Genomic DNA, 57,671 nt, shown 5'->3' on the forward strand with positions numbered 1-57,671 from the left:
TATCTGACTTTATATTTGAAAGAGTTGCCATAAATCTTACCTCCGATAGTGTTATTATCTATATTATAACACTATTTAAGACTTATATGCACATATCAACATTATTGTCTAACAGAGCCTAATTATAAATTGTATCCTTTAATCTAAAGCTTTGTCTTTCAGCAGCCTCTAAAACTTTCTGTCGCATCTTGTCAGAATCAATATAGTCTTTTTTGTCAGTAATTTCTTCGTATTTTATTCTAGGAACATAATTAAATAAATCGATTCTATCCATTAATGGCCTAGATATTTTATTTAAATATCGCCTTTTTTCATATTCTGTGCATTCACACAAAGAATTATTTTCATCTTCCATAAATCTTCCACATTTACATGGGTTAAATGCTCCTACAAGAATAAATTTACTTGGCAATGTATAATTTTCTCTTAACCTCGAAATATTTATAATACCTTCTTCTAAAGGCTGTCTCAATACTTCTAGTAACTCATTGCTAAATTCTAGAATCTCATCTAAAAATAAAACTCCATTATGAGCTAAAGTTATTTCTCCAACCTTTATTTCGTTACCTCCACCAATAAGCGCAGTTTTAGTTGTAGTATGATGCGGAGCTCTAAACGGCCTTTCTATAAAGTATCCTTTATTCCATAATCCAGAAATACTATATATCTTAGCAATTTCCTTTTGCTCCTCAATAGTTAATGGTGGTAATATTGATGGTAATGCTTTTGCCAGCATACTCTTTCCAGATCCAGGAGAACCAAATAAAAATATATTATGTCTACCTACAGCAACTATTTCCATAGCTCTTTTTGCTGTATATTGCCCTATAATATCTCCAAAATCCAACTTAAATTTTTCTTTTCCTTTATTAATTTGCTTCCTATTCTTATAGGGAAGCAAATCTTCATTTGTTATGAAAGAAACAACTTGCTCTAATGATTTAAATGGATAGAAATTTCCTAGAGTAAAATGTCTCATTTCACTTAAATTATCTAAAGGGAATATGTAATTTTTCTTCTTTTTACTATCACCTTCAAAAATAATAGGGATAGCCCCTTTTATACCTACTAACTCTCCACTTAATGATAACTCACCAAAAACTATGAATTTCTCAAGATCTCTCTTAATAATTTGATTAGACTCCATTAGAATTCCTAATGCTATTGGTAAATCTAATAGTGTCCCATTTTTCCTTACATCAGCTGGAGATAGGTTTATAGTTATTCTTCCTAATGGAAATTCATATCCACTATTAACTATAGCTGCTCTAACCCTTTCTTTTGACTCCCTAACTGATGCATCTGGTAAACCAACTATATTAAATGTTGGTAGCCCTTTCATAATATCCACTTCTACACTTATTAAAACTCCATCAAGTCCACGATGTGTTGCACTTATTATTTTTATTGCCATTTTTATCACCCTTCTAGGATTATTGACATAGAATCTTATCTTAAACACATATGATTTGAATAATTTTCTTTTTGTTTGGATAATATTTTAAAATATATAGGAGTGATATAATGAATAATTATAATAAAAATATAGGGAATTATGGAGAAAATTTAGCTTCCAAATATCTTATAAACCTTAACCATAGAATTTTAGAAATGAATTATAGAAACAGATTAGGTGAAGTAGATATTATTAGTACAATTAATGATATTATAATTTTTACAGAAGTAAAAAGTAGGTACACAAATTCCTATGGATTACCCGTGGAATCTGTTACCTACTATAAACAAAGACAAATAATAAAAGTCTCTTCTTATTACATTTTAATTAATAAACTTAACAAGTATAATATAAGATATGATGTAATTGAAGTACTGTTTAATAAATTTAATCAAGATTTTGCTATTAATCACATCAAAGATGCCTTTAGACTCTATTAATCCTCTAATATATTCTTTAAAAATGACATTCTATGTATTTTACAAGGCCCATATTCTTTAATTCCATCAATATGTTTTGATGTTCCATAACCAACATTTTCTTCAAATGCATAATATGGATATTTAACAGCATACTCTTTCATAAGCTTATCTCTATAAACTTTTGCAACTATTGATGCTGCTGCTATATTAGCTGATTTAGTATCCCCTTTAATCACTGACTTATTTGGGATATCTATCCCCTTAATAGTATATCCATCAGAAAGAACTAAGTCAGGCTTAATTTGCAACGAGTTTGTTGCTTCAAGAAATACCGCATTATTGCATACTCCTATGCCTCTTTTATCTATTTCTTCCGAATCACAACTTGCTATATGATAAGCTAATGCTTTCTCTTTTATTATCTCTGCTAGTTCTTCTCTTTTCTTTTCATTTAATTTTTTAGAATCATTTATCCATAATAATAATTGTTCATCTAAAACATTTAAATCTAATACTACAGCGCAAGAAACTATTGGTCCGGCAAGTGGTCCTCTACCAACCTCATCTACACCAGCAATTATGTTAAAGTCTCCAAAAGATTTATCAAAATCATACATGGCTCTAACTCTTTTTATTTCATCTAAAATTTTATTTTTTTCTTTTAGAAGTTTATTTCCTAATGCATTTACATTTTTTCTTGAATCTTTTAGTAGTAAATCGACTATAGAATCAAACTCTGCTTTTTTATAAGAAGAGCTTACATCAATGTTTGCTACCTCTTCCTTTATATCTTTAAATTTTAACGCTACTATATCACTATTTAGTAACTTCATACTAGTTTTCTCCTTTAACTAATATATCATCTGGACGTTCTAGTGATATATTTCCTATTACTCCACCTCTAAACTCGTCAAGAAGTATCGTTGCTATTCTATCATAGTTAATTCTTCCACCTGACATTAAGCATCCTCTTTTCCTTGCTATAGCACTTAAAGTATCATATGGATCTTCGCATACTTCTTCTAATTTATATCTAGTCATTAATTCTTTAGCATAATTTTCTTGAAGCCTTTTTACTAAAAGATATGAAAGCTCCTCTGTATCCATAATCTCATCTTTTATTGCTCCTGTGAAAGCAAGATTTAATGCAGTTGTTTCATCTTCAAATTTTGGCCATAAAACTCCTGGCGTATCTAACATTTCAATCCCTAATGGCGTTTTAATCCATTGTTTACTCTTTGTTACCCCTGGCCTATCTCCAGTTTTAGCTATATTATTTTTAGCCATCTTATTTATAAAAGTAGACTTTCCTACATTAGGTATTCCAACTACCATAACTCTAGTCATTATTTTAACTAATCCCTTAGATCTTAACCTATCATGTTTTTCTTTTAATAGAGTTTCTAATGCAGGTTTAATTTGATTTAACCCTTGACCTTTTAGACAATTAACTTCTATTGCTGTTACATTTTCCTTTGATAATTCCTTTATCCAAGCTTTTGTAACTTTACTTTCTGTTAGGTCACTTTTATTCAAAAGAATTACTCTTGGTTTATTTCCACACAATTTATCTATATCTGGGTTTGCTGAACTCCTTGGAATTCTTGCATCTCTTATCTCTATAATCGCATCTACTAACTTTAAATTTTCTTTTATTTCCCTTTGAGTTTTTTTCATATGACCAGGAAACCAATTTATTGTAGCCATATTCTACACCTCTTCCTTAAATATGCATAAATTTAACTGCAATTTACTTTTTTAATACTCCTATCTCTATTCTTGACATATAAAAGTATTTTATTACAAGAAAAAGGGACTTAATACTAAGTCCCTTAATATCTTTATTAACTTAAATTATCTAGTTAATAATTCCTTAACTTTAGCAGCCTTACCTACTCTATCTCTTAAGTAGAATAACTTAGCTCTTCTAACTTTACCTCTTCTAGTGATTTCCATCTTTTCGATGATTGGTGCGTTCATTGGGAAAGTTCTTTCAACTCCAACACCGTAAGCAACTCTTCTAACTGTGAAAGTTTCTCTTAAACCACCGTTTTGCTTTTTGATAACAGTTCCTTCGAATACTTGGATTCTTTCTCTGTTTCCTTCTTTAACTTTTACGTGAACTTTAACGTTGTCTCCAACTCTAAAGTTAGGTAAGTCAGTTCTGATTTGTTCTGCTTCTATAGCTCTTAAAATTTCGTTCATTGTGCATTCCCTCCTAAATGATAAATTGACGTTCTTAACAAATATTTTGACAGAGGACCGCCCGTACTAGCACAAAACATATTCTAACATAAGTATAATTATATTTCAAGCTATTATTTTTTGCTATTTAATAATTTTATATCCTCTTTACTTAGAGTGATTTTTTTAAATAAATCACTTCTTCTTTCCTTAGTTACCAACAAAGATTGAAGTCTTCTCCACTTTCTTATATTCTCATGATGTCCAGATAATAATACATCTGGAACTCGTTCATCTTCAAAAATTTCAGGCCTTGTATACTGAGGATATTCTAATAATCCATCAGAAAAAGATTCATCTTGATGACTTTCTTCTTTATTTAAAACTCCTGGCACAAGTCTTAAAATTGAATCAATAACTGGAATTGCAGCCATCTCTCCTCCAGTCAAAACAAAATCACCTAAAGAAATTTCCATATCAACTTCCTTAAAAGCTCGTTGATCTATTCCTTCATAATGTCCACATAAAAATATAAGTTCATTTTCTTTTGATAATTCTTCAGCCATTTTCTGATCAAAAGTTTTACCTCTTGGCCCTAAAAATATGACTTTACCTTTATTATTTTTCTTTACCGCCCTTATAGAATCTACTACTGGTTGTGCAGACATAACCATTCCAGCTCCACCACCATAAGGATAATCATCTACTTTTTTATGCTTATTTAAAGTATAATCTCTTATATTAGTTGCTTCAATGCTAATCAAGTTTTTCTCTCTTGCTTTTCCTACAATACTATGATTAAAAATATCAAACATCTCAGGAAATAAAGTAAGAATATTAATCTTCATCCATCCATTCTCCTATAGGTCTAATGATAATTCTTCTATCATCTATATTTATCTCTGTCACTATATCTTTTAATGCTGGTATCAAAACTTCTTTTGGCTTTCTAATCCAATATACATCGTTATTCTTTGTTTGAATTATATCATATACTTCACCAATTTCTTTTCCATCTGTATCAAACACAGTACACTCTCTTAAATCTGCTAGAAAGTAACAATCTTCATCTAACTCTACAGCAAATTCTCTTGGAATTTCCATAAATTTATTTTTCAACTTTTCAGCTTCTTCTACTTTATTAACTCCTTCAAGTTTAACAATAACTCTATCTTTTTGATATTTACAACTCTCTATCTTTACTTCTTTATTATCTATTAAAACATAATCTAAATCATCAAATCTACGTTGATCATCAGTTAAAGCCATAACTTTAACTTCACCTTTTAAACCATGAGTATTTACTATTTTTCCTACCTTTAATACTTCGCTCACTATTTTCACTCCTGTTTTATCTATTTTTCTATCTTCATCTATTAGTTATATCAAACTTTTTATAAAATATCAAAGATTAATAAAAAAAGAGCTAGGAAAATCCTAACTCTTTGCATCGATAATTTCAACTGCTACTTTTTTTTCTTCGTTTAATGCTGCGGCTTTTACTACAGTTCGAATAGCTTTAGCTACTCTACCTTGTTTACCGATAACCTTACCCATATCTTCAGGAGCAACCTTCAATTGAAGAATTAATGATTGCTCTCCTTGAACTTCATTTACACGAACTTCATTAGGATTATCAACTAATGACTTAGCGATTACTTCTACTAATTCTTTCATTAGGCTCTGATGTTAAACTAACACCAGACTTCACCTCCTAAAAATTACTTGTTAAGACCAGCTTTATCGAAAAGTCTCTTAACTACGTCTGTAGGTTGAGCACCATTCTTTATCCATTTTGTAGCTTTTTCTTCATCAATCTTGATTTCTGCAGGTTCTGTTATTGGATTGTAGTACCCGATTTCTTCGATGAATCTTCCATCTCTTGGGCTTCTTGAATCAGCAACAACAACTCTGTAGAAAGGAGCTTTTTTAGCACCCATTCTTCTTAATCTGATTTTTACTGCCATGTTTATTTCACCTCCTTTAAAGGATTAAAATTTATCTCAACTTAAAAAGGCAATTTGCCAAACAGTCCTTTTTTAGACCTTTTAGTCAATGATTTCATCTGCTTCATTTGCTTTCTCATCATTTCATGACCTTTTATAAGTTTGTTAACTTCTTGAAGTGATGTTCCTGATCCTTTAGCTATTCTCTTCTTTCTTGAAGAAGAACCAGCTAACAATTTAGGATTTTTTCTTTCCTTTGGGGTCATTGAATATATAATTGCTTTAACTCTTCCTAGTTGTTTCTCACTAGCATCAAAGTCAATATCCTTCATTTCTTTTGGAACACCTGGTATCATCTCCATAATTTTACTTAATGAACCTAATTTTTTCATCTGCTCCATAGCAGTTAAATAGTCATCATAAGTAAAATCATTCTCCATCATCTTTTGGCCAAGTTCCTTAGCCTCTTTTTCATCAATTGCTTCTTGAGCTTTTTCTATTAATGAAAGAACATCTCCCATTCCTAAAATTCTTGAAGCCATTCTATCTGGATGGAATACTTCAAAATCGCTCATTTTTTCACCTACACCAATAAATTTAATTGGTTTAGATGTCATATGTCTTATTGAAAGTGCAGCTCCACCTCTAGCATCTCCGTCTAACTTAGTTAAAATAACACCAGTTAAATCTAAAGAATTATTAAAGTTTTCTGCAACATTTACAGCATCTTGTCCTGTCATAGAGTCAACTACAAGCAAAATCTCTGATGGATTTACAGCTTTTTTTACATCTTCTAGTTCAGTCATTAGAGCCTCATCAATATGAAGTCTACCAGCCGTATCAATAATCACTACATTATTTCCATTTTCTCTTGCGTGCTTTATACTTTCAGTTGCTATTTCTACTGCACTTACTTTATCACCCATTTGAAATACTGGAACATCAATTTGCTTCCCAACAACTTCTAATTGCTTAATCGCTGCTGGTCTATATATATCACAAGCTACCAAAAGTGGTTTCTTGTTGTGATTCTTTCTTAATTGTAGTGCCAGCTTACCACACATTGTAGTTTTACCTGCACCTTGTAGCCCTACTAACATAATTACTGTAGGTCCTACGCTTGCAAATTCTAATTTGCTCTCACTACCACCCATAAGATCAGTAAGTTCATCATTAACTATCTTAATAACTTGCTGAGCAGGTGTCAAGCTTTCTAAAACTTCACTACCAACACATTTTTCACTAACATTCTTAACAAAAGTTTTTACCACTTTAAAATTAACATCAGCTTCTAATAATGCAAGCTTTACTTCCCTCATGGCTTCTTTAATATCTTTTTCAGTTATTTTACCTTTACCTCTAAGCTTCTTAAACGTACTTTGTAGCTTTTCGCCTAATCCTTCAAAAGCCATGTTAACCTCCTAATATGCCTTTATAGCTCTTCTAGAATCTCTTTATACCTATCATAATCTATTTTGTCAATAGAATATTTCATATCAATATCATCTAAAAGTGAAGCTATCTTTTTTTCTCTTTCTAACGACTTTTTTAGCAACATCAATTTACCTTCATAAGTTAGAAATTGTTTATAGCATCTTTTAATAAGGTCATGGATTGCTTGTCGGCTCGTTTGATTTAATTCAGCAATTTCAGCTAAAGATAAATCTTCATTATAATATAAATCCATAATACTATATTGTTTCTCTGTTAATAATGCACCATATAGATCCATTAATAAAGAAATCTCAACCCTATCTTCCATGTAATCACCTTACCCACATATGAGATTTTAACAGAAGTATTTATATGTGTCAAGTATTTTTACTTAACACTTTTTACTAATGTTTTCTCTCATATTTAAAAACGCTAAAATAGCTATTTTACTAGCATTTCATTCACTAATCCAACTAAATTTAATGTTACAAATTTATTTTAAAATTTAATTTTTTATTTTATTTAAACTAAAGCCAGTCTTCACTGACTTTAGTCATTAACTATTAATTCTTAATTAAAATAGTGCTTCTACAAAACTTTCTGCATCGAACTCTTGTAAATCCTCTATTCCTTCACCTACACCAATATATTTTACAGGTATATTTAAAGAATTTTTAATAGAAATTACTACTCCACCTTTTGCAGTTCCATCTAATTTAGTTAATATTATACCATCAACAGGACACACTTCCATAAATTGCTTTGCTTGAATCACAGCATTTTGACCTGTAGTAGCATCTAAAACTAATAAAGTTTCTTTTTTCACCCCTGAATATTCTCTCTCAATAATTCTATTTATTTTTCCAAGCTCATCCATAAGGTTCTTTTTATTGTGAAGTCTTCCTGCTGTATCACAAATTAATAAATCTACATTTCTTGCTTTTGATGCATTAATAGCATCAAAAACTACCGCTGCTGGATCTGATCCCTCTCCATGCTTAACTATATCTACTTTTGCTCTTTCGCTCCACACTACTAATTGATCAATAGCTGCAGCTCTAAAAGTATCTGCCGCTGCTAATAGTACTTTCTTACCTGCTTGCTTATTTTTAGCAGCTAATTTCCCTATTGATGTAGTTTTACCTACTCCATTAACCCCTATAACTAGAACTACTTTTTTTCCTGACTCATCTACTACTTCATCAGTGCCCTTCATCATCTCTGCTATAACTTCTTTTAAAGCAGGTTGTACCATTTCAACATCATTAATCTTTTCTTTTCTTATTTTATCTTTAAGCCTTTCAATTATGTCCATTGTTGTATCCATACCTATATCAGCCATAATTAAAATTTCTTCAAGTTCTTCATATAAATCTTCATCTATTGTTACTGCAAGTTTTAAAGTTTCATTTATCTTGTCCGTTAACGCATTTCTTGTTTTAGTTAATCCTGTTTTTAAGCTATCAAATAATTTTCCAAACATAATCTTCCTCCTAATTCTCTGTTAAGTCTACGGAAACAACTTTAGATATACCCTTTTCCTCCATTGTAACACCATACATAACATCACTTACTTCCATAGTACCTTTTCTATGGGTTATTACTATAAACTGAATATTATCAGAGAACTGTTTTAAAAACTCTGCATATCTAAATACATTAGCATCATCTAAAGCAGCTTCAATTTCATCTAATATACAGAATGGAGTAGGCTTCATCTTTAATATAGCAAACAATAATGCTATTGCAGAAAGTACCTTTTCTCCTCCTGACATAAGATTTATATTTTGAAGTTTTTTCCCTGGTGGCTGTACATTTATGACTATATTAGCATTTAGTTCATCACCCTCACCTAATATAAGCTCTGCTGTTCCACCTTTAAATAACTCTTTGAATGTTTCTCCAAAGTTCTCATTTAATATTTCAAAGTTTTCTCTAAACATTTTTTGCATTTTTATAGTCATTTCACTTATAACATCTAACAGCTCATTCTTTGCTTGTTCTAAATCCAGCTCTTGAGATGACATAAATTCATACTTTTCTAAAACTTCATCATATTCTAAAATTGCAGATAAATTTACAGTACCTATTGCGCTTATCTTACCTTTTAATCTACTTATCTCTTCTTTAACTTTTAAGATATTATCAATTTCTATAGCGATTTCCATAGCCTCTGCTAAAGTTAAATTAATTTCTCCGTTTAACCTACTAAATAGTCCCTCTTCTTCACTATCTAATTTTACCTTTTGAATTGTTCTCTTATTTAGTTCAGCTTCTAAAACTCTTACATCCTCTATTATTTCATTGGCTAAAGTCTCTTTTACTTTTAGTTCTTCTTTATATGAAATCTTTTTAATTTCATCTTCTTTAAAAACTTCCTCTAAAGATCTAATATTATCATTAATTTTTTCAATTATAGCTGTCTTATTTTTTATTCCATCTTCTAAAGCTTTAATATTATCTTGTTTTTCATTAATTTCCCATAAAAGATTTTTTATATTCTGTTCTCTTTCCGCAATATTTGTTTTTTTAGAATATAACTCATTTTTCTTACCTTGAATGCTTTCATCTAAGGTTGCTCTAGAAATTTTCATTTCTGTAGCCTTCTCTTTTAATAAATCTAATTCTCTTTTCTTAATATCATATGATTCTTCAAGAAGCTTTATTTTTTCTTTACTTTCAAAATTCTTTATACCTAATGATTTAAGTTCTTCATTTTTTACTTCTAATTGCTTATTTAAACTATCAATAAATATTGCTTTCTTTTTTAAATCATCATTTGAGTATTCTAGTGATTTTTTAATTTTTTCTCCTTCAATTACAAGGTTTTTTGTTTCTCCATCTAAAATAGTTAAATCAATATTCTTTTGATGAATTTCTTCTCTTTTATCAATTATATCTTCATCAATCTTTTTAATCTCTTCTTTTATCTGTTGTAAAAGTTCACTTTCTTTTTTATACTCACCTTTTAATTTTTCTACCTTAACTTCAATTTCCTCTATTTCTCTTTTTCTTCCTAAAAGATTACCACTCTTTCCTTGGATACTACCTCCTGTTAAGGCTCCTCCTGGATTTATAACTTCTCCTGTTAAGGTTACAATTTTATAATTATGATTTCCAGCCTTTGAAATAACTAAAGCTGAATCCATATCTTTTGCTATTATTGTTCTACCAAGATTATAATCAACAATATCTTTATAATTCTTGTCTACGACTATCAAATCAGATGCTATCCCTATGTATCCATCAATCTTCTTTAAATTTTCAGGAACATTAAGCCTCTTACCTTTTATTATGTTAAGCGGCAAGAATGTAGCTCTTCCTAAATTTCTTGATTTTAAATATTGAATTAAAACCTTAGCATCTCTATCACTTTTAGTTATTACATTAGAAATAGCTGCACCTAATGCAATCTCAATAGCTATTTCATATTGTTTATCAACATTAAATATTTCACCTAATACTTTTATATCTCCAATATTTTGTACTTTCCCATCTGAGATATGTTCCATTAAATTTTTTACAGTTCTATTATATCCTTCATAATGTTTCTCCAAATTACTCAATGCGGAGTGAGTAGCTTCTAAACCGTTTATGTTTCTTGTAAGAACTTTTATTTGAGTTTCTTTTTGATTTAACTTGTTATGTGTTTTAGATAATTCTCTCTTAAGCTCTATTACGCCTTCTTCAAGAAGTTTTATATCATTTTTTGTCTTTAAAACATTCTCTCTTAACTTTTCAATAGTTGCTATATTAATAGTTAAATTACTCTTAAGATTATTAATAGATAGAACCAAAGCTTCCTTTTGTTCATTTGTGTTTAATATATCTTTTTCTATGGATTTTATATTATTTTTTATTTCAGAGTTTTTAGATAAGAATTCATATTCACTATCTTTTAATCTATTTAATTCTGCTTCTATTTTAGAAATATCTCTATTATTCTCCGAAATATTTCTTTCTACTTCTCTTATTGATAGTTCTTTCTGTCTTCTTTCTTCAAGCTTATCATCTATCTCTTTTTCTAAAAGTTCTTTTTCTTTATTTAAATCATTTAATTTAACTCTTATATCATTTATTTCTTTTTCTTCTTTTGCTATTAGGCTTTTAAAGTTAGATATTCTTTCTTTAAATAAATCTATGTCTTTTGAGTTTTTAGCCATAGATTCTTTTTCGCTATAATATCTTTCCCTCTCTTCTTTATTCTTTCTTTCTATTTCCTCTATAGCCTCTTCTAAAGAAACAATTTCACTCTTATATCTTGATATATTTTCTCTTTTTGAACCTATTTCACGTTCTCTTTCTTCAATTTCTTTTACTAGTATCTCTAAGTCTGCTTTTACTTTATTTAAATGATAAATTATTAAAGAGACCTCTTTAACCTTTAACTCATCTGCTAAAGATTTATATTTTATAGCTTTCTCTTTTTCTTCTTTTAAAGGTCCTAATCTTTCTTCGTAAGTTGATATTATATCTCTTATTCTTACAAGATTATTTTCTGTATTTTCTAATTTTTTTTCAGCTTCTTCTTTTCTAGCCTTATATTTAACAATACCTGCTGCTTCTTCGAATAAAGCTCTTCTTTCTTCAGGTCTTCCACTTAATATAGCATCTATTTTACCTTGCCCTATTAATGAATATCCTTCTTTACCTATACCTGTATCCATAAATAATTCTACTATATCTTTTAATCTACACTTTTGTTTATTTATTAGATACTCTGTCTCTCCAGATCTAAATATTCTTCTAGTTACTATTACCTCATTATATTCAATAGGTAATGAACCATCTGAGTTATCTAAACAAAGTGAAACTTGCGCTAGTCCTACCGGTTTTCTAAATTGAGTACCTGCAAATATAACATCCTCCATTTTTCCACCTCTTAGGCTTTTAACACTTTGTTCACCTAAAACCCATCTAACCGCATCTGATATATTACTTTTTCCACTTCCATTTGGTCCTACTACTGCAGTTATTCCTTTTTTGAAGTTTAGCTCTGTTTTATCTGCAAAGGATTTAAATCCACGTACTTCTAGTGACTTTAAAAACATTGGCACACTCCTTATCTATTTATATAAGTGCTGGTAATAATCCTAATATAAATGCTACCAACATAAATATCGAAATAATATAAACTAACTTTTCTCTAGTCTTCTTTTTCATTATTATCACTCCATTCATTCTTAGTTTATAGCAAAGATATAAAAATTTCAATAAATAGACTTATATCTTTATATAATAAAACTTTAGGAGTTAGGCAAATAAGCTAACTCCCTTATAATGATTGAAACTATACTAAATTTTAAACTCTTCTTTCTTTTCGATTACAGTTAATCTAATTCTATTTCTTTTAACTTTATTTTCAACTTTAACAAAAACTTTTCCACTTCTATTATTAGTGAATTCTTTAAAATATTCCTTTTTATTTGTATATAGCTTACTTACATCTTTAGGATTAATTTCTATAATAATATCCTTATCACAAGGCGCTTTCTCTTTTAAGCTACTACATATTAAATTTCCTTCAACAAGTTCTCTAAATGCTGGATGGAAAGGTCCATCGATAATATCTTGCCCCCATGTTATAGATTCTGTTGGTTGAAGTCCTATTCTTATCACTTTAATTTTAGCTTCTTTATAAAGCTTTAACATCTCAGTAGATATATCTACTGCTTCTTTCAAGGAATATGGTATATACTCTCCTCTTTCATACATCTTCTCCATCGGAGTATCTTTGATTATAAGTGCTGGATATATTCTACATATATCAGGCTTCATACTAATAGAAGCTTTTGTTGTATATATATCCTTCTCAAAAGTATCTCCTGGTAATCCTGGCATAATTTGATGACCTAATGTAAAATTATACTCTTTTATAAGTATAGATGCTTCTTTTACTTGTTCTGCAGTATGTCCTCTACCAGCTTTTATTAGAACTTCATCATCTAAAGATTGAACTCCAAGTTCAATAATATCAACTTTATATTCTTTTAAATAATCTAAGATGTATCTATTTATAGCATCTGGTCTAGTTGATAGTCTTATATTATGAATTAAACCTCTATTTTTATATTCTAACGCTACACTTAGTAATTCTTTTTGCTTTTGTACCGGTATTGCTGTAAATGTTCCTCCAAAAAAAGAAACTTCTAAAGTTGCTCCTTTTGCATCTATAGTTTCTAAGTAATCATCTATTGTTTTTCTAACATCACTTTCTGTAACTTCATCCTCAACAACTCTAGCTATTCTATCTTGATTACAAAATACACATTGATGTGGACAGCCTTGATGAGATATAAAAACAGGTATAATATAGTAGTTCTTACTCATTTATATCCTCCAAAATCTTTAGAGCTGACTTAGCTGCATTTTGTTCCGATTCCTTTTTGCTATAACCTTCGCCTTTACTAAACTCTTTATTATCTATTATTAATTGAGTAAAGAATTTTCTTCTATGAGGTGGTCCCTCATGTTTAATTAATTCATATACTATAGATATTTCACCATTTCTTTGCAATAGTTCTTGAAGTTTAGTTTTATAATCTAATATTATGTCATTATTAATTGCTCTTTTAATTATTTTTTCAAATCTACCTAAAATATAATCTTTAGTAAATTCTAACCCCTTATCTAGGTATATTGCAGCAATTAAAGCTTCTACAGCATCAGCTATAAGAGATACTCTCTCTCTTCCTCCTGTAAGCTCTTCACCTTTACTCATTCTTAAAAAATATCCTAAATTCAGTTCTCTTCCAATTTCATACAGTGAATTTTCACAAACTATTAAACTACGAATCTTTGTTAATTCACCTTCAGTTTTCTCCTTATAATTTAGAAATAGATATTCAGTAATACATAATTGTAAAATAGAATCACCTAAAAATTCTAATCTTTCATTGTATGCTTCATCTCTATGTTGATTAGCATATGAAGAATGTGTCAATGCAGTCATTAATAAACTCGGTTCATTAAATTTTATCCCTACTACATCCTCCACTTCTTTTTGATAAAAGTTATTCATCTTGTACAGCTCCTTACAAGTATATTCTTCAACTTGCTTCTATTTCTAAACAAATTCAAGAATAGACTAATTTTGTTTTAAACATTAAATCCCGCAATATTGCGGGATTTAATTATTCCTCACCATGTTCTTTCATAAACTTAACTATATCAGCCACAGTTACGAAAGTTTCAGCTTCTTCATCTGGAATTTCCATCTCTAATTCATCTTCTAAAGCCATAATAAGTTCAACTATATCTAATGAATCTGCATTTAAATCTTCAATAAAAGCAGATTCCATTGTGATTTCTTCTTCATCGATACCTAATTTTTCAGATATTATTGATCTAATCTTTTCAAACATATTCTCACCTCCTAAATTCACCCACTTAGATAATATTATATATTAAGTTACTCGTCAATATTAAAAGCAATATAAATTACTTGTTTTCTAAACCTTCTTTTATCTTATCTAGTACCTTACTATCATAAAAATTCTTTGTTTGTCTTATTGCACTTTTGAAAGCTTTAGCATCAGAACTTCCATGAGCTTTTATACATATACCATCTACACCTAAAAATGGTGCTCCACCATATTCTTTATAATCAAACTTCTTTTTAATATTTGAAAAAACAGGCTTTAATAAAACTGCTCCAATTTTTGATTTTATTCCTGTTGATAAAATCTCTTCTTTAATTATATTTAAAAGATTTGATGCAGTACCTTCATACATTTTCAATACTGTATTACCTACAAATCCGTCACATACTAAAACTTGAGTGTCTCCATCTGAAATATATCTAGGTTCTACGTTACCTACAAAGTTTAATCCATCCTCTTGCTCTAATAAACTATAAGTAGCTTTAGTTAATTCGTTTCCTTTTTCAGCTTCAGCACCTATATTTACAAGTCCTACCTTAGGATTATTATTTCCCATAACACCCTTATAATACTCTTTTCCCATATACGCAAAATTAATTAAATGCTCTGGCTTACAATCAACATTAGCACCACAATCAACTATCATAAATGGCCCATTTTTTCCTGGCATTATTGGCGCAAGTGCTGGTCTCTTTATTCCTTTAATTCTACCTACGACAAAAGTACATCCAGCTAAGAAAGCTCCTGTACTTCCTGCAGAGATAACAGCATCACATTCTTTATCTTTAACAAGGTTTAAAGCTTTACAAATGCTTGAATCCTTTTTCTTTCTGATAGCCATAACTGGATGCTCATTATTAGTTATAACTTCAGTAGCATTTACTATCTTTATTCTATCTCCAATATAATTACACTTTTGTAACTCTTCTTTAATCTGTTCTTCTGGTCCTGTTATGAAAAATTCTATATCCTTAAATTCTTCTGTAGCCTTTACAACACCTTCTACTACAGCCTTAGGTGCATGATCTCCACCCATACCATCTATAGCTATTTTCATTTGGTTCACCCCTTTATTTCTTTATATATAAAAGAAAAGAAAGTCATATGACTTTCTTTATTCTTCAGTTGAAGCAACAACTTCTTTACCTTTGTAGAATCCACAGTTCTTACAAACTCTGTGAGCCATCTTCATTTCGTGGCATTGTGGACATTCAACTATTCCTGGTAAGCTTAACTTAAAAGTTTGAGCTCTTCTAGAATCTCTTTTTGCTCTATATGTCTTTCTCGCTGGATTTCCCATTATTACACCTCCTTATTCCCCAAACAACTCTTTGAGCTTTGCTAGCCTAATATCGACATCATAATTGTTACAACTACATTTGTCAACATTTAAATTGGCTCCACAATTGGAACAAAGACCCTTACAGTCTTCAGCGCAAAGTCTCTTGATAGGTAAGGTTGAAATAATACTATTTTCAACAATTAGGGATAAATCTAAAGTATCCCCTTCTACAAATATAATCCCTTCTTCATCTTGAAGTTCTTTATTATTTGTAAACCTTTCTTCTATATCAATATCTATTGGATAGATAAAGGTATCTAAGCACCTTGAACAATTAAGTTCTAATTCTGTCTTGATAGTGGCTTCTAATTCAAGAACATCATTTCTTGATACTATTTGTCCCTCTACCTTAACAGGTTTGATTGCTTTAATGATTTCTCCTTCAAACTTTATAGGTTCTAAATCAAGTGAGAAATCAACCGCTTTCTTTCTTCCATCTTTGACAAGTAAATCTAAAAATTGTACTTCCATAATTATAAGCTCTGGATTTTACTCCTCATATCTTAAAGAAGATATATTATACATTACGTATAGCTTGAGCAAAGCACCATTTTCACTCCTTAGGCTTTAATTTACCCATTTCAAACACAATTTATTATATCTACGCCGACATTAAAAGTCAAGCTATTTATATAATAATTACTTTGATATTAATTCTAAAGTATCTCTTGCAATCATTAACTCTTCGTTAGTTGGAATTATAAATGCTTTAACAGTAGAATCTGCTGTAGATATTTCTCTTACTTTTCCTCTAACTTTATTTGCTTCTGTATCACATTTAACACCTAAGAATTCTAATCCTTTAAGTATTTCTTCTCTTGTTTCTGGTCCATTTTCACCAACACCAGCTGTGAATACTATAGCATCAACTCCACCCATAGCAGCAGCGTATGCACCTATAGTAGTTCTTACTTTGTAGTGGAATATATCTAAAGCTAATTGAGCTCTGTGAACTTTTTCTTTATAAGCAGCATCTTCAATATCTCTAAAGTCTGAGCTTATTCCTGAAATTCCTAATACTCCTGATTTTTTATTTAATAAATCTGTAACTTCATCAGCAGTTAATCCTTCTTCTTTCATTAAGAAAGTAACTATAGCTGGGTCTATACTACCTGATCTAGTACCCATTGCTAAACCTTCAAGTGGTGTGAATCCCATAGAAGTTTCAACTGATTCTCCATTTTTAACTGCACATACACTTGATCCATTTCCTAAATGACAAGTTATAATCTTAAGATCTTTTATATCTCTACCCATAACTTCTGCAACTTTTTGAGAAACGTATTTATGAGAAGTTCCGTGGAATCCATATTTTCTAATTCCGTGCTTTTCATATAATTCATATGGTAAAGCATATAGGTAAGCTTCTTCTGGCATTGTTCCGTGGAAAGCAGTATCAAAAACAGCTACCATTGGAGTGTTTGGCATTAATTCTTCACAAGCCTTGATACCTATCATATTAGCTGGATTATGTAATGGAGCTAACTTAAAGCATTCTTCAATATAGTTTTTAACTTCATCGTTTATAACAACTGACTTGTTGTATTTTTCTCCACCGTGAACAACTCTATGTCCTACAGCATTGATTTCTTCCATAGATGAAATAACTCCGTTGTTTTCATCTACTAAAGCTGCTAAAACTAATCTTATAGCATCTTTATGATCTTTCATAGCTTCTTTAACTATATATTTTTCTCTTCCTTCAACTTTTTGAGTTAAAACAGAACCTTCGATTCCTATTCTTTCAACTAATCCTTGAGCTAAAGATTCTTCTGTAGCCATATCGATTAATTGATATTTTAATGATGAGCTTCCGCAATTAATTACTAATACTTTCATTTATAAACACCTCTTAATATATTACTTATTTTGAGCTTGAGCCTGAACAGCTGTTAGCACAACTACATTAACTATATCTTCTGAGCTACATCCTCTTGATAAGTCATTTATTGGTTTAGCAAAACCTTGACACATAGGTCCTATAGCTTCAGCACCAGCAAATCTTTGAACTAATTTATATCCAATATTTCCTGATTGTAAATCTGGGAACACTAATACATTTGCTCTTCCAGCAACTTTGCTATTTGGAGCTTTTTGAGCAGCAACTTTTCCAACTATAGCTGCATCTAATTGCATTTCTCCATCGATCATTAAATCTGGTCTTAATTCTTTTGCAAGTTCAGTAGCTTTTCTTACCTTTTCAACTAGCTCATGATCAGCACTTCCCATAGTTGAGAATGATAACATCGCAACTCTTGGTTCTACCTTACATAAATTTTTAGCAGTATCTGCAGTAGCTATAGCTATTGCTGCTAATTGTTCATATGTAGGATTTGGATTAACAGCACAATCTGCAAATAATAACATACCATTTTCTCCATATGGTGAATCTGGTACCATCATTATGAAGAAGCTTGATACAACTGATACCCCTGGAGTTGTCTTGATGATTTGAAGACCTGGTCTTAAAAGATCTCCTGTAGTGTGTATAGCACCTGATACCATACCATCAGCATCATCTAACTTAACCATCATAGTACCAAAATATAGTGGATCTCTCACTATTTTTTCAGCTTTCTCCATTGTCATACCTTTATTTTTTCTTATTTCATAAAAGGCTTTTACATACTCATCAATCTTTTCATAACTGTTAGGATCAATTATTTCAACACCAGATAAATCAACATTAAGCTCTTTAGCCATATTCATTATATTTTCTTGATTACCAATTAGTATTGGATAAGCTAACCCTTGGTTCTTAATTTCTTCAGTAGCAATTATAGTTCTTTGCTCTTCACCTTCTGGTAAAACTATTCTTTGCTTATTTGCTTTTGCAGCTTCGAATAATTTATTCATAAGTTCCATTTTAATTTCTCCTTTCGTAGTCACAAGGACGAATCATTCATTATCTAATATACTCCTATATAGCTATATTTTTCAATAGAAATTTACTTTAAATATTTAATTCTTTATATTATTAATTTTCTGAATATTATGTATTATATCATTTTACTATAACTTATTTTACTTTTTTTATCTTATGTTATAATGATTTTATATTTCCCTAAAAGGAGCGCTAATATGAATATTACAGGTATAATTACAGAATATAATCCATTTCATAACGGTCATTTATATCATATTACCGAGGCAAAGAAAGCTACAAACTGTGATGGAATAGTATGTATAATGAGCGGAAATTTTGTACAAAGAGGTGGTCCAGCGATAATCGATAAATGGAAAAGAACCGAAATGGCTCTAGAAAACGGAGTAGATTTGGTACTAGAGTTACCGACTTTTTACGCAGTTTCTTCTGCTGAAATTTTCGCTAGAGGTGCTGTCTCTATTTTAAATTCTCTAGGAGTCGTAGATAATCTTTACTTTGGTTCTGAATGCGGAGACGTGGATTCACTTTATAAAATTGCTAAAATTTTAACTACAAATAATGACTCTTTTAACAATATGTTAAAAAACAATCTTAAAGAAGGAATTTCTTTTGCTAAAGCTAGAGAAAAATCACTAATAGATTTTTCAAAGGATGATTCTATTAAAGATGTTATTTCATCTTCAAATAATATATTAGGAATAGAATATATTAAAGCTATTCTATTAGAAAAAAGCAAAATAAAACCATATACTTTAAAACGTGAAGGCAGCAATTACAATGAAACTAATATAGAAAGTACTTTCTCTTCTGCTACATCTATTAGAAAAGCACTTTCTGATAATGAATACTCTATTAACACTTTGAGTTCAGTAATGCCAGAACCATCATATAATATTTTAAAATCCCTAAAAAACGATGGATACACTTTTTCTTTTGATGAAGATTTATATAAATTTTTAAGATATAAAATCTCAACTAATTGCGTAAATTTTAACAATCTTTATGAAGCATCAGAAGGTTTAGATAAGAAAATATTAAAAGAAGTTATAGACAGCACTTCTTATGATGATTTAATTCTTAGAGTAAAAAGCAAAAGATATACTTACACAAAAATTTCAAGATTACTTACTCAAATCTTTATCGGCTTTGATAATTATAACTTTGATAAAAACACTATAAGTCAATATAATTTTGGACGAATTTTAGGGTTTAATTCAAAAGGAAGAGAAATTTTATCTTCAATAAAAAAGACCTCTTCTATACCTTTGATTACAAAAGTTCCTAAACACCCTAATAATCCATTATTGGAATTAGATATTTTAGCAACAAAAGCTTATTCTATTCTTAACCCAAATTTAAATCCAAAATCAGATTATTTAAAAAATCCGATAATAAAATAATAATATTATAAAGTCATAAGCATATAAATACTATAGATGGGAGGAGTTTCTATGCATAGTATTATATTCTTATGGCTTTCAATTTTTATTCTTATATTTGTATTACTAAAACTTCTTAATATAAATAAGAATTATTTTGTAAGCTTTTTAATTTCATTTTGTATTATTTTATTTGTATTAAATCTGAAAGATTGTATAAACGCTTCTTTAGTCGGTTTAAATTTAGTTATAAAAACTATATTACCAACTATATTTCCTTTTTCTTTTATATGTAATCTTTTAATTTGTTATGATGGGATATCATTATATTCAAAAATCCTTGGACCTTTATTATGTAGACCTTTAAAACTTTCAAAGAATTCTTCATTTCCTATAGCAGCAAGTGTGCTATGCGGTTATCCATTAGGTTGTAAGTATTGTTGCGATTTATACAATTTAGGATATATTAATAAGAAAGAATTCGAAAGATTATTAAATATAGCATCAAATGCTAGTCCTATGTTTTTAATAGGTTCTGTAGGAGCTACCATGTTTGGAAATACCAAATTAGGCTTTATACTTTTAATAGCTAACTATCTTTCTCCACTAATCATTGGAATTATTACTATTCCTAAAGGAGATTTTAATAAAAATTCAAAGGTTATGCATTCCGAATTCAAAAAAGTATCTATAGGCTCTGCTTTAAAAACTTCTATTGAAAACAGTGTAAACACAACATTACAAGTTGGTGCGTTCGTTATCATTTTTTCAATTATTATAAGCATAATAAAAAGTAATGCTTATATAAGCATTACTTTTAAAAATATAGAAGATTTTTTAAATATACCTTCATCTTCTTTATATGGAACTTTACTAGGTAGCATCGAATTCACTAACGGTTGTAAGCTTATCAGTTCATCTACATTACCGTTAATATTAAAGCTATCTATAATAAGTTTTATTTGTTCTTTTTCCGGATTATCTGTTATAGCACAAATAAGTTCTTTTATTGGAGACTTAAATATTTCATTATTTAAATACTCATTTTTAAAATTTATTCAAGGAATAATAAGTTTTATAATTACATTTATAGCATGTATCTTTTTTGTAAAAGATACCCCAGTATCAACTTTTCCAATTCAAACTTTTTATATAGATAATAAAATACTTCTTATTATCTACTGTATATTGATATTATCACTTATATGTACTTTTATAAGATATAAAAAGAATTTACATGTTTCTTAATTCAGCAATATTTTCTTTTATAATCTTACCAGTATCACTTAATTTTTCATCAATTTCTTTAGCAGCTTTTTCAAAGGATTCTTGCATTGCTGTTATAAGTTCAATCTTTTTATTTTCAACCTCTTTATCAAGTTCTAAAAGAATTTCATTAGAATATTCTCTTGAACCTACTCTAATAGCTTTGGCATCTCTTTGTGCTAAAGCTATTATTTCATTTGCACGAATTTTAGCTTCTTTAACTAAATCATGATTTTCAACTTTCTCTTTCATAAGTTGAGCACTTTCTCTTCTTGCAATCTCAAATTCCTTTTGAGCTTCTGAAAGTATTCTATCTTTTTCATTCATTACCCATTCAGCTTTTTTTAGTTGATCTGGTAAATAATTAATAACTTGGTCTATAACTTCCTTAAATTCTTTTTTATCAACCATAACCTTGCCAGTAATAGGCATTTTTGCAGAACTATCTAACATCTCTTGTAAATATTCTAACAAATCAATAATATTCAATTCTAGCTTATTCAAGCTACTCCCCCCCTAAATCTCTTATCTTATTATACACTTCTGTAATTATCTCATCAGGCACTAACCCACTTATGTTCCCACCAAACTTAGCTACCTGTTTTACAGATGATGAACTTAAATAAGAATACTCTGATGAAGTCATCATAAATAAGGTCTCAATATTCGGATCTAATTGAGAGTTCATAAGAGCCATTTGAAATTCATATTCAAAATCCGAAACCGCTCTTAACCCTTTTAAAATAACTTTAGCTTCATACTTCCTTGCTAAATCAACTAAAAGTCCATTAAAACATATAACTTCAACATTTGGCAAATGCATAGTTACTTTCTTTATTAACTCAACTCTCTCCTCTATACTAAATAAACCTTTTTTATCTATATTCACTAGTACTCCTACTATAAGTTTATCATATATTTTGGAGCCTCTAGTTATAATATCTAAATGCCCATTTGTAATTGGATCAAAGCTACCTGGATAAATTGCTACTTTCATTTTCTTTCTTTTTTACTCCTCAATTTTATATAAACATATTGTTGTATTACCATATTTTCTACTTTTAAATAAAGCTATATTATCATTTCCTTCATATATTTCCTCAATAGAATCAATTTTAGTTACTATAATTCCATCTTCATTTAATAACTTTCTATCATGAATTATCTTCATTGCCTCTGGTATCATTTCTCTACAATATGGTGGATCTATAAAAATAACATCAAAAACTTTATTTTTATCAGCTAGATACTTTAAAGCTTCATACGAATCTTTATTCAATGCATAACATGTATCCTCAAACTTAAGATTTTCAATATTCTGTTTCAATAAAGAAAATGCATCTTTGCTTCTATCTACCAAATAAACTTCTTTAGCACCTCTACTTGCAGCTTCTAATCCTAAACTCCCTGTTCCTGCAAAAACATCCACTACTACAGCATCTGGAATATGATTTTGTATTATGCTAAACATAGATTCCTTTACTCTATCTAGAGTAGGTCTTGTTTCCATCGTTGCTGGAGGTATTAATTTACGTCCTCTTGCTTTTCCTGCTATAATTCTCACTGTAATTCCTCCTTTTTTTTAACATTTTAATTCTATCATATAATTTTCCACTTAACAATTTATTTATTTAATCAAACACCTTCTCGTAACGTCTATTGTACGAGCTCGATTATCTCTAAATTAAAATTTGAACTCTGCTTTAATTAAAGCAGATATACTGACTCCATCTATCAAGTGATTCAGCTATCTCATTGCAAAGTCGTATCTTTTCTGGATCAGTTGAATTTAATAATTGCTTACCCTCTTCTCTTGCGCACCTTAAAATCGCTAAATCCTCATATATATTAGCTAATATTAATCCTTCATCACCACTTTGTCTCATCCCAAACATTTCACCTGATCCTCTTAACTTCAAATCTTGTTCTGATATATAGAATCCATCAGTTGATGAAGTCATGATTTCCATTCTTTTTTTAGTTACTTCACTTTTAGCTTTACCGATTAAAATGCAATAAGATTCATACTGCCCTCTTCCAACTCTTCCTCTTAATTGATGTAGCTGAGCTAAACCAAACCTCTCAGCATTTTCAATTATCATAACCGAAGCATTAGGAACATTTACTCCTACTTCAATTACTGTAGTTGAAATAATCACCTTTGTCTCATTTTTCTTAAATCTATTTATTATATCGTCTTTTTCCTTAGGCTTCATTTTACCATGCAAAATCTCAACTTCTACATTTCTAAAAATTCCTTCCTTTAGTTCTCTATATAACTTTTCAACAGAATTAAGCTCCATCTTTTCATCTTCTTCAATTAACGGACATACAATATACACTTGTCGCCCTTTATTAATTTCATCCATAACTAAAGAATAACCAGCATCCCTATCATTTTCTAAGAAGAATTTTGTTTCAACTGGTTTTCTTCCAGGTGGTAACTTATCAATAACCGATATATCTAAGTCAGAGTACACATATAAAGCCAAGGTTCTAGGTATAGGGGTAGCAGTCATAACTAATACATCAGGTCTTCTCCCTTTATTAATAAGTTTATTTCGTTGCTCAACTCCAAATCTATGCTGCTCATCTGTTATTGCTAGACCTAAATTTGCAAAATCTACATCTTCTTGAATTAATGCATGCGTTCCTATTACTATCATAGGAGTATCTGTTGCTATAAGTTCTTTTATTCTCTTTTTTTCCTTTAGCGATGTACTACCAGTTAAAAGTTCTATATGTACATTAAATGGTTCTAATAACTTTCTCGCTTCCAAATAATGTTGGTTAGCTAATATCTCTGTAGGCACCATCAAAGTAGCCTGATACCCATTTTTTACAACATTAAACATTGCTATAATAGCTACTACAGTTTTACCACTTCCAACATCTCCTTGTACAAGTCTATTCATAGGAAATGGGCTTTTTTGATCTCTAAGTATTTCTCTAACTACTCTTGTTTGAGCTTCAGTAAGACTATATGGGAGAGATTCTTTAAGATCTGTTAACTCCTTTGCCCATTCAAATTTTATTCCATTTTTACTCTTTAGCTTTCTTTTTAATATAAGCAACTTCATAGAATAATTAAATAACTCTTGAAATTTTAATCTTGTTATAGCTTTTTCTAATGCTTCTCTACCTGAAGGAAAATGAATATTTCTTATAGCAAAATCTAAATCAGTAAGCTTATACTTTTCTATTAACTCTTTAGGAAGATTATCTTCAATTTTCAAATCCTCTATACATTGATTTATAAGCTTTATTAAAATTTTATCTGTCATATCTCCTTTCAAGCTATATTTTGGTACAATTTCATTTTCTTTAGCAACTTTTACTCCAACAATAGGATTAACTATTTCTAACCTATTGCCTATCTTTTTATATTTCCCCAACAAATCATAACTTTCTCCAACTTTAAATGAGTTTTTTATAAATCTTTGATTAAACCATTTTCCATCTACAATATGCCCTAAATAATCAAATTTTATAGTAGTTATAAATTTTCCTGTTCTCGTCTTTACATCTCTTTCTATACTAGTACACTTACAAGTCAAAACCTGCTTTTCTTTTTCATCAATTTCATCAATTGATATATTACTTCTTAAGAACTCATAATCTCTAGGAAAATATAAAAGCAAATCTAAAATAGTAAAAATTCCACATTTATTAAGCTTCTCTTTAAGCTTTGGCCCCACACCTTTTAAACTTCCTATATCTTTAGTAACATCCATAAATACACCTCATCCCAAATTAAGTATATTTTAATAATTATACGCAAAAAGGCTGTGCATTTGCAACAGCCTTTTATTATTATTCTACTGACATTATGAAGTAATATAAAGGTTGATCTCCTTTATAGCATTGTACATCGAAGTCTTCATATTTCTCTTCTAATTCAGCTACAAAATCTTCTATTTTACTTTCTTCAACATCACTACCATAGAAAATAGTTATAAGTTCACTTTCATCATCTATCATAGACTCAAGTATTTCTTTAGCAACTTCAAAATAGTCATCTCCAACTTTTTTGATTTTACCTTCCACTAAACCTAACATATTTCCTTCTTTTATTTCGATACCATCCATTTCAGTATCTCTTACAGCATATGTTACAGAGCCTGTCTTAACCATATCAAGAGCTTCCATCATATTTGCTTCATTTACTTCTGCATCTTCCTCTGGATTAAACATAGTTATACAAGTTATACCTTGTGGAATACTCTTAGTAGGTATTACTCTAACATCTTTATCCGCTATTTCAGCTGCTTGATTTGCTGCCATTATTATATTTTTATTATTTGGAAGTATGAATATATGCTCAGCATTTAACTTTGAAATACACTCCATCATATCTTGAGTAGATGGATTCATTGTTTGACCACCTTCAATAACATAATCAACACCTAAATCTTTAAGAACACTAGTGATTCCACTTCCCATTGCAACAGATACAAAAGCATACTTCTTCTTTTCTACTTCTTCAGTTTCTTCAAGCTTATCTGCTAATAGTTCTTCTTTCTCAAGCATTTCTCTATGCTCTTCTCTCATGTTATCTATTTTAATTTTAGATAATTCACCTACTGCTACTGCTTTTTCTAAAACTAGTCCTGGATTATTAGTATGAATATGTACTTTTATTACATCATCATATCCAACTACTATCATAGAGTCACCTAATGGCTCAATTTCATCTTGGAATGCTTTAGCTTTCTTAGCATCACCTAATATAATAAATTCTGTACAGTATCCAAACTTAATATCTACATCATTAGCAGATCCAGCTCCAGCACCTGACATATTTGCATCTTTTACAACTACATCTTTTATTTCAGCTTTTATATCATCCTTAAGGGCATCATACATTCCTTGTAAAATTATATATAATCCCATACCACCTGAATCAACTACTTTAGCCTTCTTTAAAGCTGGTAAAAGATCTGGAGTCTTATCAAGCATTACCTTTGATGCATCAACAACAACTTTTAATAACTCTACCACATCTTGTTTTTCTTCTTTTACAGCTGCTTCAGCTGCTGCTCTTATAACTGAAAGAATAGTTCCTTCTGTAGGACGCATTACTGCTTTATACGCAGCTTTGCTCCCTTCTAAAAATGCTAACGCAAGTTCAGTAGAGTCTACATCATTTTTTCCTTCTAATCCTTTAGATATTCCTCTAAGAATTTGTGATAAAATAACACCTGAGTTTCCTCTAGCACCCATTAGGGCACCTTTAGCTAACTTTTTAGAAGTTTCTCCTATAGATTCTGAGTTTAAATTTTCAATTTCTTTAACTGCAGCCTTAAATGTCATAGACATGTTAGTTCCTGTATCTCCATCTGGAACTGGGAAAACATTTAAAGCATTTACAAAATCGCTTTCCTCTACAAGTCTATTGCTAGCATTAACAACCATATTATAAAAATCATGGCCGTTTATTCTTTCATATTTCATTATGTTACCTCCTAGACTCTAACCGCTTGAACGTTTACTGTTACTGAAGCCACACTTAATCCAGTATAATTTTCAACGCTATAACGAACCTTTTGTATTATATTATTTGCTATAACAGAAATCTTAGTTCCGTATTCAACCATAACAAATAATTCTATTTCTAATTTATCATCATCATTAAATTTTAATTTTACACCTTTACTTAAGTTTTCAACTCTTATAAGTTCCCAAAATCCTTCTGTAGCATTTTTAGAAACCATTCCAACAACGCCATAGCACTCCATAGTAGATAAACCTACTATTTTAGCAAGTACTTCCTCAGAGTAACGTATATTTCCAAGATTGTTTACATATCCAACCATATAGAATCCTCCTTATAATTATCCTTATAAAATATTGTATATTAGTTAACCTATTAATTCAAGTAAAATTATCCTTATATAGGTTTTCATAAAAAATATTATTAGTATATTTCTATTTTTTTTTATTTTCGCTTGCAAATTGTATATATTTTATGATAGAATCTATTTTGTCCTATTGAAGAGAATTTATCTTCACATAATAAGGAGGTGTTTTCAAGTGGCAAGAAGATGCGAAGTTTGTAACAAAGGTGTTGTATCTGGAACTCAATACTCACACTCACATCGTCAATCTAAGAGAACTTGGGCTCCTAACATAAAGAGAGTAAAGGCTTTAGTTAACGGAACACCAAAAACTGTTCATGTATGTACAAGATGCCTTAGATCTGGTAAGGTTGAAAGAGCAATATAAGTTCAAATAAAAAATGCAATTGATTAACTCAATTGCATTTTTTATTTTTTAATTTTATAGGTATCATTATATCCCTATGTAATTATTTTTTTCTTGTAAAAAACTTAATAATAGATGATAAAAACTTCGGTAATTTTATTGCTATTATCTTCATTAGAATCCCTCCTAAAAAAAATCACCTTTCCTACATATTCATATTATGCATTAGTAAGGAATTAGGTGATTAATTTTTAAGAAATTTTAAAATAAATATTATTTTATTTTTAGACAATTTATTTAATCATTAGAGTAAATTACTAAAAGTTTACCTGACTTAAATTCTACTTCTATATTTTCATCTATAAATTCATTAGACACTGTCATAGTATCTCCTATAAAAAGATCATAATTTTTTAAATTATATTTTGCATTTCTTATAGTTAGCCCTTTTACTACATCTCCATAAGATAAAAATGATATGTACTTGTATCTTATATCTTTATTTAAAGAAACACTATTTCTAACGATAAATATTTTATTATTTTCATTTATAATGGTAGCCTTAACATTTTTATTCAACGCGCTAATTAGTAATCCTAAATTTCCAAAGGTATGATCTAATCTACTACCTGTAACCCCTAATAATATTATATCATTAGCACCTTCTTCTATTGCTAAATTTAGTGCACTATCTGAATCAGTAAAATCTTTTTCCGGGTTAAATTCTAACTTTATAGCTCCATATTCTTTTAAATAATTGACTTTTTTAATATTAGCAGAATCAAAATCTCCTACTATATATTTAGGTATTATTTTTGAATCATATAAAGAATCACAACCTTTATCAGCACCAATAATTAGCTCTGATTCAGCCGCTATTTCTTTTAACAGCTCTATAGATGGTCTTTCTCCTCCTGAAACTATTAAAGCCTTCATACTATCTTCCTCTTAATAATGAAATATTCTTTTCTATCTCTCCATTTTTAAACACTGCTGAACCTGCTACAATAACGTTTGCTCCTGCTTCAATAACATCTAAAACATTAGAAGGGTCAATTCCTCCATCAACTTGAATAAGCAAATCTTTATTAACCTTTTCACTCATAGCTTTAACTTCTTTTATTTTATCTATAGAATATTTTATAAACTTCTGCCCACCAAATCCAGGATTTACAGACATTATAAGCACCATATCTAATTCACTTATTATATCCTTTAAAACAGTTGTAGGTGTTCCTGGATTAAGCGCTACAGCAGCCTTAACACCTTTAGATTTAATATACTGTATAGCTCTATCTATATGCTTCTCTGCTTCATAATGTATAGTGATTAAATCTGCTCCTGCTGCTATAAAGTCATCAATATATTTTGATGGTTCTTCAATCATTAAATGAACATCAAAAACTTTATCTGTTCTATTTCTTATAGCTTTTATTATTGGCATACCAAAACTTATGTTTGGAACAAATCTTCCATCCATGACATCAATATGAATGAAATCAGCTCCAGCATTATGAAGTTTCTCTATATCCTCTCCTAATTTCGAAAAATCTGCTGATAATATTGACGGTGCAATCTTTATCATTAATATTTCCTCCCATCCATTTTCTCTTCTAATGTTCTTATATAAAAATCATATCTATATTTGTTAATTTTGCCTTCTTCAACTGCTTTTTTTACTGCACAGTTAGGTTCTTTATAATGAAGACACCCTCTAAATTTACACAAATTATTATACTCTTCAAATTCCGGAAAACTATATCTTAAATCTTCTTTTTCAATAAAGTTTACTTCTAACGTTGAAAATCCTGGAGTATCTACTATATATCCACCAACTACATCTATTAATTCACTATGCCTTGTTGTATGTTTACCTCTTCCTATCTTTTCTGATACTTCCCCTGTTTCCATATGGAACTTTTGAGTTAATGTATTAATTAGTGTTGATTTACCAGCCCCTGACGGCCCACATAAAACTGTTTCATTATTATCTAACTTCTCTCTAAGCTTTTCTACTCCAATTCCCTTTTTTGCATTTATGTATAATACTTCATAGCCTATATCTACTATTCTTTGCCTTATAGCTTCTTTCTCTTCTTCTGAAACTAAATCTACCTTATTTAAACATACTACTGCTTTAATATTATTATGTTCGCATAAAATCAAAAACCTATTTAATAAATCAAAATTTATATCTGGATTTTTGACAGCAAAAACAACAAAGGCCTGAGTTACATTTGCAACAGTAGGTCTAATCAATTGAGATTTCCTCTCAAATATATCTTCAATTACCCCTTTACCATTACTAACTTCTATTTCTACATCATCTCCAACCATAGGTTTCATATCTTTATGTCTAAATTTCCCTCTGGCTTTACATTCAATAAGTCCTTCTGATGTTTTTACATAGTAAAAACCACCAATTCCCTTAATTATTTTTCCTTTCATATTTCCTCCAAAGAATTTGTTCTCTTATTATAATAAACACCTTTTAATAAAAAATGCAATATATTTAAGCTATTACCTATAAATATAATAAGAATACCCCTTTTATAGAAGCAATTTTATCTATGAAACTTCTACTATAAAGGGGTATTCATTATATAAATTAGTCTAATACCATTTAGTATTTTAATTTGATCCTTCGTTATTTGGCGATTGATTTTCTGAAGGTTGATTTTCTGAAGATTGACTTTCTGGAGATGTATCCGTAGGTAATGATTCTATCTTTTCTACTTGTATTTTAACAAGTTCACCATCTTTTATGCTTGGTGTAAATCCTACCACCTTATATTGGTTAGTTTCTGCTGCTGGAGGCATTCCTCCATCTACGCTATACTTAATATTATTAGAATCTAATACAACAATTGCATCTGATAGTAGCATTCCTTCTGATATAAATTGATTTATATCTGTTGTAGGTTCAACGTATTTTCCTACATAAAGATCAATAGATGTTCCCTCTTTAACTTCAATATCTTTAACAGGTTGATCTATTACTTTTCCATCTTCATTTTGTCTATCTGTTTCTTGTTCAATAATATTAACTATAAACTTTTGATTTTCTAAATCTGATTTTGCATCATTAACATTATATCCAATATAGTTTTTAACTTTAACTAATTTAACCTCAGGGCCCTTACTTATAGTTACATAAATAGTATCACCTTTAGGTATTTCAGTTCCAGCCTTAGGATCTTGACTGACATAATATCCTTTTTCAACATCATCATTAAATTCATAATTTAATTCATATTTAAACCCTTTAGAATCTAAATATTGCTTTATTACATTTTCTTCATAATCTCTTAAATTTGGTACAACAACTTTTTCTAATCCACCTGAAACAACAACTTTAATAATTGATCCTTTATCTATCATTGCATCAGCTAACGGATTACTACTTAAAATTTCACCATCTGGTTTATCACTATTTTCTGTTTTCTCTACCTCAAGTTTTAAACCTAATGCTTCAATTTCTTTTTTTGCTTCATCGAAATTCTTACCTACTATATTAGGAACTTTAATTTGTTCAACTTTATTTCCACTAAGAAATATAGTTGTAAAGATTCCTACTAGTAATAAAAGAACTACTATTATTCCACCAACTATTAATCCTTTACCTTTTTTCTTATTTTTCTTCTTAAAATAATCATCATCAAAATCTTCTTCATCTTTTTCATAATCTTCATTATCTATTCGATTTTGGTGTTGGCTTACTTTATCAACTTTTTTAGGTTTTGAATTAACATCAGCCTTAATAGGACTCATCACAATAGTTCTTCCACCATCATTTTCAGAAGGTGGTTGTATTCCTACCATAGGATTTTCTTTTATTCTTTGTAAGTCACTAATCATTTCTTTTGCAGTTTGATATCTTAAAATAGGATCCTTGCTAATAGCTTTAAGAATAAAATTATTTAAACTTTCTGGTATTGCATCATTTAACTTTTTAGGCTCGATTGGATCTTGCTGTATATGCTTTAAAGCAATAGTAACTGGTGATTCTCCATCAAAAGGAAGCTTAGCTGTTACCATTTCATATAATACTATCCCTAAAGAATATAAATCTGTTCTATAATCTATAAATGTACCTTTAGCTTGTTCTGGAGATAAATAGTGAGCTGATCCCATAATTGTTGTTGTATTTGTAATAGTAGAAGATGTTGCACTTTTTGCAATTCCGAAATCTGTTACTTTAACATCACCATGCTCAGTTATTAGTATATTTTGTGGTTTTACATCTCTATGAATAATTCCATTTCTGTGAGCACAGTCTAAAGCTTTAGCTACTTGAATTGCAATTGTACTTGCTGTAGACCAACTAATCTTTCCATTTGATAATATTATCTCTTTTAATGTTTTTCCTTCAACTAATTCCATTACAAAATAGTCTATATTATCTTCATCTTCATGTCCTACATCTAATACATTAACTATATTCATATCAGATAAATTAGCTATAGCTGTAGCTTCTTTTTTAAACTTCTCAGATATATCTTTATTATCAGCAAATTCTTTTTTCAGAATTTTTACTGCTACTAGCCTATTAAGCTTTTTATCTCTAGCCTTGTAAACTACAGCCATACCACCTTCACCTATTACTTCTAATAACTCATATCTATCCCCTAATATCATCCCGATCATTTCTACACCTCTCCTCCAAACAGCAAGACAGTAATATTATCTCTTCCCCCTTGTTCTTTTGCTAAAGAAACCAGATCATTAGTAGCCTGATCTAAATCTTTACTATTAGTAATAATATTAAAAATTTCTTCTTTAGATACTTCATTAATTAATCCATCTGAACAAAGTAAAAAGACTTTAAACTTATTCTTTTCAATTTTAAATATATCTACTACTACATCTTTCGAAGTACCTAATGCTCTTGTTATTATGTTCTTCTTAGGATGATTTCTACCTTCCTCTTCTGTCAAAGATCCTGAATCTATAAGTTCTTGTACCAACGAGTGATCTTTCGTTAATTTAATTATTCCTTTTTCATTCAAACCAAAACAGCAACTATCTCCAACATTTGCAATCTCAATTATATTATCTCTTACAAGACAAGCGGTTAATGTTGTTCCCATGCCACCATAACTCTTTTCTTTTATTGAAAGATCATATATTTTTCTATTGGCATATAAAATAGCTTCTTCTAAAGAGTGTTCTAATAAGTCCTGCTTATTTATATATTCAATTACTGATTCCACAGCCATTTTACTTGCTACTTCTCCAGCATTATGGCCTCCCATTCCATCAGCTACAACATAAATCTTATAGTTATTTCCTTCATAAAAATCAGCATAGTCTTCATTTAAATTTCTAACTATACCTTTATCACTCTTCATACTAACCATACAATAACCCCTTCCTTTTACTTAGCAGACTCTATGTAACTCTTTCTTAACTGTCCACAAGCAGCATTTATGTCTGCACCCATTTCCCTTCTTACAGTAACTTCAATACCATTATTCTTTAATATCTCTTCAAATTCCTCTATAACCTTTTTAGATGGTCTTTTTAGCGTATTTTCTTTTATCTCATTTACAGGAATTAAATTAACATGACATAACATACCTTTTAAAATTCTTCCTAGCGATCTAGCATCTTCTTTACTATCATTTACTCCTGAAACTAATGAGTATTCAAAAGTAATTCTTCTTCCTGTTTTTTCTATGTAATATCTACAGGAATCTAAAATTTCAGATATAGTATACTTATTTGCTATAGGCATTATTTCTTTTCTCTTCTCATCGCTAAATGCATGTAATGAAATCGCTAATGTTATGCTCATCTCTTTATCTGCTAATTCAATTATTTTAGGTACTATACCACATGTAGATAAAGTAATATGTCTTTGGCCAATATTTAATCCATAATCAGCATTTACTAGTTTAAGGAACTTCATAACATTATCAAAATTATCTAGAGGTTCCCCACTTCCCATAAGTACTATATTTGAAATTCTATCACCACATACTTTTTTACCTATAATAACTTGTGCTAAAATCTCTCCACAAGTTAAATCCCTAACACGCCCACCTAAGGTAGAAGCACAGAACTTACATCCCATTCTGCACCCTACTTGTGTTGAAATACATATTGAATTCCCATGTTTATATTGCATTATTACTGATTCTATTATGTTTCCATCTCTAAATCTTAAAAGCATTTTTTTAGTTCCATCTAAAGAAGACTCATATACTTCTTCAATTTTAGGTATTCCTATATAAAAGTTATCTTTTAGTTTATGCTTTAAAGAATTAGGAATATTCTTCATATCATCATAATCCCATACTTCATTGTATATCCATGAAAAAACTTGCTTTGCTCTAAAAGCACTTTCCCCATTTTCCTTCATCCAATTTTGTAATTCTTCTAATGTGAAATCTAATAAATTTTCCATAGGTTCACCTACTACTTTTTCTTAAGCTTTGCTACAAAGAATCCATCCATATATTGATTTGGTAATATTGTTAAAGAACCATTATCATTATATATAAAGTTTTCCATATTACCTAAGAATATTTTCTCTATTTCTGCATCTTTATATTTATTTAAGAACCAATTTATATTATCTTCATTTTCTTCTTTATTAAGAGTACATGTAGAATATACTAAAGTTCCTCCACTCTTTAAATAATGCCATGCATTATCCATTATTTCTCTTTGAACTGGAACTAATTCTTTAAGTGAATTTCTTGTTTTATTCCACTTTATTTCTGGTTTCTTTCTTATTATACCAATACCTGAACATGGTACGTCTATTAAAACAGAGTCAGCAGATGCTATTAATTTACTATTTAACTTTGTTGCATCCATAACATCTACAGTTACATTGTTTAATCCTAATCTCTCAACATTTTCAGTAATTAGTGATAACTTATTTTCATGTAAATCAAAAGCTAAAACTTTTCCTGTATTATTTAATAACTCTGCTATATGAGTTGTTTTTCCTCCAGGAGCAGCACATAAGTCTAAAACTGTATCCCCTTCTTTTACATCTAATAATGGCGCTACAATCATCGCACTTTCGTCTTGAACAGTTATATATCCTTCTACAAATAAAGGATTATTCTCAACTGACTTTCCTCCTGAAATTATTATAGCTTCAGGACAAGCATATCCTTCTTCTATGTTATATTCCATTTCTTCAAGTTTGTCATAAACTTCATCATAATCAGCCTTATTATTATTTACTCTTACAGTAACCTTTGGAGTTTGATTTAATCCAGCAAGTATCTTTTTACCGTAATTTTCACCATATTGCTTATATATCATTCTTATGAACCAATCTTCATATGAATAGATATACGCTAATTCATTAACTTTTCCACTTTTAACCTCTATATCATCTGGATTTTTAGTGTAACTTCTTAATATTCCATTAACTAATTTAGCATCTTTTTCAGATATCTTTTTAGCTAGTTCAACGGCTTCATTACATGCAGCGAACTCTGGAACCTTATCTAAGAAATGCATTTGATATATTGCAATTCTTAATATATTTAATACTTCTCTATCCATTTCATTTATATCTCTTATAAAATTTGAAATTATAGTATCTAAAGTATTTTTTCTTCTTAATGTTCCATAAACAAGTTCTGTTACTAAAGCCTTATCTTTATCACATAAATCAGACTGATTTAGTTCTTTAGAAAGAACTAAATTTGAATAAGCTCCTTCATTTAATACTCTATTTACTACATTTAATGCTATTTCTCTACTATTCATACTTTACCTCTTAATCGTTATTTCTATTGCTTAATGCAATTAATCTTAATAATTGTGTTATTGACATTAATGCTGCTGCTACATAAGTCATAGCTGCTGCACCTAATACCTTTTTTGCCCCATCTACTTCATTTCCTAGTAAAATTCCTCTTCCTTCTAACACCTTTAACGCTCTACTAGATGCATTAAACTCAACCGGCAATGTAACTAGTTGATAAATTACTGATGCAGAAAAGAATATAATTCCTATAGTTGTAAGTCCAGGAATACTTAAAAATATCCCTAAAACAAATAAAATCATAGACATTTGACTTGCAAAATTAACGCCTGTAGCTATTGATGTACGTAAAACAAGTGGTTTATAGTGCTCTTTATGTTGTATTGCATGCCCAATTTCATGAGCTGCTATTCCTGCTGCAGATATAGATGTTCCGTAAAACACATCTCTCGATAATCTTACAATTCTACGAGTTGGATCATAATGATCCGATAACTCCCCACCTGTTTCTACAACTGGTACATCATAAAGTCCGGCTTCATCTAACATCATTCTAGCCACTTGCTCACCAGTATATCCATTCATAGTTCTTATAGCTTTATATTTTCTATAAGTACTACTCACCTTACTTTGAGCCCATAAAGCAATTAATATCGCTGGTATTAGCATTAACATTGTTCTATCTGGATAAAATCCAAAAGGCATATTTCCCTCTCCCTTTCTTTATACTAATTTAGTTCCTACTTCAATCTCTTTACCATTAATATATTGTTCAATTGTTAATGGCTTACCATTTGGAAATTGAATCTTCTTTATTAATATTATTCCATCTGAAGTGTTTACCTTCATACCACTTTTGTTAACACTAATAATAGTTCCTGGTTCTTTAGAACTATTTTCATTTATAACAATACTTTCATAGATTTTCATACTTTCACCTTTATATGTAGTATGAGCTATAGGCCATGGATTAAGTCCTCTTATTAAATTGTGAATATCTTTAGCCGATTTTTCCCAATCTATTTTTCCTGTATCTTTATTTAACATTTTAGCATAACAAGTTTCGCCTTCTTGCTTTATTGGAGTTATTTCTCCTTTTGACATTCCTTCGATAGTTTTTATTAAAAGATCAGCTCCACTTATCATAAGCTTATCATGCAATTCACCTGCTGTCATATTTTCAGTTATTTCTACTTCATCCTTTAATAGCATATCTCCAGTATCTAAGCCAACATCCATAAGCATAGTTGTATTTCCAGATACTTTTTCTCCATTTATCACTACCCAATTAAGAGGTGCTGCTCCTCTATACATAGGTAATAATGATGCATGTAAGTTTATACATCCTATACTAGGTATATCTAAAACCTCTTTAGTTAATATTTGCCCAAAAGCAACTACTATTATAAAGTCTGGTTTTAAATCTTTTAAATATTCTATAGCTTCTCTATCTTCCTTTAGCTTTTCTGGTTGAAAAACTTTTATATTATGCTTTACAGCAACCTCTTTTACTGGTGAGTAAGCCATCTTTTTACCTCTTCCTTTTGGTCTATCAGGTTGAGTAAATACAGCTTCAACTCCATATTTAGAAATAATTTTTTCTAATGAAGGTACAGCAAAATCTGGAGTTCCCATAAATACAATCTTCATTCTAATCTCTCCTTATTTTCTGTAGTCTACGTATAAAACACCATTTAAATGGTCATTTTCATGAAGCACAGCTCTTGCAAGTAGTCCTTCTGCTTCTAAAATAAATTGCTCTCCTTTTTCATTGAAAGCTCTTACCTTAACATAATTTGGACGCTCTACTTCACAAGATTCACCTGGAACACTTAAGCACCCTTCATCATCAATTTGAGATCCACTAGTTTCTAATATTTCTGGATTAATAAATACCATTAGCCCTTCTTCATCTCTTATATCAATTACAAATAATCTTTTTAAAATTCCTACTTGAGGAGCTGCTAACCCAACACCATCAGCAGCATACATAGTCTCAGCCATGTCTTTTATTAAAACTAAATCTCTTGGTGTTATTTCTGTAATCTCTTTACATTTCTTTCTTAAAACATCATCACCAATTTTTCTTATATTTCTAATTGCCATAATTATTCCTCCTAAATTAGACTGTTTGGATTAATATCTATACTTATTCTTATTTCATTATAATTGCTCTTATTATTATCATAAAGTAATTCTTGAATTTTTTTTGCAAATTTTAAATCAAATTCCCCTTTTAGAACTATTTGCCACCTAAAATTTTCCTTGATTTTCTGAATCATACATGGAATAGGACCTAATATATCAATTTCATCATAATCTTTTACCACCATAGATATCTTAGTTGCTATATCATTCATAAAATCTTTTAGTATTTTTTCATCTTTTGAACTTCCATTTATTAATAATATTTTCCCAAAAGGAGGATAATTCATTAATGCCCTCACTGTAAATTCTTTTTCATAGAATCCTTCATAATCATAATTTTTAGCATATTGTAAGCTATAATGTTCTGGAGTATATGTCTGTATAATAACCTTTCCTTCTTTAACCCCTCTACCTGCTCTTCCTGCAACTTGAGTTATTAATTGAAAGGTTCTTTCTGCTGATCTATAATCCGGTATATTGATAGACATATCAGCCGCTAAAATGCCAACTAAAGTTACATTCGGGAAATCTAATCCTTTTGAAATCATTTGGGTTCCAATTAAAATATCTCCCTCTCCTCTTTTAAAGGCATTATATAATCTCTCATGAGAATCCTTTGCTCTTGTAGTATCTACATCCATTCTTATAACTCTTGCATCTTTAAAGTACTTTTTTATTTCGTCTTCAACCCTTTGCGTTCCTGCTCCAAAAAATTTCACATATTTACTTTCACATTTTGGGCATTTACTAGGCTCTCTTTTAGTTTTACCACAATAATGACATACTAGAAAACCATTTTTATGATATGTCATAGAAATTTCACATTCATCACATTTAAAAACATATCCACAACTTCTACATGATACAAACGTTGAAAAACCTCTTCTATTTAAAAACAAAACTATTTGTTCTTTTTTCGCCAGCACTTCTTCGATGCTCTTAAATAGCTTCCTACTAAATAATGATCTATTACCTACCTTCAACTCTTCTCTCATATCAACAAGTTCCATTGTAGGCATAGGTTTACCATCGACTCTTTTAGTAATCTCAACTAAATCAATTTCACCTGAAATAGCTCTATAATAACTTTCAATAGTAGGTGTTGCTGAGCCTAAAACTAATTTAGCTCCCCTTTTATTTACAATATATTCAGCAACTTCTTTTGCTTGATATTTAGGATTTTGCTCTGACTTATATGTATTTTCATGTTCTTCATCTATTATAATAAGCCCTAAGTTTTTAGCAGGTAAAAACAGTGCGCTTCTTGCTCCTACAATTACTCTTGCTTTTCCTTCTTTAACTCTATGCCACTCATCAAATCTCTCTCCATCTGAAAGCTTACTATGAAACAACGCTACATCTTTGCCAAATCTTCCTTTAAATCTTTCTATCATCTGCGGTGTTAAAGCTATTTCCGGTACTAAGATTATAGCTGATCTATCATTTCTCAATTCCCATTGAACTAATCTCATATATATTTCTGTTTTTCCTGATCCCGTTACCCCTTTTAACAAAAAGATATTTTTATCAGAATTCAATATTTTTTCTATAGCATTATGTTGCTCATAAGTTAATTTTTTATCTTCATCTTTTATATATTCTCTTTCATTATACCTAAATACAACTTCTTCTACGGATTTTAAAATTCCTTTTTTTATCAAGTTGTTAAGTTTATATTGAGATATAGAAAAGTTCTTTATTAGTTCACTTTTAGAATATTTACCTGAATACTCTTTTAAAATATTTATAATTTCTTTATATCCATCTGGATTTTTTATATCATCTAAATCATCTTTAACTAATACTATAACATTTTTAACTTTATTTTTAGCACCTTTCATAATCCCTATAGGTATTAAAAGCCTAAAAGCATCTATATATTTACAAAGATATTTTTCCTTCAAAAAATAAATTAATTCAATGTCATCTGGGGTAATGATTGGTTCCTCTGTTTCAATAGATAGTAATTCTTTCACCTTGTATTCAAATTCTACTTCATCCTCTTTTTTTATACTTATTATAAACCCTTCTACTGGTTTATTTCTAAAGCCAAAAGGAACTTTTACAATCTGCCCTACACTAACCTTATCGTTAAGACTTTCAGGAATTTTATAAGTAAAAGGTCTATCAATTTCTACAGCTTCGCTATTTAATATTATTTCACCATAAAGAATCAAAAAATCACCCTCATATTACTAATATAATCCATATAATATTTATTTTTAATGACCCTTTCAATATAAAGAAAAGCGCAATTAGCGCTTTCCTAGAATCATATCAAATATATTTGTAGCTACCTGCTTTTTACTCATCTTATCAAGATTTATAACACTACCATCCTTAGACAGTATAGTCACTTTATTATCTTCACTTGCAAAACCAGTATCACTTGCAGTAATATCATTAGCTACAATAAAATCTAAATTCTTGTTTTTAAGCTTCTTTTCTGCATTATTTAAAACATTATTACTTTCTGCTGCAAAACCAACAAGAATTTGCTCTTTTTTTCTTTCTCCTAAAATTTTTAGGATATCACTATCTCTAGTAAGTGTTAACTGTAAGTCACCCTCACCTTTTTTTATCTTTTCATTACTATATTCTTTAGGTTTATAATCAGCTACTGCTGCTGACTTAATTACTATATCAGCAAAATCATAATACCTTAAAACTGCATCTTTCATTTCACTATTAGTTTTTACACTTATAAAATTAATATCTGCTATTCTAGGTATATTTGTCGGGCCAGATACTAATGTTACTTCAGCCCCTCGCTCTTTTGCCTCTTGTGCAATAGCATATCCCATCTTTCCTGTAGATTTATTTGTAATATATCTCACTGGATCAATAGGCGCTATAGTAGGTCCTGCAGTAACTAATACTTTTTTACCTAAAAGATCTTGTTCTTTTTCTTCAAGTTCTAACAATACTCTATCAACTATATCAGATACATTAGCTAATTTACCTTTTCCAAGATCTCCACAAGCTAATCTTCCACTAGCTGGTTCTATAAATTTATATCCGTAATTTTTCAATTTATTAATATTGTCTTGAACTATTTTATTTTCATACATTTTTGTATTCATAGCTGGCGCAAAAATAACTTTTGCTTCTGTTGCCATTATCGTTGTAGAAAGCATATCATCTGCTATACCATTAGCAACTTTACCAATAATATTTGCAGTGGCTGGTGCAATCAACATTATATCTGCCCACTGAGCTAAAGATATATGTTGAATCTCCCATGCCTTAGGTTCTGCAAACATATCGGTTATAACCATATTTTGGCTTAACGATTGAAACGCTAAAGGTGTAACGAATTCTTGTGCAGACTCAGTCATTATAACTTTAATTTCAACATCTTGTTTTCTCAAAGCACTTATTATGTCTAAAGCTTTATATACTGCAATTCCTCCAGTAACACCTATTACCACTCTCTTTTTGTCTCTCATGACTATTTTGTACCTTCTTCTACCTTATGGTAGCTAACTGAACCTTCATTAATTTCATTAATAGCTAATGTTAAAGGTTTTTTTGATTTATTTGTTGTTAATGGATTGCTTCCATCTATAATTTGTCTTGCTCTTCTAGAAGAAACGATAACTAACGAATATCTATCTTCTACCTTTTTTAATAAGTCTACTATTGATGGATTAATCATAGAGTTGTTCATGAATTAAGCCCTCCTTAGAATCTAATATTGTATCTTTTATTCTATCCACTCTACATTTTTCAGCTGTAATAATTCCTTCTATTTTAGAAACTGCTACATCAACTATATCATTTACTACTGCATAATTATATTTTGATATATAATTTATTTCTTGATATGCAGATTTAAATCTTCTCATTAAAGATTCAGGTGTTTCACTGCCTCTTTTAATTATTCTTTGTTTTAATTCTTCCATTGATGGAGGAAGTATAAATATAAATACACCTTCTTTAAAGTTCTCTTTAACTTTAAGTGCACCTTGAATATCTATTTCTAGAATTACATTTTTGCCACTATTAAGCATTTCTTCAACTTTTGACTTTGGTGTCCCATAATAATTTCCATATACTTCAGCATATTCTAGGAAATCTTTTTGTTCTACTCTTTTAATAAAATCTTCTTTTGTTATAAAGTGATAATTAACACCATCTACTTCACCAGCTCTAGGCTGTCTCGTAGTAGCTGAAACAGATATAAATAAATCATCATGTTTTTCTAATAACGCTTTACATATTGTACCTTTTCCAGCTCCTGATGGTCCTGATACCACTATTAATAATCCCTTATTATTAGTCATTATTCATCAACCTCATCTACAGTTTCATCTTTAGTTGATAATCTATGTGCAACAGTTTCTGGTTGAACTGCTGATAAAATTACATGATCACTATCAGTTATACAAACAGCTCTTGTTCTTCTTCCATAAGTTGCATCGATTAACATACCTCTGTCTCTAGCTTCTTGGATTATTCTTTTAATCGGTGCTGATTCTGGACTTACTATTGCTACAAGTCTATTTGCTGAAACAATATTTCCAAAACCAATGTTGATTAACTTAATTCCCATTGCTCTCCTCCTATTATTCTATATTTTGAACTTGTTCCCTTATCTTTTCGATAAGATTTTTTATATCAATGACTATATTAGTCATATGAATATCACTTGATTTAGATCCTATAGTATTAGTCTCTCTATTCATTTCTTGAATTATAAAATCTAATTTTCTTCCTATAGGTTCATTTAAGCTTAAAGTTTTTCTAATTTGGCTAATGTGACTTCCTAATCTTGTTATTTCTTCATCTACAGTTGCTTTATCTGCAAATATACATACTTCTGTGGCTAACCTATTTTGATCAATATCCGCACCACTTAAAAGTTCTGATAATCTTTCTTCTAATTTAACTTTATAAGCTTTTGGAACTGTATCAGCTACCTTTTCGATTTCTCTAACTAAATCTTCTATTACACTTACTTTATCTAATATATCTTCTTTTAATTTTTCCCCTTCAACAATTCTCATATTTATCATCATTTCAATTGAAGTTGAAATTAAAGGTTTTAATTCTTCGAATATCTCCTCTACCTTCTCCTCTTCTTGAACTACTGTTATAACTTCTGGGAATCTTGCAAGTTGCATTACTGATACATCATTTTTAAGTCCAAAATTTGTTTCTATTTCTCTTAAACAATTTAAGTAGTCTTCAGCAAGCTTTAAATCAACCTTTGGTGTTCCTTCATTTTGAGAATAATTTTTTAAGTTAATAAAAACATCAACTTTTCCTCTTGATAAAGAGGATGAAATCATCTTTCTCACTTCTTCTTCTAATGAAATTAAAGCTTTAGGCATTCTGATATTTATATCTAAATATCTATTATTGACACTTTTCATCTCAACAGTAAAAATACGTTTTTGTCCTTCTTCACTACTACTTCTACCGAAGCTAGTCATACTTTTTACCATAATTCATCCCTAACTTTCAATATTTATCTTATATACTTTTTTGACAATATAAACAGTTTATATTCTCAACTTACTAATGTCAACTTTTTGTTAACAAATTGTTCATAATTAAATTAAAAAAGTCTACCTCCTAAGAAGTAGACTTTCAAACGTCTATACCCTATTTAATTTTATAAGAATGCAATCTTTAAAATAAATACTACTAATAGTAAATACATAACCCAAGAAATCTTTGTCTTTTTCTCCTTGCTTTTAGCAAAGAAGATGTTATATATTAGGTTAATTACTACGTATGAAATTATTCCTAAAGTTAATCCATCACCTATACTATATGTTAATGGCATTGCAGCTATAGTTAAGAATGCTGGCACTCCTTCAGTAATATTTTCAAACTCTATTTCTTTAACAGCTTCAAGCATTAAGTATCCAACATAAATTAGCGCTGGTGCTGTAGCACATGACGGTATAGCTACAATTATTGGTGAGAAGAACATTGCAATAAGGAATAATATACCTACTGTTATTGATGTATATCCTGTTTTACCACCTTCCGCAACACCTGTTGCACTTTCAACATAAGTCGTAACTGTTGAAACTCCTAAGCAAGCTCCAGCAGTTGTTCCTATAGCATCAACCAAAAGCGCTCTTCCCGCATTAGGAACATTACCATCTTTATCTAACATTTTAGCCTTTGAACAAACTCCAACTAAAGTACCAACTGTATCAAAGAAATCTACGAATAAGAATGTACAAACTACAGTTATAAACATCTTTAAATTATCTGGATGGAACGCATGAGCTAAATCAATTTTTCCAGCTATTTCTCCTATACCTTCAAACTTAAACACTCCACTAGGCAGATAAATTCCTAAAGCTGCAGCTGCTTCTGTGTTTATTAAAGCATATCCCCATCCAATTAATGAAGAAATCAATATTCCCCAAAGAATAGATCCTCTAACACCTTTCTTATTTAAAACAGTTATTATAACTAATCCTATAAGCGTAATTATAACCGCTGGAGTAAATTCACCTAAAGCAACCATCGTAGCCTCATCTGAAACTACAAGCCCTGAATTAACTAATCCAATAAACGCTATAAATAATCCAATACCACCTGTAACAGCTAATTTCATATTTTTAGGAATAGCATTTACTACTGCTTCACGAACTTTAAATATTGATAATAATATAAATATGATACCTTCAATAAATACAGCTGTCAAAGCCACTTCCCATGAAATTCCCATTCCTAAGACAACAGAATAAGCAAAGTAAGCATTTAATCCCATACCTGAAGCTAATGCAAATGGTAAGTTAGCAAATAACCCCATCATTATGCAAGCAAGTGCAGCCGCTAAACAAGTTGCTGTAACTAATGCTCCAGCAGGCATACCAGTAGCTGATAGTATATTAGGATTAACTGCGATAATATATGCCATTGTCAAGAAAGTAGTTAACCCTGCAAGCATTTCTTTCTTAATATCAACATTCTTATTTGTTAATATCGGTAAAAGTTTTTCTTTTGTTGATAGTTTTTTCGTTGATAATTCCCCCATTTTCAACACTCCTTATAAATAATATGTAAATAAATTAAAGCTATGATAAGTTAATTAAGACGACTCACCATAGCTTAAAAATTCAAATCTATGCGTATAAATCAATAATAAAACATTTCTTTTCCAAAGAAACATTCGTGTTTGTTTATCCCAATCGAATCACCTTACGAATATTATTGTATCACTTTTAACTCTTTTGGTCAACTGTTCCGAATATTTTTTATATGTTTTAAATCAATTTTCGCACATATTATTTATTATGTAGTTTTTCCCTAACATTCTTTATTCAAACTGCTTTCTTATTTGTTCTAAATCTAACTCTGAATTTATTGATAAAAGAAGTTTTATTCTTGCTTTTTGACCTGGTAGTGTATCTCCGAATATTATCCCCAAATCTAGCAACATCTTTCCTCCCCCTTCGTACCCATAAGATTCATGAACTCTTCCTTCAAAGCATCGTGACACTATTACCACTGGAATATTATTCTCAATAGCTCTCTTTATTCCAGGAACCATTCTAGGTGGAACATTTCCTCTTCCTAAAGCTTCTATTACAATTCCACCATAACCTTTTTCAATAATAAAATCTATAAATGTAGAATCCATGTCTACTGCACATTTAATCAGCGCTACTTCTTTATCAATTTTGTTAACTTTGTATTTTGAAGTATTTATAGTATTTCTATAAAAGATAACCTTATTATTATCTACAATTCCAATTGGCCCAAAATTAGGAGTTCTAAATGCATTTAAAGCCATAGAATTTGCTTTTGTAACTTCTGCTGCTGAATTTAATTCTCCATTAAAGCAGACTAAAACTCCTCTTCCAATAGAATCATCAGATATAGCAGTACAAATTGATGTTGCTAAATTAAAAGGGCCATCGTATCCCAATTCTGAACTACTTCTCATAGCTCCAGTTATTACTATCGGTTTAGATGTATCTATTGTTAAATCTAAAAAATATGCTGTTTCTTCTAAAGTATCAGTTCCATGTGTAATAACTATCCCATCTATATCACTTCTATTTACTAATTCTGTTACGAAATTACTTAGTTCTAATATTGTCTCAAAAGTCATGTGAGGTGATGGCATACTAGAGAAAGTATATGATTCTATTTCTGCATAATTCTCTATTCCAGTCACCATAGACATTATTTCTTCCCCTGTTAAACTTGGAACAGCTGCCTTAATCCTTTCATCTACTTTCATAGATATTGTCCCACCATTAAAAATAACTGCTATCTTCTTCATTTTATCACTCCATCTCAATATAATTTATCCTATAACCTAAACAAACAAAAAGTGGCAAAGCCACTTTTTTATATAAGCAATAATTTAATTCAAAACTTAATTTAATAGCTCAAGATTATCAACAAATATTTCTTGAGTTTATTATACAACCCCACTCCATTTCTTTCAATAAATATATTTTAGCCACAATTCACTTTAATTAGTTCACCATAATCTAATCTATTTTTTATTTTATTATCATTTATAGGGTACATAGTAGATACATAAATATACTGGTTCATTTCGTCCACCTCCACTCCTAACAACAAATAATTATACATTTTCTTTACAAACTGAATAGAAGTAGTTCCCTCCTCACTTTTGTAAAGTCCGATATAATCCGGTTCTTCCAGTATAACTTTCATAAACTCAAATATATTTTTCTTTATATTCTTGTCTAATTGTTTACCATGTCTTTTAATAATATGCTTTAGCACTCCAGGGCAGGCATATATCGCTCCAGTAAACTCTATACCTAACTCATCTGCAACACTCCGCCTCAAATAACCCACTCTTTTATAGGTACAAAATCTGCTATTCATATTATCCCTCTTTACTATAATATATTAAGCACATATTACTTGCTTAATATATTATATTCTACATTCCCTATATATTTCACACTTAATATATATAATTATAAAGTTAACTAAAATTTAAAAGCACCTATCTAAAAAGATAGGTGCCAAATATTGTTATAAAATTATACAGATCAATCCGCCATTACCTTCATTAATTATTTTTTGAAGTGTTTTTTGGATCTTAACTTGAACATCTTCTGGCATCTTATAAAGTTTATTTTGTAAGCCTTCTTTAACTAATACTTCTAATGACTTTCCAAACATATTACTTTGCCATAAAGATTCTGGATCACTATCAAATTTTTCCATTAAAGCTTTAACTAATTCTTCACTTTCTTTTTCTGATCCCATTATTGGACTTATTTCAGTCTTTATATCAGCCTTTATAAAATGTAGTGATGGTGCACTAGCTTTAAGTTTAACTCCATATTTACTTCCTTGAGTTATCATTTCAGGTTTTTCAAATTTCATTTCTGATAATTGTGGTGCAACTAATCCGTAACCTGTTTCTCTAACATCATAAAGAGCATCTTTGATTTTATCATACTCTTTTTTTGCTACATTAAGCTCTTTAATTAAAGATATTAAATCACTCTCACAGCTAACCTCAACTCCACAATCTTCACTTAACACCTTATAAAAAATACTTTCACTTGGCTTTAATAATATTTTTGCAGTACCCTCTCCAAGTTTAATCTCACTTAATTCTGAAGCATTGGCATTTTCATCTTCTTTAAATGAGTTAAATGAAGGTTTTATGTCTTTTATCTTTTCTACATCGTCACACATTCCCTTTACTATTTTAAAGAATTCTTTCTTTAACCAATGTTCTGGATCAAGCTTTTCTACCCATGTAGGCATATCTATGTTTATTTCTTTTACTGGGAACTCTTTAAGTACATGTACAAATAAATTTTCAATATCTTTTTCAGTCATATTATAAACATCCATCACTTGAACTGTAACATCATATTTAGCTTCCATTTGTTTCTTCAATGATTCAGTCTCTGGTGAATTTATGTTCTTTGTATTAAGTACAACTACGAAAGGTTTTTTTATTGATTTCAATTCATCTATTACCCTTTCTTCTGCTTCTAAGTACTCAGATCTCTCTAAACCAGTTATACTACCATCAGTAGTTACAACTAAACCTATAGTAGAATGATCTGTAATAACCTTTCTTGTTCCAATTTCTGCTGCATCTTCAAAAGGTATCTCATAATCATACCATGGTGTATTTACCATCTTAGGTTCATCTTCTTCTAAATACCCTAATGCTCCCTTTACAATATAACCTACACAATCAACTAATCTTACCTTAAAACTAATATCGTCATCCACAGTAATTTCTACAGCCTCATTTGGTACAAATTTTGGTTCTGTAGTATGAATAGTTTTTCCTGATCCACTTTGTGGCAATTCATCTTTTGCTCTCTCTTTCTTAAAAGAATTTTCAATTTTGGGTATAACCATTAGGTCCATAAACTTTTTAATAAAAGTAGATTTACCTGTTCTAACAGGTCCAACTACTCCTACATATATGTCCCCTTGAGTTCTTTCTGCTATATCTCTGTATATGTTGAAACCCTCCACTAATTTTCCCTCCTATATATTTTTAACAATATATATATATTCTCACGCTAGAAAAAGTATACTGGTTTTTCTGCTTATAATTATTTCAAATCAAAAAATTTAATTCTTTCTTTTGCAACACTTTGTTTATGTATAGTATATATAAATACAAAAAAATGCACGTATATTTATATACGTGCATCAAACTATTAATAAACTTCAGACTTTTTGTCTCTTTTTAAAAGTTCATCTACTACATCTTTAGCTTTTCTATTTTCAAATAAAACTCTATATAATCCATCTGTAATCGGCATCTCAACATCTAGCTGTTCTTTTAATTTATAGAATGCATTACACGCAGTAATACCTTCTACTACCATACCTACTTCTTTTACAGCATCATCTTTGCTCATACCTTTTCCTATTAAAATACCAGCTTTTCTATTTCTAGAGTGCATACTAGTACAAGTAACTATAAGGTCACCCATTCCAGTAAGGCCTAAAAATGTTTCAATATTTCCACCTAACTTTGTACCAATTCTAACTATTTCAGCCATTCCTCTAGTCATTAAAGCAGCTTTTGTATTATCACCATATCCTAATCCATCACAAACTCCGGCAGCTAATGCGATAATATTCTTTACAGCTCCACCAATTTCTACCCCAACTAAATCACTATTAGTATAAACTCTAAATTCTTTAGTCATAAATAAATCTTGAACTTCTTCTGCCACTTTCATATTTTTAGAAGATGTTACAACAGTAGTTGGTATATTGAAAGCAACTTCTTCTGCATGACTTGGACCAGATAAAACAACTACAGGATTATCTATTTCATCATTAATAACTTCTACTAAAGTTTTATTAGTACCTTCTTCTATTCCTTTTGCTATGCATATAACCGGTATATCAGAAGATATTTTTCCTTTTAAAGTTTTAGCTCCTATTCGTATAATCTGAGATGGTAATGCTAAAACTACATATTCTGCTCCTTCTAAAGCTTTATCTACATCATTATAAGCTGTGACATTCTTAGGCACTTCTAATCCTTTTATATACCTATCATTTTTTCTATTTATATTAATATCGTTAACCACAGATATATCTCTATCATATATAGATACATCATTTCCTTTGTTACCTAATAATATAGCTAGTGATGTACCAAAACTCCCACCACCTACAAAAGTCACTTTACTCATATAGATTATTCCTTTCTTTCTCTATACTCTATTTGAATTCCTGTACCACTAAAATCGAAACTATCTCTTAATTGATTTTCTAAATATCTTTCATAAGAGAAATGTCTCGCATTTGTATCATTAACAAAGAATACAAACTTTGGTGGTTTTGTAGCAACTTGTGTTGCATAATAAATCTTAAGTCTTTTTAATGCTACTACTGGTGGCTCTTTCATTAATATTGCTTTACTAATTACATCATTTAATACACCAGTCCCAACTCTCTTACTGTAATTATCATAACATTCTTTAGCTACTTCTAAAACTTTATGCGCTCTTTGCCCTGTTAATGCAGATATAAATAGATACTTAGCATAACTTATAAATTTTAAATTTGATTGTAAGTCTTTCTTATATACATCCATAGTCTTACCATCTTTTTCAATAAGATCCCACTTATTTACAACTACCATTATAGCTTTGTTTAACTCATGAGCAAATCCTATTATCTTTTCATCTTGGTCTGTAACACCTTCTGTAGCATCTATCATAAGTATACATACATCAGCTCTTTCAATTGCTGTAAGAGTTCTTATAACTGAATATCTTTCAATCTCTTCTTTTACCTTACTTTTTCTTCTAAGACCAGCAGTATCTATTAAAGTAAACTTTCCAAAATCAGTTTCTATTTTACTATCTATTGCATCTCTTGTAGTTCCAGCTATCTCAGAAACTATTAGTCTATCCTCACCTAATAATCTATTTATTAATGAAGACTTACCTACATTAGGCTTACCTATCATAGCTATTTTTATATCTTCTTCTTCTTCATCTGCTTCACCTATTGAATCAAAGTGACTTACAACCATATCAAGCATATCTCCAAGTCCTTTTCCTTGACCTGCAGATATAGCTACTGGATCACCTATCCCTAAGTTATAAAATTCCCAAGCATTTTCTTCATCTTTTAAGTTATCTATCTTGTTAACAACTAATACAACTGGTTTCTTAGACTTTCTAAGCATAGTTGCAACTTCATTATCAGCCGCTGTTAATCCTTCTTTACCATCAACAACAAACATTATAACGTCAGCTGTTTCTATAGCAATATTCGCTTGTCTTCTCATTTGTTTTACAATAATATCTTGATTTTCTGGCTCAATCCCACCTGTATCTATCATTGTAAATACATGATTTAACCACTCTGCTTCTGCATAAACTCTATCTCTAGTTACTCCTGGAGTATCTTGTACAATAGAGATTCTTTTCCCTGCTAATTTATTAAATAATGTTGATTTTCCTACATTTGGTCTTCCAACTATAGCTACTATTGGTTTTCCCATTATTTTTCCTCCTGACATACATCGTTTATAATATCTATTAAGTCTTCTCCTGTGTGGTCAGCAACAAGAACCTTAACTCCTAATTCTTTTTCTATATCCTCTACTCTCACATCATCTAGCATTATATAATCAGCAGGCGCTAACTCATATCCTTTTCTGAACATATTACTAGACATAATTAAATATTCACTTTTAATTCTACCCTTTAATTGACTTATTATATCTTTACCAGTTAAAAGACCTGTAACTGTTATAGATTCACCATAAAAATGATTTATTATTTCAAATACATCAATTTTTATATTTTCATTAGCTTTCATTATCTTCTTAGCACCATTCATAACTTCATTAAATGCAAGTTTTCCAGTAGCTATAGTAAATGTACCGCTAATATCTTTTCTTAGATTTTGCACTCCATAATTAATTGCTTCTCTAAAGCATCTAATCATTCCAACTCCATCTTCAATTTGTTCATACCCTTTATAAAATTCCTCTTCAGGTACATCTATTCCTGATACAATATAAAATTCATCAGACATTCTTATAAAAGGATCTCCAATTTCATTCATAAATTTTTCTTGGAATTTCATAACCATTTCTAATTCTTCTCTGGCTAATTCTTTATCAAATGTTTTTACCTTCACTAGTCCATCTCTAAACTTAGTAACGCCTATTGGTACTACTGCAACATTAGCTACTGATGGATACAGGCTATATAAATCATTTATAGTTTTCTTTAGCTCTTCCTTATTATTTACTTCTGGAATAAGAACTATTTGGCAATGCATTTCAATACCAGCATCTGCTAACTTTTTCATTCTATCATATACTTGCCCTGCAAATCTATTACCAAGCATCTTAACTCTTAACTCTGGATTTGTAGTATGTACAGAAATATTTATAGGACTAATCCTATATCTAATAATTCTATCGATGTCTTCATCTTTCATATTTGTTAGTGTTACAAAATTTCCTTGAAGAAAAGATAGTCTTGAATCATCATCTTTAAAGTATAAGGTTTCTCTCATTCCTTTAGGATTCTGATCTATAAAGCAAAACATGCACTTATTACTACACCTTTTTGCTTTATCCATTATTCCGCCGCCAAATTCTAATCCAAGTTCTTCGCCGTAATCCTTCTCGATTTCGTATTCCCAAACTTCTCCATTAGACTTCTCCATTTCTAAAACTAACTCTTCATCTGCTGTTAAAAATCTATAATCAATAATGTCTGTTATTTTTTCTCCATTTACTGATAATAAAATATCATTAACTTCGATGCCAACCTCTTCAGCAATACTATAAGGTATTACATTTGTTACTACATTCCTCATAACGTCACTCCTATAATAACCTATCATCTCTATGATATATTAACCTAATAATTATCTTCAGTCAACAAAAGAGATTATTCTAAGCCACATTTTCACAATAAAATAAAGAATATGAGAAGTTCTCATATTCTTTATTATTACTCATTTAAATCTACATAATCACCTTTTTTAGAAAAAATTATCCACTCGCAAATATTTGTTACGTGATCCCCAACTCTTTCTAGGTATTTTGATGCAAATAAAATTTGTGCTCCTCTATTTATCATAGTTTCATCTTTAGCCATTTTCTTTAACATTTCATTGAATAGCCCACGATACAATATATCAACTTTATCATCCATTTTACATATCTCATAAGCTTCTTCAACATTTCCATCCACAAATGCTTCAATTGATTTTCCAATCATTTTAATTAGAATATCAACCATCTCCCATATTGAATCACACTCTTCACCTATTGGTTCTAACTCAACCCTTTTAGTTATTTTACATATGTCTACTGCATAATCTCCCATTCTTTCTAAATCTGTAACAATTTTAGATGTCGTAAAAATTTTTCTTAAATCTGTAGCAACAGGGGATTCCATAGCCATAAACTTCAAACATTGCTCTTCAATTTTTTTATTTAGTTCATCTACCTTATCATCATTTTTCATTACATTTTCTACAAGATCCATATCTCTATTTTTAAAAGCTTCAATACTATCATATAATTGTTTTTCTACCAAACTTCCCATTTCTGCCAATTCAGAAATTAGTACTTTCATTCTATTATCTAGAACAGTTCTTGTCATAATCTCACTCCCTTTTAAATTTTAGCCGAATCTTCCTGATATATAATCCTCTGTTCTCTTATCTTGTGGTCTATAAAAAATATCTTCTGTTTTTCCATATTCTATAAGTTCACCGGATAAAAAGAATGCAGTTTTATCTGCAATTCTTCCTGCTTGTTGCATGTTATGTGTAACTATAACAACGGTATAATCTTTTTTTAGTTGATCCATTAGCTCTTCCATTTTATTTGTAGATATAGGGTCTAGAGCCGATGTGGGTTCATCCATTAATATTATTTCAGGTGATACTGCAATAGTTCTTGCAATACAAAGTCTTTGTTGTTGCCCACCTGATAAACCTAAAGCACTTTTTTTGAGTCTATCCTTAACTTCATCCCATAATGCAGCACCTTTTAAACTTTTTTCAACTATTTGGTCTAAAGTCTTTTTATCTTTAACCCCATGAACTCTCGGACCATATGCTATATTGTCATATATAGACATTGGAAATGGGTTCGGCTTTTGAAATACCATTCCTACTTTCTTTCTTAAATCTATTTCATTAAAATCTTTATATATATCTTTACCATCAACTAGAATTTCACCATCTATCTTCACTCCTGCAATAAGATCATTCATTCTATTTAAAGTTCTTAAAAAAGTCGACTTCCCACATCCTGATGGTCCTATTAATGCTGTAACCTTGTTTTTTTCTATATCTATATTAATATTCTTCAGAGCTTGATTATCTCCATAAAACAAATCTAAATTTTTCACCTGAATTTCAGGCGTTATTATATTTGACATACTTACACCTCTTAAAATTGTATAATACTCACTATTTAAATTTAATTAATACTCGGCCTTATTTAATTTCTTGCTTATTAACTTAGCTATAATATTTAATATTAAAATCATTACTATCAAAACTATTCCAGCAGCAGCTGCAGATGCAATATCACCTTTTTCTTTTGTTTCTAAAAAGGCATGAACTGTCAATGTTCTTCCGCTAGACATAATACTCTTCGGTATTTTATATACTGTACCTGCTGTTAAAAATAACGCGGCCGACTCTCCTATTACACGTCCCATTGATAATATTACTCCTGAAAGTATTCCAGGTATTGCACTTGGGAGAATAACTTTATACAAAGTTTGAAACTTAGTAGCTCCAAGTCCTAAAGAAGCCTCTCTATATGATGATGGAACAACTTTCAATGCCTCCTCTGTAGTACGTATTATTACAGGTAATATAATTATAGATAAAGTTAATGAACCTGCAATAAGTGAATATCCAAAATTTAATGCAGCCACAAAAAATGCTGCTCCGAATAATCCATATACTATAGAGGGTATCCCTGCTAAAGCTTCTGTTGAGTACCTTATAATCTTTACCATCTTTCCTTGCTTAGCATATTCTTGTAAATATACCGCAGAAAGAACTCCTATAGGTGTAGCTATTGCAAGTGATAAAGCAACTGTATACAACGTAGATATAATAAATGGTTTTATTCCTCCACCACCAGAAGGTTTATATTCACTAAATAAATAATTAAAATTAATTATTTTATATCCTTTTATAAATATAAATCCAAGTATGAAAACTAATATGCTAACAGTTATTACAGCTGATAAATATAATAATACTTTTAAAATACTCTCTTTGAATTTTCTCATTTTTATTTACCTTCCTTACTAGAAAGTTTTGAAATAACTAAATTTAATATTAAAATAAATGCAAACAACACGACCCCAGTTGCAAATAATAATTCTTGATGTGCTTGTGATGCATATCCCATTTCCAACGCTATATTACTAGTAAGTGGTCTTACCTTATCAAAAATAGATGTTGGTATTTGTACTGAATTACCTGCCACTAAAATTATAGCCATCGTCTCTCCAATAGCTCTTCCACTTCCAAGAACTATTGCTGCTAATATACCTGACTTTGCTGCAGGCACAACCACTTTAAAAGTGGTCTCTATATGTGAAGCTCCTAATGCTAACGAACCCTCTTTATAACTTTTAGGAACTGCTTTTATCGCAGTGGTTGAAACTGAAATTATTGTTGGTAACATCATTACAGCTAGTACAATAATTACTGCAAATAAACTTTGTCCTTGCGCTAAATTAAAAGTTCTTTGTATCCATGGAACAATTATTGCCAAACCAAATAATCCATATAACACAGATGGTATTCCAGCTAAAAGTTCAACTGCTGGAATCATAAATTTTGATACTCCTTTTGGTGCAACTTCAGCTATAAATATAGCTGTTAGTAATCCAATTGGAACCCCTATAATTAAAGCTCCTACAGTACCATATATTGAAGCAATTATCATCGGTAATATACCGTATTTAGGCACTTCTGATGTAGGGTACCAATCAGTACCAAATATAAATTCTATAAAAGATTTATCTCCTGTAACAAAAGGCTTTAATCCCTTCATAAATACGAATCCTATAATTAAAATTAAACTTACCACTGCAACAAGTGCACATATTAAGAATATCACTCTAGTAATCTTATCAACAATATATTTACTCGTATTACTCTTTATATTTCCCTCTACCATTTTAGTCCTCCTAATGGTAATAAATATCCTTGATTTTATGTAGTAAAAACGCCTCAAGCATTGAGGCATTCTTACTCAAATATTAATTATTATTCTAAAGTTATTAATTTGTTATCTTTAACAATTTGTTGACCTTCTGAACTTAAAACATATTCAATTAAAGCTGCTCCAGCTTCAGTTAAAGTATCTTTCTTAGTTACTAATAAGAAAGGTCTTGATAACTTATATTCTCCTGCCTTTACGTTATCTGGTGTTGCTTCAACATCATTTACTTTTAAAGCATTTACACTATCATCTATATATTCAAAAGAAGCAAATCCTATTGCATTTTCATTCCCTGCAACTGTAGTTTTAACAGCTCCACTTCCATCTGCAATTGAAGCATCTTTTATTAATTCCTCTGATTTATAACCAACTATTTCTTGGAAGGCATCTCTTGTTCCTGAGCCTTCTTCTCTACTTATAACAACTATTGGAGAATCAGATCCGCCTAACTCTTTCCAGTTAGTTATTGTTCCTGTATAAATTCCTTTAATTTGTTCTAAAGTTATGTTTTCTACTTTATTTGATGGATTTACTAGCAATGCAATACCATCATGAGCAATTACTGTTCCATCCACTTGTGAAGCTTCTTCACTCTTTAATTCTCTTGAAGACATTCCAATTTCTGAAACACCATTTATAACATCTTTAATCCCTGCACCTGAACCATTTTCTTGAACTTCTAATGTTATGCCTTCATTTGCAACTTCATATCTTTCTTGAACTTTTAACATTAATGGCCCAACAGAAGTAGATCCCGAAATTGAAATAGTTGTTTGAGTTTCAGTTCCAGCATCTCCGCTTTGTCCATTATTTCCTCCACAACCTGTTAAAGTTGCTCCCATCATCATTACTACTAAAGCACCTACCATCAATTTTAACTTTTTACTCTTCATAAATTTTCCTCCAAATCCACTTCATTTAATTTGTTCGATTTATTAATTTATTACCTTACAATAACAATAATAATATCTTAACGTTAAAGGAATATTATGCTATTGTTAAAGAGTATTATAAGAATGTTAAGTTGCTGTTAATTGTAATAATATAAAAAAAATTAAAAGAGTTTATTGGCGTGTAAAGCCATAAACTCTTTTAATTACTTTCTAATTTTAACTATAAACTTTGTACCTTCTCCTAATTCTGAATAAACATCTACTTCGCCATTAAATAGTTTTACAATATGTTTTACAATAGCGAGCCCTAATCCAGTACCTTTACTGGATCTTGATTTATCAACTCTGTAAAATCTTTCGAATATTCTCGGTAAATCTTCCTTTGGTATACCAACCCCATTATCTTCTACTTCCATTATAAGATAATTATTCTTTTCTAAAAGCTTAACTTTTACCTTCCCATTCTCTTTTGAATATTTCACTGCATTATCAATAAGATTCATACTTAACTGATAGAATTTATCTCTATTCCCACTTAAGTCCCCATTATATTCATCAACTAACTTAACTTCTATGCCTTTAGAGCTAGCTTCAGTACTTATTACATCTATAACCTCTTGTACTACATCCATCGGCTTAAATTTTTCCATTCTAGTTACTTTCATATTTTCAATATTAGATAAAATTAATATATCATTAATTAGTCTACTTAATCTATCAGCTTCTTTATTTATAATATCTAAAAATTTCTTTCTAGTTTTATTATCATCAACATACTTTAAAGTTTCTGAAAAACCTTTTATAGATGTTAATGGAGTTTTTAGTTCATGAGAAACATTTGCTACAAATTGACTTCTCATGTTCTCTAATCTTTTTATATCTGTTATATCAGCCAAAGTTATAACTATACCTATAGTATTTACATTACCATTAATTATAGGAGCTTTTTTCACCTTTAACTCTCTTTGAACTGGATGAAATAATTTTATTTCTTTAGAGTCAATCTCTGGAATGTCTTTAACAAATTGCAACAAATCATAATCTATAATACACTCTTCAATTTTCTCTCCTATTATTTCTCCTTTTAACCCAAATAAATTTTTTGCATAGTTATTTATAAGCATTATCTTTCCATAGTTATCAATTGCAATAACTCCACTATCCATACTTTCTAATATTGCTTCTAATTTGTTTTGTTTATCGTAAGAATCATTAATCTTAATCTGTAATTCATCTGCCATTTTGTTAAAACTTCTTGCTAAAGATCCAATTTCATCATCATTATATAC

Annotated in this window: 59 protein-coding genes (1 of these 59 running past the window's edge); 4 read left to right on the plus strand and 55 right to left on the minus strand. The window is 29.8% G+C overall.

What is annotated here, in order from left to right; translation table 11 throughout:
• Positions 1–118: 118 nt before the first annotated feature.
• A complete protein-coding gene (locus LQE93_RS07425; RefSeq protein WP_231072873.1) occupies positions 119–1,414 on the minus strand; it encodes a YifB family Mg chelatase-like AAA ATPase in 1,296 nt (431 codons plus the stop codon).
• Positions 1,415–1,524: 110 nt separating this feature from the next.
• Here LQE93_RS07425 and LQE93_RS07430 point away from each other — a divergent pair, with 110 nt between their 5' ends.
• On the plus strand, positions 1,525–1,896 hold the full coding sequence (locus LQE93_RS07430) for a YraN family protein (protein WP_055263305.1): 372 nt from the start codon (positions 1,525–1,527) through the stop codon (positions 1,894–1,896).
• On the opposite strand, the gene LQE93_RS07435 is transcribed toward LQE93_RS07430, so the two are convergent.
• The 19 genes from LQE93_RS07435 to pta form a co-directional block, all read right to left on the minus strand.
• The gene (locus LQE93_RS07435) at positions 1,893–2,711 is read right to left on the minus strand and encodes a ribonuclease HII (protein WP_231072875.1); all 819 of its coding nucleotides are present in this window, start codon (positions 2,709–2,711) and stop codon (positions 1,893–1,895) included. The genes LQE93_RS07430 and LQE93_RS07435 overlap by 4 nt on opposite strands.
• A 1-nt stretch (position 2,712) precedes the next feature.
• Entirely contained in the window at positions 2,713–3,585 is an 873-nt protein-coding gene (gene ylqF / locus LQE93_RS07440) for a ribosome biogenesis GTPase YlqF (protein ID WP_231072876.1), read from the minus strand.
• Between the two features lie 147 nt (positions 3,586–3,732).
• Complete coding sequence (gene rplS / locus LQE93_RS07445; RefSeq protein WP_055263299.1) at positions 3,733–4,083, minus strand: 50S ribosomal protein L19; 351 nt, start codon at positions 4,081–4,083, stop codon at positions 3,733–3,735.
• Positions 4,084–4,196: 113 nt separating this feature from the next.
• The gene (gene trmD / locus LQE93_RS07450) at positions 4,197–4,910 is read right to left on the minus strand and encodes a tRNA (guanosine(37)-N1)-methyltransferase TrmD (RefSeq protein WP_231072878.1); all 714 of its coding nucleotides are present in this window, start codon (positions 4,908–4,910) and stop codon (positions 4,197–4,199) included.
• Complete coding sequence (gene rimM, locus LQE93_RS07455) at positions 4,900–5,397, minus strand: ribosome maturation factor RimM (RefSeq protein WP_055263295.1); 498 nt, start codon at positions 5,395–5,397, stop codon at positions 4,900–4,902. Before rimM ends, trmD begins: the two co-directional genes overlap by 11 nt.
• 102 nt (positions 5,398–5,499) lie before the next feature.
• Entirely contained in the window at positions 5,500–5,739 is a 240-nt protein-coding gene (locus LQE93_RS07460) for a KH domain-containing protein (protein WP_231072880.1), read from the minus strand.
• A gap of 44 nt (positions 5,740–5,783) precedes the next feature.
• On the minus strand, positions 5,784–6,029 hold the full coding sequence (rpsP, locus tag LQE93_RS07465) for a 30S ribosomal protein S16 (protein ID WP_032118140.1): 246 nt from the start codon (positions 6,027–6,029) through the stop codon (positions 5,784–5,786).
• A gap of 41 nt (positions 6,030–6,070) precedes the next feature.
• Positions 6,071–7,420 carry a signal recognition particle protein gene (gene ffh / locus LQE93_RS07470; protein ID WP_231072881.1) on the minus strand — a complete coding sequence of 450 codons (1,350 nt, stop codon included), beginning with the start codon at positions 7,418–7,420 and terminating at the stop codon, positions 6,071–6,073.
• Between the two features lie 20 nt (positions 7,421–7,440).
• On the minus strand, positions 7,441–7,770 hold the full coding sequence (locus LQE93_RS07475) for a putative DNA-binding protein (protein WP_055263291.1): 330 nt from the start codon (positions 7,768–7,770) through the stop codon (positions 7,441–7,443).
• Between the two features lie 246 nt (positions 7,771–8,016).
• The gene (gene ftsY / locus LQE93_RS07480; protein ID WP_055263289.1) at positions 8,017–8,925 is read right to left on the minus strand and encodes a signal recognition particle-docking protein FtsY; all 909 of its coding nucleotides are present in this window, start codon (positions 8,923–8,925) and stop codon (positions 8,017–8,019) included.
• Between the two features lie 10 nt (positions 8,926–8,935).
• Entirely contained in the window at positions 8,936–12,493 is a 3,558-nt protein-coding gene (gene smc, locus LQE93_RS07485) for a chromosome segregation protein SMC (protein ID WP_231072882.1), read from the minus strand.
• Between the two features lie 244 nt (positions 12,494–12,737).
• Positions 12,738–13,772 carry an elongator complex protein 3 gene (locus tag LQE93_RS07490; RefSeq protein ID WP_055263285.1) on the minus strand — a complete coding sequence of 345 codons (1,035 nt, stop codon included), beginning with the start codon at positions 13,770–13,772 and terminating at the stop codon, positions 12,738–12,740.
• Positions 13,765–14,463, minus strand: coding sequence for a ribonuclease III (gene rnc / locus LQE93_RS07495; protein ID WP_186837563.1), 699 nt, complete (start codon positions 14,461–14,463; stop codon positions 13,765–13,767). Before rnc ends, LQE93_RS07490 begins: the two co-directional genes overlap by 8 nt.
• Before the next feature lie 112 nt (positions 14,464–14,575).
• Positions 14,576–14,806, minus strand: coding sequence for an acyl carrier protein (acpP, locus tag LQE93_RS07500; protein ID WP_032118133.1), 231 nt, complete (start codon positions 14,804–14,806; stop codon positions 14,576–14,578).
• 76 nt (positions 14,807–14,882) lie between these two features.
• Positions 14,883–15,881 carry a phosphate acyltransferase PlsX gene (gene plsX / locus LQE93_RS07505; protein ID WP_055263281.1) on the minus strand — a complete coding sequence of 333 codons (999 nt, stop codon included), beginning with the start codon at positions 15,879–15,881 and terminating at the stop codon, positions 14,883–14,885.
• A 57-nt stretch (positions 15,882–15,938) separates the two neighbouring features.
• Positions 15,939–16,124 carry a 50S ribosomal protein L32 gene (gene rpmF / locus LQE93_RS07510; RefSeq protein ID WP_005213472.1) on the minus strand — a complete coding sequence of 62 codons (186 nt, stop codon included), beginning with the start codon at positions 16,122–16,124 and terminating at the stop codon, positions 15,939–15,941.
• 12 nt (positions 16,125–16,136) lie between these two features.
• Entirely contained in the window at positions 16,137–16,637 is a 501-nt protein-coding gene (locus tag LQE93_RS07515) for a YceD family protein (protein ID WP_055263279.1), read from the minus strand.
• Between the two features lie 168 nt (positions 16,638–16,805).
• Complete coding sequence (locus tag LQE93_RS07520; RefSeq protein WP_055263277.1) at positions 16,806–18,005, minus strand: acetate kinase; 1,200 nt, start codon at positions 18,003–18,005, stop codon at positions 16,806–16,808.
• 21 nt (positions 18,006–18,026) lie between these two features.
• Positions 18,027–19,031, minus strand: a complete 1,005-nt coding sequence (gene pta, locus LQE93_RS07525) for a phosphate acetyltransferase (protein ID WP_055263275.1) — start codon at positions 19,029–19,031, stop codon at positions 18,027–18,029.
• A gap of 216 nt (positions 19,032–19,247) precedes the next feature.
• Between pta and LQE93_RS07530 the strand changes: the two genes are divergently transcribed.
• Positions 19,248–20,453: a nucleotidyltransferase gene (locus tag LQE93_RS07530; protein ID WP_055263273.1), complete on the plus strand. Its 1,206-nt coding sequence runs from the start codon at positions 19,248–19,250 to the stop codon at positions 20,451–20,453.
• Between the two features lie 51 nt (positions 20,454–20,504).
• The gene (ylbJ, locus tag LQE93_RS07535) at positions 20,505–21,680 is read left to right on the plus strand and encodes a sporulation integral membrane protein YlbJ (protein ID WP_055263271.1); all 1,176 of its coding nucleotides are present in this window, start codon (positions 20,505–20,507) and stop codon (positions 21,678–21,680) included.
• Here the strand turns inward: ylbJ and LQE93_RS07540 are convergent.
• The 6 genes from LQE93_RS07540 to LQE93_RS07565 all read right to left on the minus strand — a co-directional run bounded on the left by LQE93_RS07540 (position 21,666) and on the right by LQE93_RS07565 (position 27,514).
• Complete coding sequence (locus LQE93_RS07540) at positions 21,666–22,202, minus strand: hypothetical protein (RefSeq protein ID WP_055263269.1); 537 nt, start codon at positions 22,200–22,202, stop codon at positions 21,666–21,668. The genes ylbJ and LQE93_RS07540 overlap by 15 nt on opposite strands.
• A gap of 1 nt (position 22,203) precedes the next feature.
• On the minus strand, positions 22,204–22,695 hold the full coding sequence (gene coaD, locus LQE93_RS07545; protein ID WP_055263267.1) for a pantetheine-phosphate adenylyltransferase: 492 nt from the start codon (positions 22,693–22,695) through the stop codon (positions 22,204–22,206).
• Positions 22,696–22,707: 12 nt separating this feature from the next.
• On the minus strand, positions 22,708–23,262 hold the full coding sequence (rsmD, locus tag LQE93_RS07550; protein ID WP_055263265.1) for a 16S rRNA (guanine(966)-N(2))-methyltransferase RsmD: 555 nt from the start codon (positions 23,260–23,262) through the stop codon (positions 22,708–22,710).
• Positions 23,263–23,401: 139 nt separating this feature from the next.
• The gene (recG, locus tag LQE93_RS07555; protein ID WP_231072884.1) at positions 23,402–25,432 is read right to left on the minus strand and encodes an ATP-dependent DNA helicase RecG; all 2,031 of its coding nucleotides are present in this window, start codon (positions 25,430–25,432) and stop codon (positions 23,402–23,404) included.
• 79 nt (positions 25,433–25,511) lie between these two features.
• Positions 25,512–27,152 (minus strand): DAK2 domain-containing protein, encoded by a 1,641-nt coding sequence (locus LQE93_RS07560; protein ID WP_055263261.1) that lies wholly within the window; start codon positions 27,150–27,152, stop codon positions 25,512–25,514.
• An 11-nt stretch (positions 27,153–27,163) separates the two neighbouring features.
• On the minus strand, positions 27,164–27,514 hold the full coding sequence (locus tag LQE93_RS07565; protein ID WP_055263259.1) for an Asp23/Gls24 family envelope stress response protein: 351 nt from the start codon (positions 27,512–27,514) through the stop codon (positions 27,164–27,166).
• A gap of 217 nt (positions 27,515–27,731) precedes the next feature.
• Here LQE93_RS07565 and rpmB point away from each other — a divergent pair, with 217 nt between their 5' ends.
• Positions 27,732–27,923 (plus strand): 50S ribosomal protein L28, encoded by a 192-nt coding sequence (rpmB, locus tag LQE93_RS07570; RefSeq protein ID WP_005213497.1) that lies wholly within the window; start codon positions 27,732–27,734, stop codon positions 27,921–27,923.
• A gap of 276 nt (positions 27,924–28,199) precedes the next feature.
• On the opposite strand, the gene LQE93_RS07575 is transcribed toward rpmB, so the two are convergent.
• From LQE93_RS07575 to LQE93_RS07715, 29 genes are all read right to left on the minus strand, one after another.
• Positions 28,200–28,838, minus strand: coding sequence for a thiamine diphosphokinase (locus LQE93_RS07575; RefSeq protein WP_055263257.1), 639 nt, complete (start codon positions 28,836–28,838; stop codon positions 28,200–28,202).
• Position 28,839: 1 nt separating this feature from the next.
• A complete protein-coding gene (rpe, locus tag LQE93_RS07580) occupies positions 28,840–29,487 on the minus strand; it encodes a ribulose-phosphate 3-epimerase (protein ID WP_055263255.1) in 648 nt (215 codons plus the stop codon).
• Positions 29,487–30,350, minus strand: a complete 864-nt coding sequence (gene rsgA / locus LQE93_RS07585) for a ribosome small subunit-dependent GTPase A (protein ID WP_055263253.1) — start codon at positions 30,348–30,350, stop codon at positions 29,487–29,489. Before rsgA ends, rpe begins: the two co-directional genes overlap by 1 nt.
• A gap of 183 nt (positions 30,351–30,533) precedes the next feature.
• Positions 30,534–32,549, minus strand: a complete 2,016-nt coding sequence (gene pknB / locus LQE93_RS07590) for a Stk1 family PASTA domain-containing Ser/Thr kinase (protein WP_231072886.1) — start codon at positions 32,547–32,549, stop codon at positions 30,534–30,536.
• A 2-nt stretch (positions 32,550–32,551) separates the two neighbouring features.
• Entirely contained in the window at positions 32,552–33,262 is a 711-nt protein-coding gene (locus LQE93_RS07595; protein WP_231072888.1) for a Stp1/IreP family PP2C-type Ser/Thr phosphatase, read from the minus strand.
• A gap of 17 nt (positions 33,263–33,279) precedes the next feature.
• Complete coding sequence (gene rlmN / locus LQE93_RS07600) at positions 33,280–34,311, minus strand: 23S rRNA (adenine(2503)-C(2))-methyltransferase RlmN (protein WP_055263247.1); 1,032 nt, start codon at positions 34,309–34,311, stop codon at positions 33,280–33,282.
• Positions 34,312–34,322: 11 nt separating this feature from the next.
• Positions 34,323–35,639 carry a 16S rRNA (cytosine(967)-C(5))-methyltransferase RsmB gene (gene rsmB / locus LQE93_RS07605; RefSeq protein ID WP_231072890.1) on the minus strand — a complete coding sequence of 439 codons (1,317 nt, stop codon included), beginning with the start codon at positions 35,637–35,639 and terminating at the stop codon, positions 34,323–34,325.
• 10 nt (positions 35,640–35,649) lie between these two features.
• Positions 35,650–36,342 carry a zinc metallopeptidase gene (locus LQE93_RS07610; protein ID WP_055263243.1) on the minus strand — a complete coding sequence of 231 codons (693 nt, stop codon included), beginning with the start codon at positions 36,340–36,342 and terminating at the stop codon, positions 35,650–35,652.
• Between the two features lie 18 nt (positions 36,343–36,360).
• Positions 36,361–37,287: a methionyl-tRNA formyltransferase gene (fmt, locus tag LQE93_RS07615; protein WP_055263241.1), complete on the minus strand. Its 927-nt coding sequence runs from the start codon at positions 37,285–37,287 to the stop codon at positions 36,361–36,363.
• A 12-nt stretch (positions 37,288–37,299) separates the two neighbouring features.
• Complete coding sequence (def, locus tag LQE93_RS07620) at positions 37,300–37,743, minus strand: peptide deformylase (RefSeq protein WP_055263239.1); 444 nt, start codon at positions 37,741–37,743, stop codon at positions 37,300–37,302.
• 11 nt (positions 37,744–37,754) lie between these two features.
• Entirely contained in the window at positions 37,755–39,962 is a 2,208-nt protein-coding gene (gene priA, locus LQE93_RS07625; RefSeq protein WP_055263237.1) for a primosomal protein N', read from the minus strand.
• 78 nt (positions 39,963–40,040) lie between these two features.
• Positions 40,041–41,234, minus strand: a complete 1,194-nt coding sequence (coaBC, locus tag LQE93_RS07630; RefSeq protein ID WP_055263235.1) for a bifunctional phosphopantothenoylcysteine decarboxylase/phosphopantothenate--cysteine ligase CoaBC — start codon at positions 41,232–41,234, stop codon at positions 40,041–40,043.
• 2 nt (positions 41,235–41,236) lie between these two features.
• Positions 41,237–41,455, minus strand: a complete 219-nt coding sequence (rpoZ, locus tag LQE93_RS07635; RefSeq protein WP_055263233.1) for a DNA-directed RNA polymerase subunit omega — start codon at positions 41,453–41,455, stop codon at positions 41,237–41,239.
• Complete coding sequence (gene gmk / locus LQE93_RS07640) at positions 41,436–42,071, minus strand: guanylate kinase (protein ID WP_084758926.1); 636 nt, start codon at positions 42,069–42,071, stop codon at positions 41,436–41,438. The genes rpoZ and gmk overlap by 20 nt, the downstream gene beginning before the upstream one ends.
• Positions 42,071–42,340 carry an extracellular matrix/biofilm regulator RemA gene (gene remA, locus LQE93_RS07645; protein WP_032118106.1) on the minus strand — a complete coding sequence of 90 codons (270 nt, stop codon included), beginning with the start codon at positions 42,338–42,340 and terminating at the stop codon, positions 42,071–42,073. The genes gmk and remA overlap by 1 nt, the downstream gene beginning before the upstream one ends.
• A 13-nt stretch (positions 42,341–42,353) precedes the next feature.
• The gene (locus tag LQE93_RS07650) at positions 42,354–43,235 is read right to left on the minus strand and encodes a YicC/YloC family endoribonuclease (protein ID WP_055263229.1); all 882 of its coding nucleotides are present in this window, start codon (positions 43,233–43,235) and stop codon (positions 42,354–42,356) included.
• A 170-nt stretch (positions 43,236–43,405) separates the two neighbouring features.
• On the minus strand, positions 43,406–44,791 hold the full coding sequence (locus LQE93_RS07655; RefSeq protein ID WP_055263227.1) for an NCS2 family permease: 1,386 nt from the start codon (positions 44,789–44,791) through the stop codon (positions 43,406–43,408).
• Positions 44,792–45,073: 282 nt separating this feature from the next.
• Positions 45,074–46,045 (minus strand): asparaginase, encoded by a 972-nt coding sequence (locus LQE93_RS07660; RefSeq protein ID WP_055263225.1) that lies wholly within the window; start codon positions 46,043–46,045, stop codon positions 45,074–45,076.
• A gap of 179 nt (positions 46,046–46,224) precedes the next feature.
• On the minus strand, positions 46,225–46,626 hold the full coding sequence (locus LQE93_RS07665; protein WP_055263223.1) for a PBECR3 domain-containing polyvalent protein: 402 nt from the start codon (positions 46,624–46,626) through the stop codon (positions 46,225–46,227).
• 153 nt (positions 46,627–46,779) lie between these two features.
• Positions 46,780–48,258, minus strand: coding sequence for a stage IV sporulation protein A (spoIVA, locus tag LQE93_RS07670; protein WP_055263221.1), 1,479 nt, complete (start codon positions 48,256–48,258; stop codon positions 46,780–46,782).
• 188 nt (positions 48,259–48,446) lie between these two features.
• Positions 48,447–49,439: an NAD(P)H-dependent glycerol-3-phosphate dehydrogenase gene (locus LQE93_RS07675; RefSeq protein WP_055263219.1), complete on the minus strand. Its 993-nt coding sequence runs from the start codon at positions 49,437–49,439 to the stop codon at positions 48,447–48,449.
• Positions 49,440–49,444: 5 nt separating this feature from the next.
• The gene (gene der / locus LQE93_RS07680) at positions 49,445–50,761 is read right to left on the minus strand and encodes a ribosome biogenesis GTPase Der (protein ID WP_055263217.1); all 1,317 of its coding nucleotides are present in this window, start codon (positions 50,759–50,761) and stop codon (positions 49,445–49,447) included.
• Positions 50,761–52,095 carry a DUF512 domain-containing protein gene (locus LQE93_RS07685; protein WP_055263215.1) on the minus strand — a complete coding sequence of 445 codons (1,335 nt, stop codon included), beginning with the start codon at positions 52,093–52,095 and terminating at the stop codon, positions 50,761–50,763. The genes der and LQE93_RS07685 overlap by 1 nt, the downstream gene beginning before the upstream one ends.
• A 137-nt stretch (positions 52,096–52,232) precedes the next feature.
• Positions 52,233–52,889: a phosphate signaling complex protein PhoU gene (gene phoU, locus LQE93_RS07690; RefSeq protein WP_055263213.1), complete on the minus strand. Its 657-nt coding sequence runs from the start codon at positions 52,887–52,889 to the stop codon at positions 52,233–52,235.
• 21 nt (positions 52,890–52,910) lie between these two features.
• A complete protein-coding gene (gene pstB / locus LQE93_RS07695; protein ID WP_231072891.1) occupies positions 52,911–53,675 on the minus strand; it encodes a phosphate ABC transporter ATP-binding protein PstB in 765 nt (254 codons plus the stop codon).
• 45 nt (positions 53,676–53,720) lie between these two features.
• Positions 53,721–54,545, minus strand: a complete 825-nt coding sequence (pstA, locus tag LQE93_RS07700; RefSeq protein WP_231072892.1) for a phosphate ABC transporter permease PstA — start codon at positions 54,543–54,545, stop codon at positions 53,721–53,723.
• A 2-nt stretch (positions 54,546–54,547) separates the two neighbouring features.
• Positions 54,548–55,444: a phosphate ABC transporter permease subunit PstC gene (gene pstC / locus LQE93_RS07705; RefSeq protein ID WP_186837553.1), complete on the minus strand. Its 897-nt coding sequence runs from the start codon at positions 55,442–55,444 to the stop codon at positions 54,548–54,550.
• 89 nt (positions 55,445–55,533) lie between these two features.
• Positions 55,534–56,382, minus strand: a complete 849-nt coding sequence (locus LQE93_RS07710) for a phosphate ABC transporter substrate-binding protein (protein ID WP_231072893.1) — start codon at positions 56,380–56,382, stop codon at positions 55,534–55,536.
• A 203-nt stretch (positions 56,383–56,585) separates the two neighbouring features.
• A protein-coding gene (locus LQE93_RS07715; protein ID WP_186837552.1) for an ATP-binding protein crosses the window boundary here: on the minus strand, positions 56,586–57,671 show its 3' portion. The gene runs 600 nt beyond the window's last position; 1,086 of the gene's 1,686 nt are visible here — the last part of the coding sequence; its start codon lies beyond the right edge, outside the window; the stop codon is at positions 56,586–56,588.

Source organism: Clostridium sp. NSJ-145 (genome assembly GCF_021044725.1).
Taxonomy (GTDB): domain Bacteria; phylum Bacillota; class Clostridia; order Clostridiales; family Clostridiaceae; genus Clostridium; species Clostridium disporicum_B.

Coding starts and splice junctions, on each gene's coding strand:
- rsmB (WP_231072890.1), bottom strand. CDS start 35,639: ATGAATAGTAGAGAAATAGCATTAAATGTAGTAAATAGAGTATTAAAT.
- pta (WP_055263275.1), bottom strand. CDS start 19,031: ATGGAACTTATGAATAAATTATTCGAAGCTGCAAAAGCAAATAAGCAA.
- LQE93_RS07475 (WP_055263291.1), bottom strand. CDS start 7,770: ATGGAAGATAGGGTTGAGATTTCTTTATTAATGGATCTATATGGTGCA.
- LQE93_RS07490 (WP_055263285.1), bottom strand. CDS start 13,772: ATGAGTAAGAACTACTATATTATACCTGTTTTTATATCTCATCAAGGC.
- LQE93_RS07560 (WP_055263261.1), bottom strand. CDS start 27,152: ATGAAATATGAAAGAATAAACGGCCATGATTTTTATAATATGGTTGTT.
- rpsP (WP_032118140.1), bottom strand. CDS start 6,029: ATGGCAGTAAAAATCAGATTAAGAAGAATGGGTGCTAAAAAAGCTCCT.
- LQE93_RS07575 (WP_055263257.1), bottom strand. CDS start 28,838: ATGAAGGCTTTAATAGTTTCAGGAGGAGAAAGACCATCTATAGAGCTG.
- rnc (WP_186837563.1), bottom strand. CDS start 14,463: ATGAATAACTTTTATCAAAAAGAAGTGGAGGATGTAGTAGGGATAAAA.
- smc (WP_231072882.1), bottom strand. CDS start 12,493: ATGTTTTTAAAGTCACTAGAAGTACGTGGATTTAAATCCTTTGCAGAT.
- LQE93_RS07425 (WP_231072873.1), bottom strand. CDS start 1,414: ATGGCAATAAAAATAATAAGTGCAACACATCGTGGACTTGATGGAGTT.
- rplS (WP_055263299.1), bottom strand. CDS start 4,083: ATGAACGAAATTTTAAGAGCTATAGAAGCAGAACAAATCAGAACTGAC.
- pstB (WP_231072891.1), bottom strand. CDS start 53,675: ATGTCAAATATAATAACGCCTGAAATTCAGGTGAAAAATTTAGATTTG.
- trmD (WP_231072878.1), bottom strand. CDS start 4,910: ATGAAGATTAATATTCTTACTTTATTTCCTGAGATGTTTGATATTTTT.
- LQE93_RS07595 (WP_231072888.1), bottom strand. CDS start 33,262: ATGGTTAGTATGAAGAGTGATAAAGGTATAGTTAGAAATTTAAATGAA.
- LQE93_RS07530 (WP_055263273.1), top strand. CDS start 19,248: ATGAATATTACAGGTATAATTACAGAATATAATCCATTTCATAACGGT.
- LQE93_RS07565 (WP_055263259.1), bottom strand. CDS start 27,514: ATGGTTGGATATGTAAACAATCTTGGAAATATACGTTACTCTGAGGAA.
- der (WP_055263217.1), bottom strand. CDS start 50,761: ATGGGAAAACCAATAGTAGCTATAGTTGGAAGACCAAATGTAGGAAAA.
- pstA (WP_231072892.1), bottom strand. CDS start 54,545: ATGAGAAAATTCAAAGAGAGTATTTTAAAAGTATTATTATATTTATCA.
- LQE93_RS07675 (WP_055263219.1), bottom strand. CDS start 49,439: ATGAGTAAAGTGACTTTTGTAGGTGGTGGGAGTTTTGGTACATCACTA.
- LQE93_RS07660 (WP_055263225.1), bottom strand. CDS start 46,045: ATGAAGAAGATAGCAGTTATTTTTAATGGTGGGACAATATCTATGAAA.
- pstC (WP_186837553.1), bottom strand. CDS start 55,444: ATGGTAGAGGGAAATATAAAGAGTAATACGAGTAAATATATTGTTGAT.
- plsX (WP_055263281.1), bottom strand. CDS start 15,881: ATGAAAATAGCTATAGATGGTATGGGTGGAGATCATGCACCTAAGGCT.
- def (WP_055263239.1), bottom strand. CDS start 37,743: ATGGCAATTAGAAATATAAGAAAAATTGGTGATGATGTTTTAAGAAAG.
- ylqF (WP_231072876.1), bottom strand. CDS start 3,585: ATGGCTACAATAAATTGGTTTCCTGGTCATATGAAAAAAACTCAAAGG.
- rsgA (WP_055263253.1), bottom strand. CDS start 30,350: ATGAAAGGAAAAATAATTAAGGGAATTGGTGGTTTTTACTATGTAAAA.
- ylbJ (WP_055263271.1), top strand. CDS start 20,505: ATGCATAGTATTATATTCTTATGGCTTTCAATTTTTATTCTTATATTT.
- rpoZ (WP_055263233.1), bottom strand. CDS start 41,455: ATGAACAACTCTATGATTAATCCATCAATAGTAGACTTATTAAAAAAG.
- LQE93_RS07610 (WP_055263243.1), bottom strand. CDS start 36,342: ATGCCTTTTGGATTTTATCCAGATAGAACAATGTTAATGCTAATACCA.
- ftsY (WP_055263289.1), bottom strand. CDS start 8,925: ATGTTTGGAAAATTATTTGATAGCTTAAAAACAGGATTAACTAAAACA.
- remA (WP_032118106.1), bottom strand. CDS start 42,340: ATGGGAATTAAGTTAATCAACATTGGTTTTGGAAATATTGTTTCAGCA.
- LQE93_RS07460 (WP_231072880.1), bottom strand. CDS start 5,739: ATGAAAGAATTAGTAGAAGTAATCGCTAAGTCATTAGTTGATAATCCT.
- acpP (WP_032118133.1), bottom strand. CDS start 14,806: ATGTTTGAAAAGATTAGATCAATAATATCTGAAAAATTAGGTATCGAT.
- rpmF (WP_005213472.1), bottom strand. CDS start 16,124: ATGGGAAATCCAGCGAGAAAGACATATAGAGCAAAAAGAGATTCTAGA.
- LQE93_RS07665 (WP_055263223.1), bottom strand. CDS start 46,626: ATGAATAGCAGATTTTGTACCTATAAAAGAGTGGGTTATTTGAGGCGG.
- LQE93_RS07430 (WP_055263305.1), top strand. CDS start 1,525: ATGAATAATTATAATAAAAATATAGGGAATTATGGAGAAAATTTAGCT.
- gmk (WP_084758926.1), bottom strand. CDS start 42,071: ATGACTAATAATAAGGGATTATTAATAGTGGTATCAGGACCATCAGGA.
- LQE93_RS07520 (WP_055263277.1), bottom strand. CDS start 18,005: ATGAAAGTATTAGTAATTAATTGCGGAAGCTCATCATTAAAATATCAA.
- coaBC (WP_055263235.1), bottom strand. CDS start 41,234: ATGAGAGACAAAAAGAGAGTGGTAATAGGTGTTACTGGAGGAATTGCA.
- LQE93_RS07435 (WP_231072875.1), bottom strand. CDS start 2,711: ATGAAGTTACTAAATAGTGATATAGTAGCGTTAAAATTTAAAGATATA.
- fmt (WP_055263241.1), bottom strand. CDS start 37,287: ATGAAGATTGTATTTATGGGAACTCCAGATTTTGCTGTACCTTCATTA.
- LQE93_RS07710 (WP_231072893.1), bottom strand. CDS start 56,382: ATGAAGAGTAAAAAGTTAAAATTGATGGTAGGTGCTTTAGTAGTAATG.
- LQE93_RS07650 (WP_055263229.1), bottom strand. CDS start 43,235: ATGGTAAAAAGTATGACTAGCTTCGGTAGAAGTAGTAGTGAAGAAGGA.
- recG (WP_231072884.1), bottom strand. CDS start 25,432: ATGGATGTTACTAAAGATATAGGAAGTTTAAAAGGTGTGGGGCCAAAG.
- pknB (WP_231072886.1), bottom strand. CDS start 32,549: ATGATCGGGATGATATTAGGGGATAGATATGAGTTATTAGAAGTAATA.
- coaD (WP_055263267.1), bottom strand. CDS start 22,695: ATGAAAGTAGCAATTTATCCAGGTAGCTTTGATCCAATTACAAATGGG.
- phoU (WP_055263213.1), bottom strand. CDS start 52,889: ATGACAAGAACTGTTCTAGATAATAGAATGAAAGTACTAATTTCTGAA.
- LQE93_RS07685 (WP_055263215.1), bottom strand. CDS start 52,095: ATGAGGAATGTAGTAACAAATGTAATACCTTATAGTATTGCTGAAGAG.
- LQE93_RS07655 (WP_055263227.1), bottom strand. CDS start 44,791: ATGGGGGAATTATCAACGAAAAAACTATCAACAAAAGAAAAACTTTTA.
- LQE93_RS07515 (WP_055263279.1), bottom strand. CDS start 16,637: ATGGAAGTACAATTTTTAGATTTACTTGTCAAAGATGGAAGAAAGAAA.
- rlmN (WP_055263247.1), bottom strand. CDS start 34,311: ATGGAAAATTTATTAGATTTCACATTAGAAGAATTACAAAATTGGATG.
- ffh (WP_231072881.1), bottom strand. CDS start 7,420: ATGGCTTTTGAAGGATTAGGCGAAAAGCTACAAAGTACGTTTAAGAAG.
- rpe (WP_055263255.1), bottom strand. CDS start 29,487: ATGATAAAGATTGCACCGTCAATATTATCAGCAGATTTTTCGAAATTA.